This window comes from Alteraurantiacibacter buctensis (assembly GCF_009827655.1).
Taxonomy (GTDB): domain Bacteria; phylum Pseudomonadota; class Alphaproteobacteria; order Sphingomonadales; family Sphingomonadaceae; genus Alteraurantiacibacter; species Alteraurantiacibacter buctensis.
This window is the reverse complement of sequence record NZ_WTYV01000001.1, coordinates 898036-953402: the sequence shown is the minus strand read 5'-3', so window position 1 is coordinate 953402 and position 55367 is coordinate 898036. Positions and strand designations below refer to the sequence as shown.

The 55367-nt window shown below is 67.6% G+C and carries 52 protein-coding genes (2 of these 52 only partly in view); 25 read left to right on the top strand and 27 right to left on the bottom strand.

What is annotated here, in order from left to right; genetic code table 11:
- Positions 1–1079 carry the 3' portion of a GNAT family N-acetyltransferase gene (locus GRI99_RS04505; protein WP_160770757.1) on the top strand. It extends 58 nt beyond the left edge of the window, so the window shows 1079 of its 1137 coding nt (coding positions 59–1137); the start codon falls outside the window, past its left edge; the stop codon is at positions 1077–1079.
- A gap of 151 nt (positions 1080–1230) precedes the next feature.
- On the opposite strand, the gene GRI99_RS04500 is transcribed toward GRI99_RS04505, so the two are convergent.
- Positions 1231–1563: an SEL1-like repeat protein gene (locus tag GRI99_RS04500; protein WP_160770756.1), complete on the bottom strand. Its 333-nt coding sequence runs from the start codon at positions 1561–1563 to the stop codon at positions 1231–1233.
- Between the two features lie 294 nt (positions 1564–1857).
- Here GRI99_RS04500 and dksA point away from each other — a divergent pair, with 294 nt between their 5' ends.
- From dksA to GRI99_RS04480, 4 genes are all read left to right on the top strand, one after another.
- On the top strand, positions 1858–2316 hold the full coding sequence (dksA, locus tag GRI99_RS04495) for an RNA polymerase-binding protein DksA (RefSeq protein WP_160770755.1): 459 nt from the start codon (positions 1858–1860) through the stop codon (positions 2314–2316).
- A gap of 139 nt (positions 2317–2455) precedes the next feature.
- Entirely contained in the window at positions 2456–2827 is a 372-nt protein-coding gene (locus tag GRI99_RS04490; protein WP_160770754.1) for a PilZ domain-containing protein, read from the top strand.
- Positions 2828–2877: 50 nt separating this feature from the next.
- A complete protein-coding gene (locus tag GRI99_RS04485) occupies positions 2878–4365 on the top strand; it encodes an ABC transporter substrate-binding protein (RefSeq protein ID WP_160770753.1) in 1488 nt (495 codons plus the stop codon).
- A 104-nt stretch (positions 4366–4469) separates the two neighbouring features.
- Complete coding sequence (locus GRI99_RS04480) at positions 4470–4853, top strand: DUF4112 domain-containing protein (RefSeq protein WP_237438098.1); 384 nt, start codon at positions 4470–4472, stop codon at positions 4851–4853.
- 1 nt (position 4854) lies between these two features.
- Here GRI99_RS04480 and GRI99_RS04475 read toward each other — a convergent pair whose 3' ends face one another.
- A complete protein-coding gene (locus GRI99_RS04475; protein WP_160770751.1) occupies positions 4855–5463 on the bottom strand; it encodes an HNH endonuclease in 609 nt (202 codons plus the stop codon).
- A gap of 99 nt (positions 5464–5562) precedes the next feature.
- Here GRI99_RS04475 and gluQRS point away from each other — a divergent pair, with 99 nt between their 5' ends.
- From gluQRS to GRI99_RS18445, 3 genes are read left to right on the top strand one after another with little or no spacing between them, the layout of a single operon-like run.
- Complete coding sequence (gene gluQRS, locus GRI99_RS04470) at positions 5563–6402, top strand: tRNA glutamyl-Q(34) synthetase GluQRS (RefSeq protein WP_160770750.1); 840 nt, start codon at positions 5563–5565, stop codon at positions 6400–6402.
- Positions 6399–6632: a hypothetical protein gene (locus tag GRI99_RS04465; RefSeq protein ID WP_160770749.1), complete on the top strand. Its 234-nt coding sequence runs from the start codon at positions 6399–6401 to the stop codon at positions 6630–6632. The genes gluQRS and GRI99_RS04465 overlap by 4 nt, the downstream gene beginning before the upstream one ends.
- Before the next feature lie 49 nt (positions 6633–6681).
- Complete coding sequence (locus tag GRI99_RS18445; RefSeq protein WP_202392912.1) at positions 6682–7005, top strand: hypothetical protein; 324 nt, start codon at positions 6682–6684, stop codon at positions 7003–7005.
- Here GRI99_RS18445 and mutS read toward each other — a convergent pair.
- Positions 7002–9605: a DNA mismatch repair protein MutS gene (gene mutS / locus GRI99_RS04460; RefSeq protein WP_237438097.1), complete on the bottom strand. Its 2604-nt coding sequence runs from the start codon at positions 9603–9605 to the stop codon at positions 7002–7004. The two genes, GRI99_RS18445 and mutS, sit on opposite strands and share 4 nt — an antisense overlap.
- An 82-nt stretch (positions 9606–9687) precedes the next feature.
- On the opposite strand from mutS, the gene GRI99_RS04455 reads away from it, so the two are divergent.
- A complete protein-coding gene (locus tag GRI99_RS04455; protein ID WP_160770748.1) occupies positions 9688–11976 on the top strand; it encodes an NADP-dependent malic enzyme in 2289 nt (762 codons plus the stop codon).
- Positions 11977–12141: 165 nt separating this feature from the next.
- Here GRI99_RS04455 and GRI99_RS04450 read toward each other — a convergent pair whose 3' ends face one another.
- Together GRI99_RS04450 and GRI99_RS04445 are read right to left on the bottom strand one after the other, a co-directional pair.
- Positions 12142–12681 carry a pseudouridine synthase gene (locus GRI99_RS04450; RefSeq protein WP_160770747.1) on the bottom strand — a complete coding sequence of 180 codons (540 nt, stop codon included), beginning with the start codon at positions 12679–12681 and terminating at the stop codon, positions 12142–12144.
- The gene (locus GRI99_RS04445; protein ID WP_160770746.1) at positions 12682–13818 is read right to left on the bottom strand and encodes a cupin domain-containing protein; all 1137 of its coding nucleotides are present in this window, start codon (positions 13816–13818) and stop codon (positions 12682–12684) included.
- Positions 13819–13927: 109 nt separating this feature from the next.
- Between GRI99_RS04445 and GRI99_RS04440 the strand changes: the two genes are divergently transcribed.
- Positions 13928–15862, top strand: a complete 1935-nt coding sequence (locus GRI99_RS04440) for a TonB-dependent receptor domain-containing protein (RefSeq protein WP_237438096.1) — start codon at positions 13928–13930, stop codon at positions 15860–15862.
- Positions 15863–15877: 15 nt separating this feature from the next.
- Here the strand turns inward: GRI99_RS04440 and GRI99_RS04435 are convergent, their stop codons facing one another.
- Together GRI99_RS04435 and trmB are read right to left on the bottom strand one after the other, a co-directional pair.
- On the bottom strand, positions 15878–16645 hold the full coding sequence (locus tag GRI99_RS04435; protein WP_160770744.1) for a sulfite exporter TauE/SafE family protein: 768 nt from the start codon (positions 16643–16645) through the stop codon (positions 15878–15880).
- Between the two features lie 107 nt (positions 16646–16752).
- On the bottom strand, positions 16753–17454 hold the full coding sequence (gene trmB / locus GRI99_RS04430) for a tRNA (guanine(46)-N(7))-methyltransferase TrmB (protein ID WP_160770743.1): 702 nt from the start codon (positions 17452–17454) through the stop codon (positions 16753–16755).
- Positions 17455–17645: 191 nt separating this feature from the next.
- Here trmB and GRI99_RS04425 point away from each other — a divergent pair, with 191 nt between their 5' ends.
- Positions 17646–18083, top strand: coding sequence for a ferritin-like domain-containing protein (locus tag GRI99_RS04425; RefSeq protein ID WP_160770742.1), 438 nt, complete (start codon positions 17646–17648; stop codon positions 18081–18083).
- 71 nt (positions 18084–18154) lie between these two features.
- On the opposite strand, the gene ctrA is transcribed toward GRI99_RS04425, so the two are convergent.
- The 3 genes from ctrA to lptB all read right to left on the bottom strand — a co-directional run bounded on the left by ctrA (position 18155) and on the right by lptB (position 21391).
- Positions 18155–18850, bottom strand: a complete 696-nt coding sequence (ctrA, locus tag GRI99_RS04420) for a response regulator transcription factor CtrA (protein ID WP_160770741.1) — start codon at positions 18848–18850, stop codon at positions 18155–18157.
- 280 nt (positions 18851–19130) lie between these two features.
- Complete coding sequence (gene rpoN, locus GRI99_RS04415) at positions 19131–20585, bottom strand: RNA polymerase factor sigma-54 (RefSeq protein WP_160770740.1); 1455 nt, start codon at positions 20583–20585, stop codon at positions 19131–19133.
- A 26-nt stretch (positions 20586–20611) separates the two neighbouring features.
- Positions 20612–21391, bottom strand: coding sequence for an LPS export ABC transporter ATP-binding protein (gene lptB / locus GRI99_RS04410; RefSeq protein ID WP_160770739.1), 780 nt, complete (start codon positions 21389–21391; stop codon positions 20612–20614).
- Between the two features lie 191 nt (positions 21392–21582).
- Here lptB and GRI99_RS04405 point away from each other — a divergent pair, with 191 nt between their 5' ends.
- Entirely contained in the window at positions 21583–21972 is a 390-nt protein-coding gene (locus GRI99_RS04405; RefSeq protein WP_160770738.1) for a hypothetical protein, read from the top strand.
- Positions 21973–22079: 107 nt separating this feature from the next.
- On the opposite strand, the gene ppa is transcribed toward GRI99_RS04405, so the two are convergent.
- Positions 22080–22619, bottom strand: a complete 540-nt coding sequence (gene ppa / locus GRI99_RS04400; RefSeq protein WP_160770737.1) for an inorganic diphosphatase — start codon at positions 22617–22619, stop codon at positions 22080–22082.
- A 201-nt stretch (positions 22620–22820) separates the two neighbouring features.
- Here ppa and GRI99_RS04395 point away from each other — a divergent pair, with 201 nt between their 5' ends.
- On the top strand, positions 22821–23930 hold the full coding sequence (locus GRI99_RS04395; RefSeq protein WP_160770736.1) for an LLM class flavin-dependent oxidoreductase: 1110 nt from the start codon (positions 22821–22823) through the stop codon (positions 23928–23930).
- 132 nt (positions 23931–24062) lie between these two features.
- Here GRI99_RS04395 and GRI99_RS04390 read toward each other — a convergent pair whose 3' ends face one another.
- A complete protein-coding gene (locus GRI99_RS04390; protein WP_160770735.1) occupies positions 24063–25535 on the bottom strand; it encodes a lignostilbene-alpha,beta-dioxygenase in 1473 nt (490 codons plus the stop codon).
- Between the two features lie 118 nt (positions 25536–25653).
- On the opposite strand from GRI99_RS04390, the gene hisS reads away from it, so the two are divergent.
- From hisS to metK, 6 genes are all read left to right on the top strand, one after another.
- Positions 25654–26949 (top strand): histidine--tRNA ligase, encoded by a 1296-nt coding sequence (gene hisS, locus GRI99_RS04385; RefSeq protein WP_160770734.1) that lies wholly within the window; start codon positions 25654–25656, stop codon positions 26947–26949.
- Positions 26950–27064: 115 nt separating this feature from the next.
- A complete protein-coding gene (gene prfA / locus GRI99_RS04380) occupies positions 27065–28132 on the top strand; it encodes a peptide chain release factor 1 (protein WP_160770733.1) in 1068 nt (355 codons plus the stop codon).
- On the top strand, positions 28129–28962 hold the full coding sequence (gene prmC, locus GRI99_RS04375; protein WP_160770732.1) for a peptide chain release factor N(5)-glutamine methyltransferase: 834 nt from the start codon (positions 28129–28131) through the stop codon (positions 28960–28962). Before prfA ends, prmC begins: the two co-directional genes overlap by 4 nt.
- Before the next feature lie 227 nt (positions 28963–29189).
- Positions 29190–29978, top strand: coding sequence for a DUF4167 domain-containing protein (locus tag GRI99_RS04370; protein WP_160770731.1), 789 nt, complete (start codon positions 29190–29192; stop codon positions 29976–29978).
- Between the two features lie 15 nt (positions 29979–29993).
- Positions 29994–31619, top strand: a complete 1626-nt coding sequence (gene lnt, locus GRI99_RS04365; protein WP_160770730.1) for an apolipoprotein N-acyltransferase — start codon at positions 29994–29996, stop codon at positions 31617–31619.
- 50 nt (positions 31620–31669) lie between these two features.
- Positions 31670–32875: a methionine adenosyltransferase gene (gene metK / locus GRI99_RS04360; RefSeq protein WP_160770729.1), complete on the top strand. Its 1206-nt coding sequence runs from the start codon at positions 31670–31672 to the stop codon at positions 32873–32875.
- A gap of 185 nt (positions 32876–33060) precedes the next feature.
- On the opposite strand, the gene GRI99_RS04355 is transcribed toward metK, so the two are convergent.
- A complete protein-coding gene (locus GRI99_RS04355; RefSeq protein ID WP_160770728.1) occupies positions 33061–34341 on the bottom strand; it encodes a spinster family MFS transporter in 1281 nt (426 codons plus the stop codon).
- Positions 34342–34472: 131 nt separating this feature from the next.
- On the opposite strand from GRI99_RS04355, the gene GRI99_RS04350 reads away from it, so the two are divergent.
- Positions 34473–34985, top strand: coding sequence for a hypothetical protein (locus tag GRI99_RS04350; RefSeq protein ID WP_160770727.1), 513 nt, complete (start codon positions 34473–34475; stop codon positions 34983–34985).
- Positions 34986–34991: 6 nt separating this feature from the next.
- On the opposite strand, the gene GRI99_RS04345 is transcribed toward GRI99_RS04350, so the two are convergent.
- The 11 genes from GRI99_RS04345 to GRI99_RS04295 all read right to left on the bottom strand — a co-directional run bounded on the left by GRI99_RS04345 (position 34992) and on the right by GRI99_RS04295 (position 45118).
- Positions 34992–35465: a hypothetical protein gene (locus GRI99_RS04345; RefSeq protein WP_160770726.1), complete on the bottom strand. Its 474-nt coding sequence runs from the start codon at positions 35463–35465 to the stop codon at positions 34992–34994.
- A gap of 54 nt (positions 35466–35519) precedes the next feature.
- Positions 35520–35894, bottom strand: coding sequence for a hypothetical protein (locus tag GRI99_RS04340; RefSeq protein WP_160770725.1), 375 nt, complete (start codon positions 35892–35894; stop codon positions 35520–35522).
- A 63-nt stretch (positions 35895–35957) separates the two neighbouring features.
- Positions 35958–36530 (bottom strand): GbsR/MarR family transcriptional regulator, encoded by a 573-nt coding sequence (locus tag GRI99_RS04335; RefSeq protein WP_160770724.1) that lies wholly within the window; start codon positions 36528–36530, stop codon positions 35958–35960.
- Positions 36531–36571: 41 nt separating this feature from the next.
- Positions 36572–37255, bottom strand: a complete 684-nt coding sequence (locus GRI99_RS04330) for a glutathione S-transferase N-terminal domain-containing protein (protein ID WP_160770723.1) — start codon at positions 37253–37255, stop codon at positions 36572–36574.
- A gap of 7 nt (positions 37256–37262) precedes the next feature.
- The gene (locus GRI99_RS04325) at positions 37263–37922 is read right to left on the bottom strand and encodes a CoA transferase subunit B (RefSeq protein WP_160770722.1); all 660 of its coding nucleotides are present in this window, start codon (positions 37920–37922) and stop codon (positions 37263–37265) included.
- A 14-nt stretch (positions 37923–37936) separates the two neighbouring features.
- The gene (locus GRI99_RS04320) at positions 37937–39286 is read right to left on the bottom strand and encodes a hypothetical protein (RefSeq protein ID WP_160770721.1); all 1350 of its coding nucleotides are present in this window, start codon (positions 39284–39286) and stop codon (positions 37937–37939) included.
- Between the two features lies 1 nt (position 39287).
- Positions 39288–40010, bottom strand: a complete 723-nt coding sequence (locus tag GRI99_RS04315; RefSeq protein WP_160770720.1) for a CoA transferase subunit A — start codon at positions 40008–40010, stop codon at positions 39288–39290.
- A 403-nt stretch (positions 40011–40413) separates the two neighbouring features.
- On the bottom strand, positions 40414–41805 hold the full coding sequence (locus GRI99_RS04310; RefSeq protein WP_337192861.1) for a sensor histidine kinase: 1392 nt from the start codon (positions 41803–41805) through the stop codon (positions 40414–40416).
- Positions 41802–42539 carry a response regulator gene (locus GRI99_RS04305; RefSeq protein ID WP_160770719.1) on the bottom strand — a complete coding sequence of 246 codons (738 nt, stop codon included), beginning with the start codon at positions 42537–42539 and terminating at the stop codon, positions 41802–41804. The genes GRI99_RS04310 and GRI99_RS04305 overlap by 4 nt, the downstream gene beginning before the upstream one ends.
- Before the next feature lie 41 nt (positions 42540–42580).
- Positions 42581–43147 carry an EF-hand domain-containing protein gene (locus tag GRI99_RS04300; RefSeq protein ID WP_160770718.1) on the bottom strand — a complete coding sequence of 189 codons (567 nt, stop codon included), beginning with the start codon at positions 43145–43147 and terminating at the stop codon, positions 42581–42583.
- Between the two features lie 168 nt (positions 43148–43315).
- The gene (locus tag GRI99_RS04295; RefSeq protein ID WP_160770717.1) at positions 43316–45118 is read right to left on the bottom strand and encodes an aminopeptidase P family protein; all 1803 of its coding nucleotides are present in this window, start codon (positions 45116–45118) and stop codon (positions 43316–43318) included.
- Between the two features lie 119 nt (positions 45119–45237).
- Here GRI99_RS04295 and GRI99_RS04290 point away from each other — a divergent pair, with 119 nt between their 5' ends.
- Both GRI99_RS04290 and GRI99_RS04285 read left to right on the top strand, forming a co-directional pair.
- Positions 45238–47403: a S9 family peptidase gene (locus GRI99_RS04290; protein WP_160770716.1), complete on the top strand. Its 2166-nt coding sequence runs from the start codon at positions 45238–45240 to the stop codon at positions 47401–47403.
- 44 nt (positions 47404–47447) lie between these two features.
- Positions 47448–47846, top strand: coding sequence for an acyl-CoA thioesterase (locus GRI99_RS04285; RefSeq protein ID WP_160770715.1), 399 nt, complete (start codon positions 47448–47450; stop codon positions 47844–47846).
- Here the strand turns inward: GRI99_RS04285 and GRI99_RS04280 are convergent.
- Positions 47843–49336: an AAA family ATPase gene (locus GRI99_RS04280; RefSeq protein WP_160770714.1), complete on the bottom strand. Its 1494-nt coding sequence runs from the start codon at positions 49334–49336 to the stop codon at positions 47843–47845. The two genes, GRI99_RS04285 and GRI99_RS04280, sit on opposite strands and share 4 nt — an antisense overlap.
- 74 nt (positions 49337–49410) lie before the next feature.
- Positions 49411–50652: an SGNH/GDSL hydrolase family protein gene (locus tag GRI99_RS04275; protein WP_160770713.1), complete on the bottom strand. Its 1242-nt coding sequence runs from the start codon at positions 50650–50652 to the stop codon at positions 49411–49413.
- A gap of 138 nt (positions 50653–50790) precedes the next feature.
- Between GRI99_RS04275 and GRI99_RS04270 the strand changes: the two genes are divergently transcribed.
- The gene (locus tag GRI99_RS04270; protein ID WP_160770712.1) at positions 50791–52392 is read left to right on the top strand and encodes a DUF6351 family protein; all 1602 of its coding nucleotides are present in this window, start codon (positions 50791–50793) and stop codon (positions 52390–52392) included.
- 7 nt (positions 52393–52399) lie between these two features.
- Positions 52400–53095 (top strand): HPP family protein, encoded by a 696-nt coding sequence (locus tag GRI99_RS04265; protein ID WP_160770711.1) that lies wholly within the window; start codon positions 52400–52402, stop codon positions 53093–53095.
- On the opposite strand, the gene GRI99_RS04260 is transcribed toward GRI99_RS04265, so the two are convergent.
- Positions 53089–53592, bottom strand: coding sequence for a MarR family winged helix-turn-helix transcriptional regulator (locus tag GRI99_RS04260; RefSeq protein WP_160770710.1), 504 nt, complete (start codon positions 53590–53592; stop codon positions 53089–53091). The genes GRI99_RS04265 and GRI99_RS04260 overlap by 7 nt on opposite strands.
- Positions 53593–53729: 137 nt before the next feature.
- Here GRI99_RS04260 and GRI99_RS04255 point away from each other — a divergent pair, with 137 nt between their 5' ends.
- On the top strand, positions 53730–55367 hold the 5' portion of the coding sequence (locus GRI99_RS04255) for a TonB-dependent receptor (protein ID WP_160770709.1). 744 nt of this gene lie beyond the right edge of the window; 1638 of the gene's 2382 nt are visible here — the first part of the coding sequence; its start codon is at positions 53730–53732; the stop codon falls past the right edge of the window.

The following is a 55367-nucleotide window of genomic DNA, read 5'->3' as shown; positions in this document are numbered from 1 at the left end:
CGGCGGCCTGGGATGCGCTGGCAGGGGGCAACCCGTTCATGTCCCATGCCTTCCTCACCGCGCTGGAGGACTCCGGGTCGGTAGGCGAGGGGACCGGCTGGCAGCCCCTGCCGCTGGTGCTGGAGGATGCCGATGGCCGCCTGCTTGGCGCGCTGCCGGCCTATGGCAAGAGCCACTCCCAGGGCGAGTACGTGTTCGATCACGGCTGGGCCGATGCCTGGCACCGCGCGGGGGGCGACTATTACCCCAAGCTGCAGATCGCGGCCCCTTTCACGCCGGCCACCGGCCCCCGCGTGCTGGCCAGTGATCCGCACCACGCCGCCGCCTTGCTACGCGCGGCGGAAGCGCTGTGCCAGGGAAGCAATCTCTCCTCGGCCCATGCCACCTTCGTGGAAAGGTCCCAGCACCCCTGGTTCGAAGCGGCCGGCTGGCTGAAGCGCGAGGACATCCAGTTCCACTGGCCCAATCGCGGCTATGCCAATTTCGACGACTTCCTGGCTACGCTGGCCTCACGCAAGCGCAAGGACCTGCGCAAGGAGCGGGCCGTGGCACAGCAAGGTGTCACCATTCGCCATCTCTCGGGCACGGACCTCAAGCCGCACCATTGGGACGCCTTCTGGCAGTTCTATCAGGATACCGGAGCGCGCAAGTGGGGCACGCCCTACCTGACGCGCGCGGCCTTCGACCTGATCGGGGAGCGGCTGGGTGGGCAGGTGCTGCTGGTGCTGGGCTATCAAGGCGATACGCCCATCGCCGGGGCGCTCAACCTGGTCGGGCCGGATGCGCTCTATGGCCGCTATTGGGGCTGCCTGGTCGACAAGCCCTTCCTGCATTTCGAGCTGTGTTACTACCAGGCGATCGATGCCGCCATCGAACGGGGGCTGAGCCGGGTGGAAGCGGGGGCACAAGGGGGGCACAAGCTGGCCCGTGGCTATGAGCCGGTGGCCACCACCAGTTTCCATTACATTGCCGATCCCGCCTTCCGCGAGGCGGTGGCCGACTTCCTCGACAGTGAGCGGCGCGGCGTGGCGGCGGACCGGCTGGTCCTGTCGCGCCGGACACCTTACCGCAAGGGCTAACCTGGAACACCTGGAACAGTGTCCAGGACCAGAATGTCACCTTGCAGCCGGATGGGTCACCCCGGGCGGCGGGCAATGCGCAGGCTAATCAACCGATCAAAGAGCTGTCCCTGCTGCTGGCACAGGGCCAGCGCTGTAGGAAAGCCCCGAATCATGCGGCGCGGCGGGCCCCGGCGGACAGCCAGGCGCGGGCGCGCCGCTGCGCTTCGGCAATCTCGCGCGCGGTCATCTCGTCAGCCACGTCGGCGCGGCACCAGGCCGCTTCCTCGTGCCCGCGCGACGCGGCGAGGTTGAACCACTTGTGGGCCTCGATCATGTCGGCGGCCACGCCGTGGCTGCCGGTGGAAAAGATCACCCCCAGGTCGAAGCAGGCGGCCTTGTCACCCTCCGCAGCGCTGGCTAGCAGGTTGGCAACCATCAGGTCCGGGCCCGACATGTCGGCCGGGTTGAGCTTGGCGAACGTTTCGATCTTGGCGAGTTCCATGACCGTTTACCCCTCTATGTGGCCGCAAACCCCTGTTTCCCGGCCTTCGATGGGCCAAGGTTTTGACGAACATGGTCAAGAAATGGTTAACGCTGCGGCGATTGGCCTTTTCCGGCCAGATCCGCCCACCGAGGAAACAGGTCTACCTGCCGTCGATTTGGCGCTTGTGCGGCCTGTTAGCGGTCACTATAGGCCCGCAACAACTCCGGACTGGTCATGGCCGCCGACAGACCCAAAGGGCAGGCGCCAGTTGACGCAGGGCAGGTCGGACGGGAGAGTTTTCGGAGTATCCTCATGGCGTCTATCCCCCGGGATGACATTGATATCCTTACCAAAGCCAAGCGAGCGCTGCCTGACGACTATGCGCCGGCCGAGGATGAGGAGTACATGTCCGAAGCCCAGCTCAACTATTTCCGCGTCATGCTGCTTGAGTGGAAGAAGTCGATCCTGGAAGCATCGGTCGGCACCCTGCAGAACCTGCAGGACGGCCCGATCCGCGAGCCTGACCTGAACGATCGCGCCAGCTCGGAAACCGACTGGGGCATCGAACTGCGCACGCGCGACCGCCAGCGCAAGCTGATTGCCAAGATCGATTCCGCCCTGCGCCGCATCGACGAGGGCGATTACGGCTGGTGCGAGGTGACCGGCGACCCCATCGGCATCAACCGGCTGATTGCCCGGCCCATCGCCACCATGACCGTGGAGGCCCAGGCCGCCCATGAACGGCGCGAAAAGATCTCGCGCGACGACTGACCCGAAACGGTACAGGTCTGATACGGATCGGCGGCGTTTACCTTTCGTTATCCATTACCCGCGCAGGACGGGCGCCGTCATTCAGCGCGCCCGCGCGGGCCTTGCCGGCCACCGGGCCCAACCAGAGATGCGTCGCCAGATGAAGGACGTCGAGACTCGCCAGGTCAACCGGGACAGCCTGTTCCTGCTCGCGCAATTGCGGGTGAACGGGGGCGAGGAGCTGTTCCGCGTGAAGGTGCGCAACCTGTCGGCCGGCGGCATGATGGCCGAAGGGATGGCCCCGGTTACCCGCGGCATGCCGGTGCAGGTGGAATTGCGCAATATCGGCTGGGTAGCCGGCAACGTGGCCTGGAAGCAGGACGAGCGCTTCGGCATCGCCTTTGCAGACGAGATCGATCCCAGGCTGGCCCGCGCCCCGGTGGCCGCCGCTGCCCCTTCGCCGATCAGCGCCGCCCACCGCCCCCCGCCGGCAGCGCAGGCTCCCGCGCCCGAGAAGCTGCGCAAGCTGTAACACCCGTCAGCGGTTGAAGCGCGCGGCTGCGGGGCCTACACCCGTGGCCGATGATCGCCGCCGCCTGTCCCCCCCTGTTTCGCCGCCTCGCCGGCTCCTGTGTGGCGCTGGGAATGGTCCTGGCGCTGGCCGGGTGCAGCGGTGGTGATGACGGATCGTTCGACGTGGTTTTCATGGAGGACGAAGCCGTGCTGACCGACAGCGGGGTGCGCCTGTCGCCCGGCGCCCAGCACGTGCGCGCCGCCACCCGCGCCGGGCTGGTGGCGATCAACGCCCAGGGCGAAGTGGTGCCAGCCCTGGCCGATCGCTGGAACGTGATCGAGAACGGCAGCATCTTCGTTTTCCGCCTGCGCGATGGCACCTGGCCCAATGGCGAGGAACTGACCGCCCCCAGCGTCCGCGATGCCCTGCAACGCGCCATCCGGTCCTTGCGCGGCACCTCGCTGGGGCTGGACCTGGTGCCGGTCGACGAGGTGCGGGCCATGGCGGGCCGCGTGGTCGAAGTGCGCCTGGCCAGCCCCATGCCGGACCTGCTGCAGGTGCTGGGCCAGCCCGAACTGGGCCTGGTCCACGGCGAGGGCGAGACCGGGCCGATGGTGCTGGAGCGCGATGGCGAGAACATCCTGCTGACCATGCGCCCCCCGGCCGAGCGCGGCCTGCCCGATTCCGAGGACTGGCGCGACTATGTGCGCGAGGTCCGCGTCACCGGGCTGGAGCCCGCGCAGGCGATCGAGCGGTTCGACGATGGTGACGTGGAGGTGGTGCTGGGCGGGCGGCTTGGCAGCCTGCCGCTGGCTGACCTTGGGCCTCTGTCGCGCGGCACGGTGCGGCTCGATCCTGCCATCGGCCTGTTCGGCCTGCGCGCCCGGCGCGAGCGCGGGGCCCTGGCCACGCCCGAACTGCGCGAGGCACTGGCCATGGCGATCGACCGTCCGGCGCTGGCGAGCGCCTTCAACGTCGGCGGCTGGGTGCCCAGCACGCGGGTGGTGGCGCCAGACCTGCCGGCCGATCCCGGCATGGTGGCCGAGCGCTGGCAGGGGAGCAGCGTGGAAGACCTGCGCCGCGTGGCCGCCGGGCGGCTGGCGGGCCTCACCGGCCAGGACAAGCGGCTGACCCTGGCAATCGGCGATGCCCCCGGCGAGCAATTGCTGCTGCGCGAGCTGGCCCGCCAGTTCGCTACCGTGGGCATCACCCTGGTGCAGGCGCGCAGCAGCGAAGGGGCAGACATGGTGCTGGTGGACCGGGTGGCACGCTATGCTTCGCCCCGCTGGTTCCTCAACCAGTTCAACTGCATCCTCGACGATGGCCTGTGCTCGCTGGAGGCGGACCGGCTGGCCAGCCGCGCGCTGGACGAGCGGGACAGCGCCTTGCGCGCCCGGCTTATGGGCGAGGCCGAGGCGGCGCTGACGCGGGCCAATGTCTATATCCCCTTCGGCCCGCCGCTGCGTTGGTCGCTGGTGCGCGGCGAGGTGGACGGGTTTGCCCCCAACCTGTGGGCCTTCCACCCCTTGCCGGACATGGCTGTCATACCCAGATAAGACACGTGGCCGCCATGGCCGCGCTTGTGGAGTGAATGCCCGTGGTAAATTCGCCCCCTCCCGTGTCCGGCGGTCCTGCCGCGCAGCGACCTCGCGCGCTGGGCATGGATCTGCCCCTGGGCAGCGATGCCGCTTCCGTCCGTAAGCGGATCGAGGCGCTGGAGATGCTGCTGGAACGCTCGCTGACCATTCCGGTGATCAACCGCCCGGTCGGCCTGGACGCCATTGCCGGCCTGGTGCCGGTGGCGGGTGACCTGCTGACGGCGGCCATGGGGCTCTACGTCGTGTGGGAAGGCCGGAACCTGGGGATGCCGAAGTGGAAGCTGTGGCGGATGCTGGGCAACGTGGCCATCGACAGTGCGGTGGGCGCGGTGCCGGTGGCAGGCGACCTGTTCGATTTCCTTTACCGGTCGAACACCCGCAACCTCAAGATCATCAAGCGCCACCTCGACAAGCATCACCCGGCGCAGCAGGTGATCGAGGGCTAGCCTACTCTTCGAGCTCGATGTCCCAGTAGAGCCAGTCGCGCCAGGTTTCGTGCAGGTAGCCGGGCGGGAAGCTCTTGCCGTGCTGCTGCAACTGCCAGCTTGTCGGGCGGATCGGCCGGACGTGCAATTGCATCCCCGCTTCCTTCGGGGTGCGGCCGCCCTTCTTCATGTTGCAGGGCGCGCAGGCGGTGGCGATGTTCTCCCAGCTTGTCCGCCCGCCCATCCGCCGCGGCACCACGTGGTCGAAGGTCAGGTGCTGGCCGCTGCCGCAATACTGGCAGGCGAAGCGGTCGCGCAGGAACAGGTTGAAGCGGGTGAAGGCGGGGAACTCGCTCGGCTTCACATACTGGCGCAGCGCGATCACGCTGGGGATCTTCATGTCCAGCGACGGGGAATGCACCGCCCGTTCATAGCTGGCGACGATATCCACCCGCTCCAGGAACACCGCCTTGATCGCCGTCTGCCACGGCCACAGGCTGAGCGGGTAGTAGCTGAGCGGGGTATAATCGGCGTTCAGCACCAACGCCGGGCAGCTTTCCAGGTGCCGCGCGGGATCGTCCAGCGCGCTGCGGAACGTATGGGCGCGGTCGTTCAGATCTGCCTTGAACACGTGTGCGGTGTCCTCCCTGGCTTCGCCCAAGGTGGAGCATTTGCATGGGCTTCGCGTCAACCCTGTTACAAAGTGCAAATCCACAGCTATCTGTGGCCGATGGCCGTGACCCGCTTTGCCCCCAGCCCCAACGGATCGCTGCACCTGGGCCATGCCTGGTCGGCAATCGTGGCGCACGACCTCGCGCTGGGTCAGCATGGCGAGCGGGGAGGGCGGCTCCTGCTGCGGATCGAGGATATCGACGGCCAGCGCTCGCGCCCCGCGCTGGCGGAGGAGTTTCGCGCCGATCTCGGCTGGCTGGGCCTGACGTGGGAAGAGGTGCCGGCCCAGAGTACGCGGCTTGCCAGCTATGCCGCAGCGGCAGGGCGGTTGCGGCAGATGGGCCTGCTCTACCCTTGCGCCTGCACGCGGGCCGAGCTTGCGGGGAAGGCCGTCTATCCCGGCATCTGCAAGGCCCACCCGCCTGCGCCCGGCGAGCGGATGGCCTGGCGGCTGGATGTGGATCGCGCCACGGCACTGACCGGACCCCTCACCTGGGTGGACGAACTGGCGGGCGAGCAGCAGGCCCGGCCCGACCTACTCGGCGATGTTGTGCTGGTGCGGAAAGACCCTGAAACACCCGCCTCGTATCACCTGGCGGTGACGCTGGACGATGCCGCGGACGGCGTCACCCTGGTCACCCGCGGCACCGACCTGTTTGCCGCCACCCATGTCCACCGCCTGCTGCAGGCGCTGCTGGGCCTGCCGGTGCCGCGCTGGCACCACCATGCGCTGCTGCTGGACGAGAGCGGGCAGAAGCTGGCCAAGCGGCGCGGCTCGCCTTCGCTGGCTGACCGGCGGCTGGCGGGAGAGGATGGGCTGGCGCTGGCACAGGCCTTGCGCACCGGCCAAATGCCGGGTGGTATTCACATGTCGCAAGGCCTACATCAGGCCCCATGAACTGGATCCTCGCTCTCGTCCTCGCCGTGCTGGTCATCCTGGTGGTGGTCTCGCTCGTGCGCGGCATTGTCGCCTTCCTGCAGACCACCAAGCTGGATCTGGAGAACCAGGACAACGCCGAATACGTGGCGCAGATGCACGCCAAGCAGAACAAGGCCATGTTCGCCCGTGTGAAGTACCAGGCGCTGGCGATTGTCGTGGTCTTCGTTATCCTGATGATCAACCGCTAAGGAACGAAAGCGGCCCAGCCCTGTTCTCCCGTCAAAAGGAGAGCATGCCATGATTTCAGACCATTACGGCGAACTCGGCCCCGAAGGATCGGGCGTCGAACAGCATGACGAGCCGGCCCAGGCCCACAGCGTGGCCGACGAGGCGCTGCATGGCGCTGCGCACTCGCGTTCGCCGCTGGAAAGCACGCGCAAGGCATCGTCCAGCGATGGGGATTCCACGCAGGACCTGGTCGATCACATGCGCGACATGGAAGCATCAGGCCGGATCGACATGGGCGCCTTCGAAGGCGAACCCAACCACGATGACAACGCCAGCATGTACGGCAAGGGCCATGCCGACGACGAGGACGATCACGAAGAAGATGACAGCTAGGCTTCGGCCTCGCGCTTGAGCCGGTAGAGCAGGTCGAGCGCCTCGCGCGGGGTAAGGGCATCAACGTCCAGACCCCGCAATTCGTCGCGCAGCACGTCGCACTGTTCTTCCGCCGCCTGCGCGGCGGCCGCGAATAGCGGCAGGTCACCCAGGCCCGCCGCCAGGCCGCCGGTTTCGGCGCGGCCTTTCTCCAGCTTGTCGAGCACGGCCTTGGCGCGGGCCACCACCGGTGGCGGCACGCCCGCCAGCCGGGCAACCGCCAGGCCATAGGACCGGTCCGCCGCTCCTTCTGCCAGTTCGTGCAGCAGCACCAGTTCACCCTTCCATTCCCGGGCGCGGACGTGGTGCAGCGACAGGGCAGGGCAGGTTTCGGCCAGCCGCGCCATTTCATGATAGTGGGTGGCAAACAGGCAGCGGCTGCGGTTCACTTCGTGGATCGCCTCGGCCACGGCCCAGGCCAGTGCCAGCCCGTCATAGGTGCTGGTGCCGCGGCCCACCTCGTCCAGGATCACGAAGCTGCGCTCGCCCGCCTGGGCCAGGATGGCGGCCGTCTCGACCATCTCGACCATGAAGGTGGAGCGGCCCCGCGCCAGATTGTCAGCCGCACCCACGCGGCTGAACAGCCGGTCAACCAGGCCGATGCGCGCGGCTTGCGCCGGTACGAAGCCGCCGGCCTGCGCCAGCAGCACGATAAGGGCATTCTGCCGCAGGAAGGTGCTCTTGCCGCCCATGTTGGGGCCGCCGACCAGCCACAGCCGGTCCTGCGGAAACAGCGTGCAGTCGTTGGCCACGAACCGCTCGCCTGCCTTCGCCAGCGCTGCCTCAACCACCGGGTGCCGTCCGCCGGTGATGGCCAGCGCGGTATCGTCGGACATTTCTGGCCGGGACCAGCCCCCCTCGGCCGCCCGCTCGGCCTGGCTGGCGGCCACGTCCAGCCGGGCGAGAGCGGCGGCGGTGTGGGCGATCGCCTCTCGCCGGTCGATCACGGCACGGGTCAGATCCTCGAAATGCGCCTCTTCCGCCGCCAGCGCGTGACCGCCCGCCTCAGCAATCCGCGCCGCTTCCTCGTGCAGGTGGAGCGAGTTGAAACGCACTGCGCCGGCCATAGTCTGGCGGTGGCTAAAGCCGCTGTCCGGCGCCATAAGGGCATCGGCGCGCGCGGCGGGCACTTCGATGAAATAGCCCAGCACGCCGTTGTGGCGGATCTTCAGCGCGGCAATGCCGGTGTCCGCCTTGTAGCGCGCCTCCAGCGCAGCAATTGCCCGTCGTGCATTGCCGGACAGGGCTCGCAGCTCGTCCAGCGCAGCATCATAGCCCTCGGCGATGAAACCGCCCTGGCTACGCTCGGTGGGCGGGGCAGGGACGAGCGCACGATCCAGCAGGTCGGTTAGCGCCCCGTGGCCGGTCAGGTGCGGCAGCAGCGCTTCCAGCAGGGCGGGGCGGTCCCGACGGGCAGCCAGCAGGTCGTGCAGGCGGCGGGCTTCGGCCAGGCCATCGCGCACCTGGCCCAGGTCACGCGGGCTGCCACGCCCCGCAACGATCCGACCCAGTGCGCGCGACAGGTCAGGGATGGCACGCAGCAGGGCGCGCATGTCGGCCCGCAGCAGCGGATCGCGGTGCACTTCGGCCACCAGGTCCAGCCGCCGGGTGATCTCGACCAGGTCGGTCAAGGGGGCGGACAGGTCTTCCGCCAGCAGCCGCGCTCCGGCCCCGGTCACGCAGCGATCCACTTCGGCCAGCAGCGAACCGGCGCGCCCGCCGTTCTGGGCCTGGGTGATCTCCAGGCTGGCCCGGGTCGCCTCATCCATCGCGAGGATGCCGGCATTGCTCCGCGCCACCGGCGGCAGCAGCAGCGGCAGTTTGCCGCGCCCCGCGTGGTCAAGGTAAGCGATCAACCCGCCTGCTGCGGCCAGCATGGCGCGGCTGAACTGGCCCCAGGCATCCAGCGTGGCGACGCCATGCACCGCCTTCAGCCGCGCCTCGCCCGCATCGCTGCCAAAATCGCTGCGCGGGCGGGGAATTGCGTCCAGCGGCGCATCGGCCCAGTCTTCCGGGCAGACCAGTTCGCTTGGCCCCAGCCGGGCCAGCGCTGCGCCAAGCTGTGCGGGCTCGCATTCCTCCAGCTCCATGCGCCCGGTGGAAACGTCGCAGGCGGCAAGCCCGCAAGCCCCGCGCAGTTCCACCACGGCGGCCAGCACATTGGCCCGGCGCGGCTCCAGCAGGGCCTCTTCGGTCAAGGTCCCGGCGGTAACGAAGCGGATGATCTCGCGCCGCACCAGCACCTTGGAACTGGGCAGGCCCTCGCGCCTGGCCCTTTGCTTCGCCTCGTCCGGGGTTTCCACCTGCTCGGCAATCGCCACCCGGCAGCCGGCGCGGATCAGGCGGGCGAGGTAGCCTTCAGCCGAATGCACCGGCACCCCGCACATCGGCACCCCGTCGCCCCGGCTGGTCAGGGCAATGTCGAGGATCTGCGCGGCCTGTTTCGCATCGTCGAAGAACAGTTCGAAGAAATCGCCCATGCGATAGAACAGCAGGCAGTCGGCCGCCTCGCGCTTCAGCGCGTGGTACTGCTGCATCATCGGAGTGGCGGGACCGGACATGGGCGCGAGGTAACGGTGCTATCGGTGATTCGGGAAGGGACCCTTCGGCTCTTTCCCCTATCGCGCGCAGGCCTTAGCCATTATGGCACTGGCTGACCTGCAGGAGGGGATCACCTTGGCCGAGAAGACCACCGATTTCACCGCGCGCGAAGCGCTGTTCTATCACGAGACCATCCGTCCCGGTAAGATCGAGATCGTGGCCAGCAAGCCGATGGCGACCCAGCGCGACCTCTCGCTCGCCTATTCCCCCGGCGTGGCCGTGCCGGTGCAGGCGATTGCCGAGAACCCCGCCGATGCCTTCCGCTATACCGCCAAGGGCAATCTGGTGGCGGTGATCTCCAACGGCACCGCGATCCTGGGCCTGGGCAACCTTGGCGCGCTGGCTTCCAAGCCGGTGATGGAAGGCAAGGCCGTGCTGTTCAAGCGCTTTGCCGACGTCGATTCGATCGACCTGGAACTGGATACCGAGGATCCCGAAGCCTTCATCAATGCCGTGGCCCTGATGGAACCCAGCTTCGGCGGCATCAACCTGGAAGACATCAAGGCGCCCGAATGCTTCATCATCGAGCAGGCCCTGCGCGAACGGCTGAAGATCCCGGTGATGCACGATGACCAGCACGGCACCGCGATCATCTCCGCCGCCGGCCTGCTCAACGCCTGCCACATCACTGGCCGTCGGCTGGAGGATGTGAAGGTGGTGGTCAACGGCGCCGGGGCGGCGGCCATCGCCTGCACCGCGCTGATCAAGGCGATGGGCGTGCGGCACGAGAACGTGCTGATGTGCGACCGGTCCGGCGTGATCTTCCCGGGCCGCGACAACGTGGACCAGTGGAAGAGCGCCCATGCCGTCGATACCGACCGGCGCACGCTGGAAGAGGCGCTGGTTGGGGCGGACATCTTCCTGGGCCTGTCGGCCAAGGATGCGCTGAAGCCCGAATGGGTGCTGAAGATGGCCGACCAGCCGATCATCTTCGCCATGGCCAACCCCGATCCGGAAATCACTCCGGCAGCGGCCAAGGCGGTGCGGCCCGATGCCATCGTGGCCACGGGGCGCAGCGACTATCCCAACCAGGTCAACAACGTGCTGGGCTTCCCCTTCATCTTCCGCGGCGCGCTGGACGTGCGGGCGACCGCGATCAACGAGGAAATGAAGATCGCCGCCGCGCAGGCGATTGCCGACCTCGCCCGCCAGCCGGTGCCTGAGGAAGTGGCCGCCGCCTATGGCCGCAACCACCAGTTCGGGCGTGACTACATCATCCCGGCCCCGTTCGATCCGCGGCTGATGGAGACGGTCTCCGCGGCTGTCGCCAAGGCGGCGATGGACAGCGGCGTGGCGCAGCAGCCGATCGCCGATTTCGACGCCTACCGCCACCAGCTCAAGAGCCGGATGAACCCGACCACCTCGGTGCTCACCACGGTCTATGCCGAGGCCAAGAACAACCCCAAGCGGATGATCTTTGCCGAAGCGGAGGAGGAAGTGGTGCTGCGCGCCGCCATCCAGTATCGCGATTTCGGCTATGGCACCCCCGTGCTGGTGGGCCGGACCGATCGGGTGCTGGCCAAGCTGGCCGAACTGGGCGTGGATCCGGCCAGTTTCGAGGTGCAGAACTCGGTCGAAAGCGACCTTGTGCCGCAGATGGTCGAGCGGCTCTATGCCAAGATGCAGCGCCGCGGCCACACCGAGCGGGACGTGCGCCGCATGGTCAACCAGGATCGCAACGTCTTCTCCAGCCTGCTGCTGGAACTGGGCCATGGCGATGCCATGATCACCGGCCTGACGCGCCCCTTCGCCCAGTCGATGCGCGAGGTCAGCCGGGTGATCGGCCCCAAGCCGGGCAGCCTGGCCTTCGGCGTACACATGATGATCGGCAAGACGCAGACCACTTTCCTGGCCGATACCACGATCAACGAGCGGCCCAGCGCCGCTGAACTGGCCGAGATCGCCTGCGAAACGGCCGCCGTGGCGCGCCGCCTGGGGCATGAGCCGCGGGTGGCCTTCCTCAGCTATTCCACCTTCGGCAACCCGCCGGGCAAGTGGCTGGAGAACATCCGCGATGCGGTGGCCATCCTCGATGCCGAGAAGCCGGACTTCGAGTACGAGGGCGAGATGGCCCCCGATGCCGCACTCAATCCGCAGGTGATGAAGCTCTACCCGTTCAGCCGCCTGTCCGGCCCGGCCAACGTGCTGGTGATGCCGGGGCTGCAATCGGCCAACCTGTCGGCCAAGCTGCTGCGCGAACTGGGCGGCAATGCCACGATTGGTCCGATGCTGATCGGCATGGACAAGCCGGTGCAGATTGCCCCGATGACGGCCATCGCGCCCGATGTGCTGACGCTGGCCGTGCTGGCGGCGGCCGGTGTGGTGGGCTGAACCGGGGGGTTTAGTTGATGAAGTACATACCGGGCCGGCCTGAACAGGCCGCCAAAGGGCGGCGCGGTTAGGGCGGCTGGCGGCGCGCGGGAATCGACGGCGAGAAAGAGCGGCCAGGGTGCTGGCATGACCGCCGCGCTGTAGGACAGCGGTTATCGCTGCGCCTCAGCCGATCTGCCGCCACGCCCCCGGCGCCAGCCCGTCCAGCGTCCAGTCCCCCACCGCCCAGCGCACCAGCCGCAGGGTGGGGTGGCCGACCGAAGCGGTCATCCGCCGCACCTGGCGGTTCTTCCCTTCGCGGATCGTTAGCCGCAGCCAGCTGTCGGCCACTGTCTTGCGAAAGCGCACCGGCGGATCGCGTGGCCACAGCGCGGGCGGATCGATCCGCTCCACTTCGGCGGGCAGGGTCATCCCGTCCTTCAGCTGCGTGCCGCGCCGCAGAGTGGCTAGCGCCTCATCGCCCGGCTCGCCTTCCACCTGCACGAGGTAGGTCTTAGCCAGCTTGAAGCGCGGATCGGCAATGCGTGCCTGCAGACGCCCGTCGTCGGTCAGCAGCAGCAGCCCCTCACTGTCGAGGTCCAGCCGGCCTGCGGGATAGACACCCGGCACGTCCACATAGGCCGCCAGCGTTGGCCGCAAAGGTGCACCCGCCTCCGGGCTGAACTGGCACAGCACGCCATAGGGCTTGTTCAGCGCCAGCAGCATCTAGACGAAAGCCAGCGCGCCAGCGTTGACGAGGGCGGCGATGAGGGCAAGGCCCTCCACCGGCTGATCTGCCGCCGGCGAGCAGGCAGGCCCGTCGCACAGCTGCACCGCCAGCTCGGCCGTTGGCCCGGCGCAAGGATAGGTCTCGCCGTTCACCGCCAGCAGCACCTGGCCTGCTTCCTGCCGCACGAAGGCAAAGCGGCTGGCGGGGTTGCGTTCCAGCGCGGCACCTTCGGCCAGCAGGTCCCGCACATCCTCCAGGCTGATCGCTTCTTCCGGCCGCCAGTCGATCTCGGGATACTTCGGCTGGCTGGCGTGGCCGGCAAACCAGCGGGCAAACTCCGCCCGGTCAGAAAGCGCCGCCAGCACCAGCGAGTGCAATCGATCAAGAGCGGGGGCGGTAATCTCGGCCGGATGGCCCTGCCGCCCCATGCCCGGATCGGCATAGCGGCGATCCTCGGGCAGCGCGGCCGCGCAATGGTCGGCCCAGCCATCCACCAGCTCGGCCACGGACGGGGCGCGAAAGCCCACCGAATAGGTCATGCAATCGTCGCTCAGCGCCACCCCGTCATGCGCCACGCCTGGGGGCACATAGAGAATGTCGCCCGGCCCCAGGTCCCACTCGGCCACGGTGGGGAAATCCTCCAGCAGCCGCAGATCGGCATGGGGTTGCAGGGGCGTGGTATCGTCACACACGGGCCCCACCCGCCAGCGCCGATGGCCCAGGCCCTGCACCAGGAACACGTCGTACTGGTCGAAATGCGGCCCCACCCCGCCGCCGGTGACGGCATAGCTGACCATCACGTCATCGATCCGCCAGTCCGGCATGAAGCGGAAAGGGTCGATCAGCGCGGCAACATCGGGCACGTGGTGGTCCACCGCCTGCACCAGCAGGGTATAGACCTGCCCCGCCAGGCTGCTGAACCGCGCTTCGGGCAGGGGCCCGTTTTCCAGCGCCAGGCCCTGTTCGCCGTGCACGATCAGGCGCGCTTCGATGCCCTCCTCGCAGGCCAGGCCTGCCAGTTCGTCGGGCTCCAGAGGGTTGTGCCAATCAGCCCACGGATTGCGGATCAGCAACGGCTGGCGCTGCCAGTAATCGCGCAGGAACAGGTCAATATCAAAGCTTGCCAGGTGCATGGTCCGGCCATGCGCCCGGGCGGTGCGCCTGTCAAAGCCCGCGCAAGCGGACAATTGGCGACAATTTGGCCCGTTTGCGACCGCCCCAACCTGGGTTAGCCTGCCCGCGATGGATCTCCGCGCAATTGCAACGCTGACGGCGCTTGGCGCCGCCATGGCCGCTGGACTTGCGCGTCCCGCGCAGGCGCAAAGCGTGGACGACAACGCCGTCGCCTCGGCCGATGATGCCTTTGGACAGTCGGTCGGGAACGAGCGGATCGGCCTCTATTCCAGCTTCGAGGTACGCGGTTTTTCGCCAGTGGATGCGGGCAACACGCGGATTGAGGGGCTCTATTTCTCGCCCGTCGGCTCGCCGCCCAACCGCGTTGTCCAGGGCAGCCGGGTGCGTGTGGGGTTGACGGCGCAGGGCTATCCGTTCCCCGCGCCCACCGGCATCATCGATTACCAGCTGGCCGCCAGCGGCACCGATCCGCAGGCCATCCTGACGCTGGAGCACGCCCAGTTCGGCTCTTTCGTGGGCAGCGTGGACCTGCGCCAGCCGCTGTCCGAGGATCTGACCGTCTATGCCGGGGGCACCATCCGGCGGCAGAACCGGCACGAAGGGGGCGAATTCAAGAACCACATCCTCTCCGCCGGGTTCAACCTGCGTCCGTGGGACCGGGGCAAGGTGACCGCCTTCTACGCCTATACCCGCACCTATGACGACGAGGCCGCGCCGTTCCTGTTTCCCGCAGGGGATTTCCTGCCGCCGCAGATCAAGCGGCGGGCCGAGATCGGGCAGGACTGGACCATCCGCGAGGAAAGCCAGCAGCTGGCCGGGGCCCTCGTCTCCACCCCGCTGGCTGGCTTCCAACTGGATGTCGGGCTTTTCCATGCCAGCCGCGATGTGCCGCGCGGCTATACCGATCTGGCGCTGGCGCTGCGGCCCGATGGCACCACGCCCAACCGGGTGGTGGTGGCCGATTTCGATAACGCCGACCGGATGCTGTCGGGCGAAGCGCGCCTGTCGCGCACTTTCGGCACCGCACGGCTGGCTCACCGGCTGGTGTTCAGCCTGCGCGGGCGCGAAGGCAACCGGGTGTTCGGCGGGGCGCAGCGGATCGTGCTGGGCGAAAGCAGCGTGCTGGTGAATGACCAGTTCCCCGCCCCGGTCTTCGCGCAAGGGCCGGATGACCGCGATCACACCCGCCAGGCTACGCTCGGCGTGGGCTATTCGCTGACCAGCGCGGGCCGCTTTGCGATCGATGCCGGACTGTCCGTGGCCAGTTACCGCAAGACGGTGACCTTCGCCGGCCTTGCCCCCGCCGCCAGCCGCGACACGCCGGTTACCGGCAGCATCACCGGCAACGCCACCCTGGCCCCCGGGTTTACCGTCTATGGTGGCTATATCCGCGGGTTCGAGGAAGTGGCCCCGGCCCCTGCCACTGCGGTCAACCGGGGCGAGCTGCCCCCGGCGATCACCACCCGGCAGGCCGATCTGGGCCTGCGCTATGTCGTCAGCCCCGGCCTGTCGCTGGTGGCGGGGGTGTTCACCATCTCCAAGCCCTATTTCAACAGCGATGCGGCCAACGTGTACCGCCAGCTGGGCGCATCGACCAACCGGGGTGCGGAGTTCTCGCTGGCGGGCACCGTGGCCCCCGGCGTCTCGCTGGTGCTGGGCACGGTGCTGTACGATTCGCAGGTGTCGGGCGAACTGGTGGAAGCGGGCGTCATCGGCCCGCGCCCGGTGGGCAACGTGCGACGGCAGAGCACGATCAACCTCGACTGGCGGCTGGATGGCGGCCGCAGCCCGCTGTCGCTCGACCTGGCGCTGGACAGCGCCTCGGCCCGCGTGGCCAATGCCCGCAACACGCTGCTGGTGCCGCAGCGGCTGACGCTGGATGCCGGCTTACGCTATCGCTTCACGCTGGCAGGCGTGCGGGCGCTGGTGCGGGCGCAGATGGCCAACCTGTTCAACGACTATAGCTGGTCGGTCTCGCCCAACGGGGCGCTGCGCTACACCCATTCCCGCCGCTTCCTTGGCGAATTGCGGATGGAAATCTGAGCCGGTCCTTCCCGCTCAACCTGCCAGGGCGCTATAGACCCCGAAAGCGCTCGTCAGGGTAAGTACCACGCCCACGAAGACCAGCATGACCTTGGTGGAGAAGTGCTTGGCGGCATAGGCCCCCAGCGGCGCGGCGGCCACGCCGCCGATCAGGAAGCCCAGCGTGGCCCCCGCCAGGTCGGCAAAGCCCAGGTGATAGACGAAGGCGGCCGAGATCGTGATGGTCAGGAAGAATTCCACCGCGCTGACCGTGCCCACCACCTTGCGCGGCTCGGCCCCCTGCACCAGCAGGTTGCTGGTCACCACCGGTCCCCAGCCGCCGCCGCCGGCCGCGTCAAGGAACCCGCCGACCAGGCCCAGCGGGGCGACGAATTTTGGCGAGCGGGTGGGCGGGGGGAAGGTGAGGCCGCGCCACAGCAGGTAGATGCCGATGCCGCACAGGTAGGCCAGCACTGCCGGCCGGACGATCGAGGCGTCTACGCTGGTCAGCACATAGGCCCCCAGCACGCCTCCTGCGATCCCGGGCAGCAGGAGTCGGAAGAACAGCTTCTTGTCGATATTGCCGTGCAGCAGGTGGCTGATGCCGCTGGTGGCCGTGGTGAAGCATTCCACCACGTGCACCCGCTGGCTGGCCAACGCCGGGGCCACGCCCAGCACGCCCACCATCAGCGAGTTCGAGATCACGCCAAAGGCCATGCCCAGCGCCCCGTCCACCAGCTGCGCGGCAAAGCCCACGGCGATGTAGGGCAGCAGTTCCTGCAGGTTGAAACTCGCAAAATCCATCGCGCCGAATCTCCCTGCGGCCAAACTCAAGTCAAATGCTAGAGAATAACGCGGAGTGCGCCAGATAGATTTTGTGCGCCAGCCCTAAGCCTGGCCGCCAGTGTCTGTCAGGTCCGGCGATAGCGGAAGTACCAGACCTCGTGCCCATAGACCGTGCGGGCCTTGTGTTCATAGCGGGTCTCGGGCCAGCCAGAGGGGCGCACCTGCCAGCTTTTCGGCCCCGTTACCTGCCATTCGAACACATCGGTAAAGCGGCGCATCACGCTCAGGGCATGGCGCAGGTACACCGCGTGGTCGGTGCCGAAGCGGAACTCGCCGCCCGGCTTCAGCTTGCGGGCGAACAGTTCCACCGGCCCGTCGTTCATCATCCGCCGCTTGGCATGGCGGGCCTTGGGCCAGGGATCGGGGTGCAGCAGGTAGAGCATCGTCAGCGCCCCGTCGGGCACCCGGGACAGCACCTGCAGCGCATCACCGTGGTGGATGCGGACATTGCCCAATGCCCCGTCGCGAACGTGGGTCAGTGCCTGGGCCACGCCGTTGACGAAGGGTTCGGCACCGATGAAGCCGTGGTCGGGCAGCAGGTCGGCGCGATAGGCCATGTGCTCGCCCCCGCCGAAACCGATCTCGAAATGCAGCGGGCGATCGTCGCCGAACAGCACCTGGGCCGTTACCGGCCCTTCCGCCGGCACGGCGATGCTGGGCAGGAAGTTGTCCACCAGGCCTTGCTGGCCGACGCGCAGCGGCTTGCCCTGGGCGCGGCCGTAGAGACGGTTGAGGGTGGTCGGATCACCGGGCTTGTTGGCAGACATGGTGCGCCCGCTAGGCAAGCGGGGCCTTCGCGTCAATTCCGCGTCCTGTCGCGCGGGCCGCGCGCCCTGCCGTGCGCCTCCACGGCTCGTCGCATTGCGGGGAACAGCGCAGGCCGCCTGCCATTGGCACAGGGTGAAGCGGGGTGCCCGATGCCGGCAACCCGCCACGCCAGCAGAGGAGCAGCAGACCGATGAAGTTCGACACCACCACGCTCGAAACCCTGATCGATACCACTTACGATTCGGTGGAAGGCTATCGCAAGGCGGCGGAGAAGGCCGATACGCCGGGCCTGAAGGAAATCCTGCTGCAACGCGCCGCGCGCCGGCAGGAGACGCTCGACAGGCTGAACCAGGAACTGGTCCGCCACGGCGGTTCGCTGGTGACCGAAGGCACCGCCACCGGCGCGCTGCACCGCATGTGGCTGTCGATCACCGACATGTTCGAAAGCGGCGACAAGGCGGCCATCAACCGGGTGGAGGAAGGCGAGGACTACCTGGCCGAAAAGCTGGAGGCCGCCCTGGCGATGGACAACCTCGATCCGCAGTGCCGCACGGTGATCAACGCGGCCCTGGCCGAAGTGCGCGAAGGCGAGCGCCTGGCTGATGCGCTGGAGCGCCAGTTCGGCTGACCCGATGCGGAACGGCCCGCCTCCACGAAGGGGGCGGGCCGTCCTGTTCCCTTGAAGGGGTGGGAAAACTGTTACGCGGCTTCCGCTTCGGAGGCATCGTCGCGCAGCACATAGCCGCGGCCCCACACGGTTTCGATGTAGTTCTCGCCGCCGCAGGCGCTCGACAGCTTCTTGCGCAGCTTGCAGATGAACACGTCGATGATCTTCAGTTCCGGCTCGTCCATCCCGCCATACAGGTGGTTGAGGAACATTTCCTTGGTCAGTGTGGTGCCCTTGCGGAGCGAAAGCAGCTCCAGCATCGCATATTCCTTGCCGGTCAGGTGGACGCGGGCACCATCGACTTCCACGGTCTTGGCATCCAGGTTCACCGCCAGCTTGCCGGTGCGGATGACCGACTGGCTGTGGCCCTTGGACCGACGCACCACGGCATGGATGCGGGCCACTAGTTCGTCACGATGGAAGGGCTTGGTGACATAATCATCGGCGCCGAAGCCGAACGAACGGATCTTGCTGTCCATTTCCGAGATGCCGGACAGGATCAGCACCGGGGTCTGCACCTTGGCCACGCGCAGCTTCTTCAGCACGTCATAGCCGTGCATGTCAGGCAGGTTCAGGTCCAGCAGGATGATGTCGTAATCATACAGCTTGCCCAGATCGAGGCCTTCCTCGCCCAGGTCCGTCGAATAGACGTTGAAGCCTTCGGTGGTCAGCATCAGTTCGATCGCCTTGGCGGTCGTCGGTTCGTCTTCGATCAGCAGCACGCGCATTGTGCGGTCCCCTTGATGTCCCGTAAGCGGTCACCCTCCCCTTTGCGGGAGGTTGCTCGGAATTAACCACGCAACTTCTCACCAAAAAAGGTTAATAACAGGTTTAGGCCGTCTTAACTTTCTGGGTGAGTCTTTCGAGTCACAGTGTTTTTCCTTCGCTCGCCCATCCGGACGAACGGGGCTCGGTGCTGTGCGCTCCCCTGCGTTTCGCGGCACCTGCGGGCGGCCGTTTGGCCTTGCCCTCGCTGCGCTCGCGATCTGGCTGCGCTTCCGGGCAGGCTTACACCCCCGCCAGCTTCTTCTGCCTCCTGCGCTGCACGCTGGACCCCAGCCCGATCGCCTCGCGGTATTTCGCCACGGTGCGGCGGGCCAGGTCGAAGCCTTCTGCCTTCAGCATGTCCACCAGCGTATCGTCGGACAGGATGGCATCGGCCTTCTCGGCATCGATCAGCGCCTTGATCCGCGCCTTCACCGCTTCGGACGAGGCGCCGCCTTCGCCGTCGGCCCCGGCACCCACGCCGCTGGTGAAGAAGTACTTCAGCTCGAACGTGCCGCGATCACAGTGGAGGTACTTGTTGGAGGTCACGCGGCTGACCGTGCTTTCGTGCATCTCGATCGCCTCGGCCACCTTGTTCAGCGTCATCGGCCTGAGCTCGGACACGCCCTTCCTGAAGAAGCCGTCCTGCTGCTTCACGATCTCGGCGGCCACTTTCAGGATGGTTTTCTGCCGCTGGTCCAGCGCCTTGATCAGCCAGTTGGCATCGGCCAGCTTCTCGCTCAGCCATGCCTTGCTGGCCTTGTCGGTGCAGCCGCCGCGCAGTTCCACATAGTAGTCGCGGTTGATGACGAGTCGGGGCAGGGTGGCCTGGTTGATCTGGATGTCCCAGCCGCCACCGCGGGCCGCCGTCACCAGCAGGTCGGGGGTTACCGCCGTCCGCTCGCTGCGCGCGAATTGCAGGCCCGGTTTGGGGTCATAGCCGCGCAGCTCGGCCAGCATGTCGGCAAAGTCCTCGTCGTCCACGTCGCAGATGCGCTTGAGCTGCGCGAAACTGCCCTTGGCCAGCAGGTCCAGGTTGGCGATCAGCACCTGCATGCAGGGGTCATAGCGGTCCGCCTCCTTCGCCTGCAGCGCCAGGCATTCGCCCAGGGTGCGCGCGCCCACGCCGGTGGGGTCGAGGCTCTGCACCAGGGCGAGGGCGGCTTCGGCCTCGGCCATGGCGATGCCGAGATCGGCGCATACATCGCGCAGGTGGACGGGGAGGTACCCCGCCTCGTCCAGCAGCCCCACGATGTGGCGGGCGATGAAGGCGGTGCGTGCGTCCGGCGCGGCGGGGCCGATCTGGGCTTCGAGGTGGCTGGCAAGGTCGGCCTCGCCGTCGCCGTGCTCGTCGATGCCGGGGCCTTCTTCGCCGCCCGCCATGCCGCCTGCCGCTGCCCAGTCACCCGTGTCGCGATCGCGGTCGAGCGCGTCGGGATCGATATCCAGCGGGGCATCGGCCTCGCCGGCACCGGCCAGCATCAGCTCGTCGGCCGTGGCGGGTTCTGGGGCCTCCGGCGGCGCTTCCACCACCTGCATCTCGCCCGCGTCGAGCAGCGGATTGCTCTCCAGCGCCTCGCCGATGAAGGTCTCGATCTCCAGGTTCGACAGCGCCAGCAGCTTGATCGCCTGCTGCAACTGCGGCGTCATCACCAGCGACTGGCTCTGCCGCAGGTCGAGCCTGGGTCCCAGTGCCATCGCCTAGATCCCCTCCGCGCCCTGCATCAGAGCGTGAAGCTTTCGCCCAGGTAGAGGCGGCGCACTGTCTCGTCGGCCACCAGTTCCTGCGGGGAGCCGGCGAACAGCACCTGCCCGCCATAGATGATGCAGGCGCGGTCCACGATGTCGAGCGTCTCGCGCACGTTGTGGTCGGTGATCAGCACGCCGATGCCGCGCCGCTTCAGGTCCTTCACCAGGTCGCGGATGTCGCTGATGGACAGCGGGTCGATGCCCGCGAAGGGCTCGTCCAGCAGCATGATGCTGGGTTTGGCCGCCAGGGCGCGGGCGATCTCGCAGCGGCGGCGTTCACCGCCGGACAGGGCCATGGCCGGGCTGTCACGCAGGCGGGTGATGTGGAATTCCTCCAGCAGCCGCTCCAGCTCCTCGGCGCGGACCTTGGCATCGGGCTCGACCATTTCGAGCACGCAGTTGATGTTCTGCTCCACCGTCATGCCGCGGAAGATGCTGGTTTCCTGCGGCAGGTAGCCCAGGCCCAGGATGGCGCGGCGATACATCGGGAGCTTGGTGACATCCACGCCGTCCATCAGGATGCGGCCCGAATCGGGGCGCACCAGGCCCATGATCGAATAGAAGCAGGTGGTCTTGCCCGCGCCGTTGGGGCCCAGCAGGCCCAGCACCTCCCCCTTGGCCACGGTCAACGAGATATCGGTCAGCACCGCCCGCTTGTCATAGCTCTTGGCGATGGAGATCACCTCCAGGCCGCCTTGCGGGGGCAGGGCGGGGCTGGCGTTCACGGGTGCCGGATTGGCGTCAACACTGCTCATTCACGTGGCTCTAGCATCTCTGGCGCGGCATTGAAGGGAAATTGGCAGGCTTCCTGCATGGCCCATTGCGGCACGGTCTTGCGCCGGGCGGCTGAACACATAGTTACCACTCTTGCAGGGATGTCGCGGAAGTGTAATAACCTGTATCAGAGCCGCAAAGGCCGATAAGGTTGAAGGGGGAGTTGGGCGCCATGGAGAAGGCCCTCGATCGCACCGTTACACAGCGCATTCCGCAGCAGGCTGCCGCGCTGGACTGGCGCAAGCGCATGAGCAACCACGTTGCCTGGTCGCTGCTGGTCTATACCACCATCCAGATCGTCGCGAACGCCTTCGTGCTGAAGGGCGGCGGGGCCAGCGCCTCGTTGCTGCCCTATTTCGCGCTGGTGCTGCTGGTGCTGGCGGTGATCCCCGCCTGGCGGCTGCTGGAATCGCGCTGGAGCGAGCTGGGTGATGCCCAGGCTGCCGATCCCGCGCTGGCCGGGGCTTTCGCCCGCGACCGGTCGCTGATCTGGTCCGCCGCGCTGGGCCTGCCGCTGGCGATGACCGGATTCTTCCTGCTGGTGGAGCGTACGCTGGCCTGAAGCATCACCGGCCATACGGTTTCGGCCAAACGGTTTTGGCCACATGATTTTGGGGGGACGAACGGTCCCGCAACGGGGGGTTGCGGGGCCGTTCGCTTATCTGCCCCTCAGTCCTTCTTGGCGGCGTGGTAGCGCTCGATCGCCTCGACCGTCACCCGGCGCGCCTCGGCGGCATCGCCCCAGGCGCCCACGCGGACCCACTTTTCGGCTTCCAGGTCCTTGTAATGGGTGAAGAAGTGCTCGATCTGCTGCAGCACGATGCTGGGCAGGTCCTGCCGCTCGCCCACGTCCGAATAGTACGGGAAGGTCGAATCGACCGGCACGCAGATCAGCTTCTCGTCACCGCCATGCTCGTCTTCCAGGTTGAGCACGCCGATGGGGCGGGCGCGGACCACGCAGCCGGGGATGAACGGGCTGCGCGCGATCACCAGCGCATCCAGCGGGTCGCCATCGGGCGACAGGGTGTGCGGCACGAAGCCATAGTTCGCCGGATAGCGCATCGGCGTGTGCAGGATGCGGTCCACGAACAGGGCGCCGCTTTCCTTGTCGAACTCGTACTTCACCGGTTCCCCGCCGGTCGGCACCTCGATGATCACATTGAGGCTGTCGGGCGGATTGTCGCCCGCAGGAATAAACTCGATACGCATGGATGTCGGTCCCTGTTTGCAGGTGTTTGCGGCATCCCCTCCCAAAACCGGGCGTGCGTTAGCCCAGCCATGCGGGCAATGCCACAGGTCAATTGCCAGCGGGTAAATTTGCCGCCATTGTAACGCCCGTGATCATTGCGGTGACGGGAGTCGGGCCAACGGCTCCGCCTGCAATGGTTCGGGAGAGAGGAGAGCTGGCCCATGCACACCGGTCTTGCGAGCGGCTTCGCCCACCAGCGCGGCACTGCCTACAACGATGCCCGCTTCGTGCGCGAGGAAGTGGAAAACCTGATCTATGCCGAGGAGTTGGGCTTCGATTCGGTGTGGATCACGGAACACCATTTTTCCGACTACTCGATGTCGAACGACCCGCTGCAACTGCTGACCTACATTGCCGGTCGCACAAGGCGGGTAAAGCTGGGCACCCAGTGCATCATCGTGCCGTGGCACAACCCGGCGCGGCTGGCCGAGAAGATCATCAACCTCGATATCCTGTCGAACGGGCGGGCCATCCTGGGCTTCGGCGGCGGGCTGGCGCAGCACGAATTTGCCGGCCTGGGGATCGACATGAACCAGAGCCGCGCGCTCTATAACGATATCCTCGACGTGGTCCTGCCCGCGCTGGAAACCGGCGTGATCGAGGGCGAGGGCGCTTTCGGCACGATCCCGCGCCAGACCCTGCGCCCCGGCCCGGTCAAGAGCTTTGAAGGCCGCAAGTTCTGCGGCAGCCTGTCGGGCTCCTCGATGTACACCGCCGCCCGCCACGGCTGCGGCAACATGATCCTGATGCTGCCCCAGCGCGGGGCCGACGCGAAGCCCGACAAATATGCCGAGGTCTGGGCCGAGGTGAACGGCCCCGGCACCACGCCGCCCCCGCCGCTGCTGGGCGGCAACTACTACGTCCACGAAAGCGCCGATTTCGCGCAGGAGCAGGGCGAGAAGTACCTGGGCAACACCATGCGCGCGGCGATCCGCAACTATCACCTGGATACGCCCGGCAAGTTCCCGCACATCAAGGGCTACGAGCAGTACGAAAACATGGTCCTCAGCCCCGACCAGATCGAGCCCTATGTCGAGAACTTTGCCAAGGGCGCGGTAACCGGCACCCCGCAGATGATCCTTGAGCGGATGTGGGAGCTGAAGGAGCAGTTCAAACCGCAGGGCTTCTTCCCGCACGTCTACTACGGCGGGATGCCGCAGGACGAGGCGCGCGCCAACATGGAACTGTTCGCCGCCAAGGTCCTGCCCGAGCTGAAGAGCTGGGAGGCCGAGGAAAGCATCGACGAACGCTTCCTGGAGGCCGCCGAATAGGGATCGCTTGCGCCGGGGCGAGGGAGAGAGCGCCCCTGGCTGCAGCAGAAAGGCCCGGCTGGCGTCCCCGCCGGCCGGGCCTTTCCTTTGTCCCCCATACACCCTTGGATGCGACCCGAGGGGCTTATCCGGTCATGCTGCCAGCGGCAGCTTGCTGGCATCCGCCCAGTTGCCGTGCAGGCCGCTGCGCAGGCGGATCGGCAGCTTGGCCCGCGCGATCGGCCCATCTGCCAGGCGCAGGGCATCCAGCACCACCAGGTCGGAATAGTTGGTGATCAGGTTGTCGACGAGGGCGATGATATAGCCATCGCCTTCCGCGCTGTCCTTGTGGCGGGGCACGAAGCACGGTTCCTGCACGATCGATTCGGGGCCGGCCCACCAGCAGTCTTCCTTGCCGGTGGCGTGGTCCCAGTGGCCGATCTTGTTCATCTTGAAGCCCGATGCGCGCCCGCGCAGGAAGTCCATCGGCATTTCCGGGTCCATCACCAGGCCCCAGCCGTGGCGATAGGCCTGGCCGACATAGCGCTCGTCCAGCCGGGGGAACTCGTCGATCCAGGTGGTCAGCCTGGTGACCGAGGAGAACTCCTCGCTGTTCGATCCCATGTCCACCGTCCAGCGGTGCAGATAGGGCAGCGCCGCCACCGGATCGAAGCTGTCATCGTGGATGTCGGGGAAGAAGGGGAAGCTGTTGCCTTCCGCCTGGGGCACGTCGAAGTGGATCTTCGTGCCATCCTGGAAGGCGTTCATCACGTGGCTGGCGAAGATCGTCTTGGGCGCCTTGAACCAGCGCATGTCCTTGCCGGTCACGCCGGACCCGCGCGGCAGCACGCCCAGCCACACCGGCAAGGTCTTGTCGAAGCCGAAGTGCGGCTTGCCCGCGCGCAGCCGTTCCCAGTTGCCGGTGCACGGCACGATGTGCAGCACGAAGTAGTCCTGCGTCACCCCGAAGTCGTGCATCATGCAGTAGTACGGCACCTCGAAGAACGTCTCGAACAGCACGTTGCCGGCGGGATCGATCTCGAAATAGCTGCAATCGGTGGTGAACAGGCCTGTTGCCGCATAGCCGAAGTTGCACATGTTGCCGGTGACCGGGTCGATCTTGGCGTGGGCGTTGAAGGTCTGGTTTTTGATCTTCCCGCCGAAATCGGTGTAGCCCTCGGTTTCCAGCGTCAGCGGGTCCATGATCAGGCAGGGGCTGTCTTCCTTCATCGCATAGAGCTTGCCGGCGTGGACCATCACGTTGGTGTTGGCCGTGCCGCGGATCATGCCCTGCACGCTTTCGTCATCGGTCAGCGGGTTGCGATAGGCGCCGAACAGGCTCTTGCCCGCGGCGCGCTCCACCTTCCACTTGTCGGTCTGGGCATAGCGCTGGCGGAAATCCACCTTGCCATCGTGGAAGCGGAACATGCTGACCATGCCATCGCCGTTGAAGAACTGGTCGTTCTCGAACTTGGGCGGGAACTGCGCATCGGGGTGGACGCGGTGGAAGGTGCCGTTGAGCTGGCTGGGGATCTCGCCCTCCACCTCCAGGTCAAGGATATCGCCTTCCAGCCGCAGCGGGCGCAGCACGCCGGTCTGGCCGGGGGTGTTGGGGAAATGGGCCATGAGTCGTCTCTCCACTTGTTTGACTGTGGCAAATGACCGCTGGCAGGCGGGCGCGCGTTGACGGGGGTCAAACAGCAGGGAATTGGCGAGGGGCGCAAAAGCCACTAGAGGGCGCGACATGGCCAAACCCCAGACCCCGCAAGCCATCCGTGGCACCCAGGACATTTTCGGCGCCGAGGCCGAGGCCTTCGCCCACGTGGTCGAGACCTTCGAGCGGGTGCGCAAGCTCTACCGCTTCCGCCGCGTGGAAATGCCGGTGTTCGAGAAGACCGAGGTGTTCGCCCGCAGTCTGGGCGAGACGACTGATGTCGTGTCGAAGGAAATGTATTCGTTCGATGATCGCGGCGGCGAAAGCCTGACGCTGCGGCCCGAATTCACCGCCGGCATCGCCCGGGCCTACCTCACCGATGGCTGGCAGCAGTATGCCCCGCTGAAGGTGGCCACCCACGGCCCGCTGTTCCGCTACGAGCGCCCGCAGAAGGGCCGCTATCGCCAGTTCCACCAGCTCGACGCCGAAGTGATCGGCGCGGCCGAACCGCAGGCCGATGTGGAGCTGCTGGCCATGGCCGACCAGTTGCTGAAGGAACTGGGCATTGCCGATGGCGTGGTGCTCAACCTCAACACCCTGGGCGATGGCGACAGCCGCGAGGCGTGGCGGACAGCGTTGATCGAGCATTTTGCCGGGGTGCGGGATCAGCTTTCCGAAGATTCGCAGGAGCGGCTGGAGAAGAACCCCCTGCGCATCCTCGACAGCAAGGACCCGCGCGACAAGGCCTTCGTGGGCGATGCGCCGCAGATCGACCAGTTCCTGAGCAGCGAGGCGCAGGATTTCTTCGCCGCCGTGACCAGCGGTCTGGACGCCGCGGGGGTGGCCTGGACCCGCAACCCCGCCCTTGTGCGCGGCCTCGACTATTACCGCCACACCGCGTTCGAATTCGTCACCGACCGGCTGGGCGCACAAGGCACCGTGCTGGGCGGCGGGCGCTATGACGGGCTGATGGAATCGCTGGGTGGGTCTGCCACTCCGGCGGTGGGCTGGGCTGCGGGCATCGAGCGGCTGGCGATGCTGGTGGGGGGAGAGGACGTTGAGTTCGATCCGACGCCGGTATTCGCTATAGTTCCCGATCATCCTGAAATGCGTGAGGAAGCTGACCGCATTGCATCGTGCTTGCGATCCACTGCGAATGGAAAGTTCTATGTTTGGACTTACTATCGCGGGCAGGGCAAAAAGCTTGCGGAGAAGGCGAAGAGGGAAAACGTTGATGCAATTCTGTATGTCAGGAAGGCCGAAAGCAGCGGAGACGTGTTGCATTTGACCAACCTGAAGGCTGGCCCTGAGGACGCAATGAGCGACCTTTGGTCGATCCTTGGGCGTCTGCCTGCCCCATATGACAGCTTGTCAGGCGAGGGCTAGCAAACCCATTCGTCACCCCGGACTTAATCCGGGGTCCAGCATTCTTTTTCCACCGCCGCCGGTAGAAAGCCTGATCCCGGATTAAGTCCGAGATGACGTTGAGTAGAGAACCACAGTGACCCTCCCCGCCGACCGCCTCCAGCAAATCGCACACCGCTTTGCGGAGCTGGAAGCGCGCATGGCGTCCGGCCAGCTGGAGGGCGAGGCCTTCGTCCAGGCCAGCCGCGACTATGCCGAGCTGGAGCCGGTGGCCAAGGCCGCCGCCGAGGTGCAGGCCATGCGCGAGGAGCAGGTGAGCCTGACCGAGATGCTTGGCGACCCCGAGATGAAGGCCATGGCCGAGGAGGAGCTGGCCGACCTCAGGCAGCGCCTGCCGGCAGCAGAACGCGCCCTGAGCCTCGCCATGCTGCCGCGAGACGAGGCCGATGCCCGCCCCGCCATGCTGGAAATCCGCGCCGGGACCGGGGGCGACGAGGCGGCGCTGTTCGCGGGCGACCTGTACCGGATGTACGAACGCTTTGCCGCTACACAGGGGTGGAAGGTCGAACCCGTCTCGATGAACGCCAGCGAAGTGGGCGGGTTCAAGGAAATCGTCGCCAACGTCACCGGCCAGAACGTGTTCCGCAAGCTGAAGTTCGAAAGCGGGGTCCACCGCGTGCAGCGCGTGCCCGTCACCGAAAGCGGCGGGCGCATCCACACCAGTGCCGCCACCGTGGCCGTGCTGCCCGAACCCAGCGAAGTCGACATGACGATCGACGATAATGACCTGAGGATCGATATCTACCGCTCCAGCGGGGCGGGCGGCCAGCACGTCAACACCACCGATTCGGCGGTGCGCATCACCCACGTGCCCACCGGCATCGTGGTGGCGATGCAGGACGAGCGCAGCCAGCACAAGAACCGCGCCAAGGCCATGCAGGTGCTGCGCGCCCGGCTTTACGAAGCCCGCCGCGCCGAAGCCCACGGGGCCGAGGCCGAGGCGAGAAAGGCGATGGTCGGCAGCGGCGACCGTTCCGAACGCATCCGCACCTACAACTTCCCACAGGGTCGGGTGACCGATCACCGCATCGGCCTGACCCTGCACAAGCTGCCGGAAATTCTCGAAGGCACGGGCCTCGGCGAACTGATCGACGCCCTCACCACCGAGGACGAGGCCAAGCGGCTGGCGGCGCTGGGCGAGTGACCATTGCGGCAGCCTTGCGCGCCGCCGCCGCCCGCCTCGCCGCCACCAGCGATACCGCGCGGCTGGATGCCGAGGTGCTGATGGCTCATGCGCTGGGCGTGTCGCGGTCCGACCTGCTGCTGCGGCACATGGACGCGCAGGAACCCGCCATGTTTGCCGCCTTGGTGGAGCGGCGCGCGGGGCACGAACCGGTCGCCTATATCGTGGGCAACCAGGAGTTTTATGGCCGCCCGTTCCGCGTCACCCCCGCCACGCTGATCCCGCGCGCCGACAGCGAGAGCGTGGTGGAGACCGCACTTGCCGCATACCCCTCACCGCAGCACGTGCTCGATTGCGGCACCGGCACCGGCGCGCTGCTGCTGACCGTGCTGGCCGAGTGCCCTGCTGCAACCGGCATGGGCATCGATTGCTCCCCCGGCGCGCTGGCCGTGGCGCGCGGCAATGCCGCAGCTCTGGGCCTCGCCGGTCGCGCGCGGTTGGTGGAGGCCGACTGGAACCAGCCCGGCTGGGCGGCAGGCCTGGGGCACTTCGACCTCATCCTGGCCAACCCGCCCTATGTGGAGGCCGACGCCCCGCTCGATCCCGCCGTGCGTGACCACGAACCCGCAGGCGCGCTGTTCGCCGGGCCGGAGGGGCTGGACGACTACCGCGTCCTGATCCCGCAACTGCCCGCGCTGCTTGCTCCGGACGGGATCGCGGTGCTGGAAATCGGCCATACACAGGGGCCCGCCGTCAGCGCCATTGCCGCCGTTGCCGGGTTCTCCAGCGAGGTTCGCCCCGATCTGGCCGGCCGTCCGCGCGCCGTGGTCCTGCGCCATTCCACCGATTAGGACTTGGCAAACCCCGTGCGAGTGGCTACCTCCGTCTCAGGCCAGCGGTGCGCAGGGGAATGCTTGCACCCGGGGCCTAACTCCACATTTGCTCTGTAAGTGGCGGCCAACCGCCCTTTTCCCGGCGCAAACACGGACAAGACCACAGCACCATGCGCGCTGTGACCTAGAGGGGTCATGTGACCGGCACACCAAGCATCCGGTCCCAATAAGGAAGCGAATTTCCTTTGAACAACCAACGCAATAACAACAATCGTCGGCGCGGCCGCGGCAACAATCGTGGCGGCGGCGGAGGCGGCAATCCGGTCAACCGGATCGACAGTCGGGCACGCGGCAATGCCCCGCAGATGCTGGAAAAGTATCGCAAGCTGGCGCACGAGGCCTCGCTGAACGACGACCGGGTGCAGACCGAATACTACCTGCAGTTCGCCGATCACTATTTCCGCGTGATCGCCGATGCCAAGGCCCAGAAGGATGAGCAGCAGGGCCAGGGCCGCCAGCGCAGCGACCGCGAGGCCGACGATGGCGATGACTATTTCGAGGACGACCGCTTCGGCGATCGCCGCCCGCAGCAGCAGCGCCAGGAGCGCGCACCCCAGGGTGACGACGAAGAACCCGAAATGCCGCGCGGCACCGAGGGCGATCCGGTGGAGGACGAGGCCAACCCCTTCCTGGCCCCGCGCCAGCAGCGCCGCGACCGCGAGGGGCGCGAGGGGCGCGAGGGGCGCGACAACCGTGATCGCGACAACCGCAGCCGCAACGAACGCCGCCCGCGCCGCGAGGACAACCGCGCCGAACGCGATGGCAACCGTGCCGACGCGGGCGAGGAAGCTGCGCCCACCTTCGATCCGGGCATGCTGCCCCCGTCGATCTCGCGCTCCGCAGCCGAGGAGGAGCCGGCCGTGCCGGTGGATACCGCCGAGGCTGCTCCCGCTCCCAAGCCGCGCCGCACCCGCACTCCGCGCAAGAAGAGCGAAGGCGATGGTGGCGGCGAGGCGCTGGAAGCTGTCGGCTGATCCTGGACCCGCCCGATGACCGGGCCTGCCGCTGAGCCGTTGAATGGTGGGCCGTTGAAGGTTGGCCGATTGCGCGCCGCGCTGCTGCGCCGTCCCGCCTGGGCCGCGCTGGCGCTGGGCGTGGTTTCGGCCACCGGCTTCGTACCGCTGGGCCTGTGGCCGCTGGCCCTGCTGGCGATAGGCCTGTTCGCCTGGCTGCTGCCGCATACCTCCTCGCCCAAACAGGCCGCCTGGCTGGGCTGGCTGTTCGGCTGGGCCCACTTCACCCTGGGCAACAACTGGATCGCCACGGCCTTTACCTACCAGGCGAACATGCCCGCCGTGCTGGGCTGGGCGGCGGTACCGCTGCTGGCGGTGTACCTGGCCGTCTATCCGATGCTGGCAGCGTTTGGCGCGCGCCGGCTGGCGGGCACACGCGGCGGGCACGCCAGCGTGCTGGCCTTTGCCGGCTGCTGGATCGTGGCCGAATGGCTGCGCAGCTGGGTTTTCACGGGCTATTCGTGGAACCCGTTCGGCATGGTGCTGCTGGGGCCGTTCGACCGGCCGGGGCTGGCGGCGCTGGTGCCGGTGATGGGCACCTATGCCCTGTCCGGGCTGGCAGTGCTGCTGGGGGCCGGGCTGGTCCTGCTGCTGGCGCAGCGGCGCTGGCTGCCTGCGGGCCTGGCCGCCGCGCTGGTAACGGCTGGTATGTACTGGCCCGCGCCGGCGCAGGAGGATGGCACCCTGCCGGTTACCGTGGTGCAGCCGGGCATTCCGCAGCCGCGCATCAACGATCCGCTGTTCTACGAAGCCAACTTCCAGCGGCTGACCGACCTGTCGCGCCGCGCCGTGGGGTTTGACGCCACGCCCGCCCGGCGGCTGGTGATGTGGCCCGAAGCGGGCATGGCCGATTACCTGGAGGAAGGGTATCCGCAGCGCCATTACGATCGCACAACCGCGCTCGGCTCGCCGGTCTATGCCCGCTACCTGATTGCCCGCGCCATCGGCCGCGATGCCATGCTGCTGACCGGCGGCCAGCGGCTGGAATTCGGCGCGGACCGCCGCCTCAGCGGCGCTCGCAATTCGGTGCTGGCGGTGGACGGCAGCGGGCAATTGGTCGGCTATTACGACAAGGCGCACCTGGTGCCTTATGGCGAATACCTGCCCATGCGTGACCTGCTGGAGCCGCTGGGCCTTTCGCGGCTGGTGCCCGGATCGGTCGATTTCCTGCCCGGCCCGGGCCCGCAGACGATGGACCTGGGGGCTTTCGGCAAGGCCGGGTTGCAGATCTGCTATGAAATCATCTTCTCGGGCCAGGTGGTGGATGGCGATAACCGGCCGGATTACATCAGCAACGGGTCCAGCGACGGATGGTTCGGCGCGGCCGGCCCCCCGCAGCATTTTGCCCAGGCGCGGATGCGCGCGATCGAGGAGGGCTTGCCGGTGATCCGTGCCACCCCCAGCGGCATCTCCGGCGTAATCGATGCGCACGGCGTGGTCCGCCACTTCCTGGCCACCGGAGAGGCTGGCCGGATCGATACCCTGGTGCCGCCCGCGCTGCCGCCCACGCTGTTCGCCCGCCTGGGCAACATGCTGGCGCTATCGTGGGCCGCACTTTTTCTGCTGCTGGCTCTTGTTGCATTGCGGCAAGCCCGCCCTTAGACCCGACTACGTAGTTATAGGCCATAACCTTCGAAGGACCGGTACCGACCATGCGCGAATCCTATCTCTTCACGTCCGAAAGCGTTTCCGAAGGCCATCCGGACAAGGTTTCCGACCAGATTTCCGACGCGATCGTTGACCTTTTCCTGTCGAAGGACTCCGAAGCGCGCATCGCCTGCGAGACGCTGACCACCACCCAGCTGGTGGTGCTGGCGGGCGAGATCCGCTGCAAGGGCGTGTACGAGAACGACGAGTGGGCTCCGGGCGCGAAGGAAGAGATCGAGGCCACGGTGCGCAACACCGTGAAGGAAATCGGCTACGAGCAGGACGGCTTCCACTGGGAGAAGCTGGAGTTCATCAACCGCCTGCATGGCCAGTCGGCACACATTGCGCAGGGCGTGGACGCGGGCGCGAACAAGGATGAAGGCGCGGGCGACCAGGGCATCATGTTCGGCTATGCCACCGACGAGACGCCCGACCTGATGCCGGCCACCCTCTATTACAGCCACAAGATCCTGGAGCGCATGGCGGCCGACCGCCACAGCGGCGCGGCCCCGTTCCTTGAGCCTGATGCCAAGAGCCAGGTGACCCTGAAGTACGAAGGCAGCCTGCCGGTGGCCGCCACCGCCGTGGTCGTCTCAACCCAGCATGCGCCGGGTTATGACGAGGGTGAGAAGGAAGCCGAGCTGCACGCCTATGTGAAGCGCGTGGTGGCCGACGTGATCCCGCCGGTTCTGCTGCGCGAGACCGAATACCACATCAATCCCACCGGCAGCTTCGAGATCGGCGGGCCGGATGGTGACGCCGGGCTTACGGGCCGCAAGATCATCGTCGACACATATGGCGGCGCGGCCCCCCACGGCGGCGGCGCGTTCAGCGGCAAGGACCCGACCAAGGTGGACCGCTCGGCCGCCTACATCACCCGCTACCTGGCCAAGAACGTGGTGGCTGCAGGGCTCGCCACGCGCTGCACCATCCAGATCGCCTATGCCATCGGCGTGTCGAAGCCGCTGTCGCTCTATGTAGATACGCACGACACCGGCACCGTGGGTGACGACAAGATCGAGGCGGCGATCCTGGGCCTGGCCAAGCTGGGCGGCCTGACCCCGCGCGCGATTCGCACCCACCTGGGCCTCAACAAGCCGATCTATCGCAAGACCGCAGCCTATGGCCACTTCGGCCGCACGCCTGAAGGCGACCTTTTCCCGTGGGAGCGGACCGACCTGGTCGACGATCTGAAGGCCGCGCTGAGTTGATTCGCGTCAGGCGCCGGCGGGGCCATCCGGCCCGTTCTGCCGGAGGCAGTGCTTCGCAACGGCTGTCCTCGCTCCCGGCCTGACGGCCTGCGCTGCGGGCAGCTGTTCGGCCTTGCGGACCGATTTCACGGGCCGGACTGATTGAGCACTGCAAGTTTTGAAAGGGGGCCAGACGGCCCCCTTTTTCATGCCGCCTGCGCTGCATCCTCGGCGGTGGTGCGGGCGAGGTCCGCACGGTAGCGGCGGCCTGCCAGCCAGTAGTGCAGCGCCGCCCACACGTAGAGCGCGCCGGTTACCGCCATCGCCGTCACCAGCCCCTGCGTGGCCCCCTGGCCTTGCGCAAAGTGGTCGCTCAGCAGCCCCACCACCACCGGCCCCCCCGCGCCGGAAATGGCGTAGATCGAATTGAGCAGGGCCGAGGCTGTCGCCCGCATCCGCGGGTGCATCAGGTTCTGCAGCGCGGCATAGGTCACGCCCAGGTAGCCAAAGTTGAGGAAAGCCGTCACGCTCACCAAGCCCAGCAACAGCGGCAGCGTGTCACGCGTGATCGCCAGCACATAGAGCGGGCCGCCCAGCACCAGGCAGGCGGCGGGGATGTACATGTAGGCCGCGGGGTTCTTCGCCCCGAAGCGGTCGGCCAGCCAGCCCTGCAGCAGCACCGAGACGATCGCGGGCGCGCTGGCGATGAGGCCGGCGTAGAACCCGGCCTCGCCCAGCCCCACGCCGAACTGGCGGATCATCAGCGAGGTGAAGAAGTAGTTGAGGCCAAAGCCCAGCGCTGCCGCCAGCGCCGATCCGAACACCAGGTGGCGCGAACTGGGCAGGGCAAACAGCCGCCCCAGCACGGCGCGCACGGGCGGCACAGTATCTGCCCTTGCGGCAACATCATGCTGGCCGCGCGCCGGTTCGGCAATGAAGATCCAGGCCAGGACCGCCAGGATCACGCCGGGCACTGCCGCCACCAGGAAGGTGTGGCGCCAGCCGAATTCCTGCGCGATGATCGCCCCGCCCATGAAGCCCACGGCCGCGCCGATCGGCGGGGCCAGCATCAGCACGCTGAGGGCGAAGCCGCGCTTGTGCGCCGGGTAATAGTCGGTCACCACCGATTGCAGCGCGGGCAGGCCCACGCCTTCCCCCACGCCCACGGCGATGCGGGCCAGCAGCAGGTTGGTCCACCCGGTGGCCCAGCCGCACAGCGCCGTGGCGGCCGACCATGCCAGCGTGCCGAACGATATCAGCGACATCCGCCGCACCCGCTCCGCCAGCCGGGCGATGAACAGGCTGATCACGATGTAGAGCGCGGTAAAGGCCACACCCATCAGCGAAACCTGGCTGTCGGACAGGCCGAATTCGGCCTTCACCGGCTCCACCAGCACGTTCACCACGATGCGGTCGATAAAGCCGATGGTGCTGATCCCGGTCAGGATCAGCAGGGCCACCCAGGGCGTGCTGCGGCGCATGGTCATGTGTCTGTGTTCTCTCACCCGCCGCGGCCGGGGCCGAAGCGGCGGCGATTGTGCCCGCAATCGCTTTGCGGGGCAAAGGGAAAGCCGCGCGGATTGCGTCGCGAATTGTCGCAGGCCACAAGGCCCTGGCGATGATGACGTTCCTGGCCTTTCACGGTGACGAGTTGCTTCGGCTGGCCGCGCTGGAACGGCTGGCGCAGGCGGGGGAAGGGACCGCGCTGGAGCGGCTGGCAGGCCCGGGGGCCGACCTGCCTGCGGCCCACGCCGCCACCGGCTTTCCGCTGCCGCTGATGCTGCTGGTCGCTGCGATCCACGCCGGGTTGGAGGCGGACGAAGGGCAGGCGTTCCTGGTTCGGCTGGTGGAAGCTGCCGAGGTGCACGGGGACATGGCTGAGGTGGCGGATGCTTTCCTCCAGCGCCAGTTGCTGCAGGCGCTGGGGGAACATGGGGTGAAGCGGCTGCGCGGTGCGTTTCCCGTGCTGGCCGGAATGCCGGTGGACGATCACTGGCCGGTGCGGGCGACTGACCGGCTGCAGCGGCGCGCGGGTGAGGGGGTGCGGCTGCTGGCGGCTTTGGGGGCGAATCCGGCGGCGGAAATGCACCGCATGGCGGGCGATCTTGTCGAGCAGGTCCGCGCCGCCTGAACCCGGTCAGCGCAACATGCGCTGGTCGTCGATGCGGTTAGCTGGCACCGGGCGCTGTGCGGCTGCCTGCAGGCGTTCCTGCAATGCACCCCAGACCCACCCTGTCACCCCTCCTCCCGCAACAGCGGCCAGAACGAAGGCGAGCAGGTCGGTGTCCAAGCGTCCGGCGTCATCCAGCGAAGGCACCACGAACAGGGCCGCCCCAACCGCTGCACCTGCCAGGCCAAGGCTTGCGCGACTGGCGCAATGCATCCGGTCGAGAAGCCACATCACCGGCAGCCCCAGCACCAGCGCCGTCAGCGCGATCAGGAAGGAGGCGGAGGGTAAGACGATGACAAGGAAAGGCAGGACATAGGCCAGCGCTTCCCATTCCAGCGTTTCGCCTGCTCCCGCCAGAAAAAAGGCGGCCAGCAATGTGCCCGTCGCAGCGAGCGCGCCGCAAGCGATCCCACTGCCCATGCCATGTGTGATCTGCACCATAATCCGTTTCCCCTAAAGTGGCGGCGGGCGGCGTGGTGCCGCCCGCCGGTTCACTCACCCGTTCAACACCGCCGCCTCGCGCAGCCAGCGGCCCACCTTGCGGCCGAACTTGGCGATCAGGTGCATGTTGAAGAAGTGCCACAGGCCCAGCACCAGCACGGCCAGGCCCACCTTGGTGGCGATGAAGCGGATCGCTTCGGGCCCGGTGGCAGGCTCGGTGCCCAGTTGCAGCGCCAGCAGGATGAAGCCGATGTTGACCAGGTAGAAGCCGGTGACGAGCAGGTGGTTGGTGCTGCGGGCCAGCTTCTCGTCGTGCCCGAAGCAGTCGACCAGGAAGATCTCGCCGTTGCTGCTGAGCGTGCGGGCGACCCACACGGTCATGCCGATGCTGGCGGTGAGGTAGGCGGCATAGCTGAGTTCGATAAGCATCTTGTCCTCCTGTTAATTCTGCAAAAAGAGAAATGATGTGGCAAAAAAAGGGGGGCACCCTCGTCACCCCTTGGACTTGTCCTTACCTCCCACGTATTTGAGCAGGTTGACCACCTTGGCCCCCAGCCGGATCAGGCGCATGATCTGCTGTGGCGGCACCTGGATCATCTGGCCGTACCAGGTGTCCACGGTGGTGATGAAATCGTTCATGTTGCTGAGGCGCAGGCGCACTTCCTTGCTGATGTGCGGGTCGTCCGCCTGCTCCATCGCGGCGTGGATTGCGGCGACCATCGGGTCGATCTCGCGTTCCTTGCGGCCTTGCGCCACCTTGCTGGCCATCTGCCACATGTCGGTTTCGGCCACGAAGTGATCGCGCCGGTCACCCAGCACGGGGACACGGGACACCAGCTTCCAGTTGAGCAGTTCCTTGATGCTGTTGGATACGTTGCTGCGCGCCAGGCCCAGCTTGTCGGCAATGTCCTCCGCCGTCAGCGGGCGATCGGACAGCAGCAGCAGCGCCTGGATCTGCGCCACGCTGCGGTTGACGCCCCATTGCCCTCCCAGGTCACCCCAGCGCAGCACGAAGGCTTCCACGGCGGGAGGCAACTTGCTCGACTCGACATTTGTTTCTGTCATAACAGAAATATCTGTCAGTTTGGGTGCGATGTCAAGCGGCCTCAGGGCGCGCGGTAATCCGCCACGATTTCGCCCGCTCCGCCAAGTTCGGCTTCGTGGCTCTCTTCGCGCCAGGTCTCGGCCAGGGCTTCGGCCTCCCACTGCTGCATGGCGGGATGGGCGATGACGGTGTCGACCCAGGCTCGCCCGCGGCCAACATCGATGCCATAGGTCCGCACGCGCCAGGCCACCGGGGCGAAAAAGGCATCCACGGCGCTGAAATCCGCCCCCGCCAGCCACGGCCCGCCGAACCGGTCCAACCCTTCCTCGAACAGTTCGTGGATGCGGGCAACGTCGCGCGCCAGCGCGGCATCGAACGGCGGCTTCTGCACCCGCACGCCCACATTCATCGTGCACTGGTTCCTGAGGGCGGAGAAGCCGCCGTGCATCTCGGAAACAGCGCACATGGCAAAGGCCCGCGCGGCCTCGCCGGTCGGCCAGACCTGCGGGAAGCGATCCGCCAGATAGAGCGTGATCCCCAGGGAATCCCACACCGTCCGTGTCCCGTCCAGCAGCACCGGCACCTGCCCGGTGGGCGAGAAGGCACGAAACTCGTCATAGTTGGCAGGCTTGGTGAAGGGCTCGATCCGGTCGGCAAAGGGAATGCCCAGCGCCTTCATCAGCAGCCAGGGGCGCAGCGACCAGCTCGAATAGTTCCGGTTGGCGGTGATCAGGGTGTAGGCCACGCCCGCCTCAGTTCACGTAATGGGCGCTGGTCTTTTCCGCCACTTCCTGCGCCGTCACGCCGGGGGCCAGCTCGATCAGCCGGAAAGGTGACTGGTGGTCCGGCCGCTGGAACACGGCCAGATCGGTGATGATCATGTCGATCACGTTGCGGCCGGTCAGCGGCAGGGTGCACTGGGGGATGAACTTGGGGCTGCCGTCCTTGGCCACGTGCTCCATCACTACGATGATCTTCTTCACGCCGGCGACCAGGTCCATGGCACCGCCCATGCCTTTCACCATCTTGCCCGGGATCATCCAGTTGGCGATGTCGCCCCCTTCGGACACTTCCATCGCGCCGAGCACGGTCAGGTCGATATGCCCGCCGCGGATCATGGCGAAGCTGGCGGCGCTGTCGAAATAGGCGCTGTGCGGCAGTTCGCTGATGGTCTGCTTGCCAGCGTTGATCAGGTCGGCATCCACCTCGTCGGGATAGGGGAAGGGGCCGATGCCCAGCATGCCGTTCTCCGACTGGAGCGTCACCTCCATGTGTTCCGGCACGTGGTTGGCCACCAGCGTGGGAATGCCGATCCCCAGGTTCACGTAGAACCCGTCCTGCAATTCCTGCGCGGCGCGGGCGGCCATCTGGTCGCGGGTCCAGCCCTTGGTCAGGCCATCGTGGGTGGTCATGGAATGGGTATCCTTCAGTCGAGAGGGGGCGGGGCCAGGAACCAGCCGTTGTTGACATGCTCTTCCAGCGGCGCGGCCATGATCGGATCGAGCACGTAATCGTACAGTTCGTCGAAATCGCCGCGCTGGTCGCCCATCATGGCAAGCAGGCAGTTGCTGGTGCCCAGGCCATAGCGGCGGGCCTGCTTGCTCTCGCCGGCGAAGCGGGTGACGATCAGCGGATCGGTGCCGCTGGGGTCCAGCCCGCTTGCCACCAGGCGCTGGCGGATCTGGCTGGCGGCATTGGGGGCATGGCCGGAAATCCAGTAGACGGTGACACCCCGCTCTCGCAGCAGACCCAGGTAGCGGGCCAGTTCCGGGCTGGCGCTGTCAGTGCTGACCAGGGGCAGCAGGCCGTTGCCGGGATCGAGATCGATCAGCACGGCCGGCGGCAGGTTGCCGCACCGCTGCAGTTCGGGGTCCAGGCTGGATGGATCGGCCAGCAGCATGGACTGGCGACTGCCGGCGGCAGGCATGGCCTCCAGCCGCTCCAGTGCGAAATCATAGAAGGCGCGCAGGGCGTCGCCACTTTGGCCCGGCAGCGCATCGGCGGCGGCGGCATCGGGCGAGGGCAGGGCGCTGACCACGGCCAGTCCGGCGGCAGCGGCAGCGCGCTGCAAGTCCCGCGTGGCCGGTGGAGCTGCGGGTGCAGGCGCAGGTGTGGCGGCGAGTGCCGGAGCGGCGGGAGCGGGGGCGGGAGCCGGAACCGGGGCCCCGACGACGGGTGCAGGGGCGGGGCTGGCAACCTGCGCTGCAGGCTGGGCCGCGCGGCGCGGCGGTGCGGGCTGCGCCGGGGTCAGATCGAAGGCCGAGGGCAGGCGCGTTTCGAGAGGGGCGGGCGCGGGTTCACGCGTGGCGACGGGGCCCATCAGCCCGGCAGCAGGGGAGATGGGCGAAGCCGGAGCGGCCAGCACGGGGGCGGGGGCCGGGGTAGGGGTTGGGGCCGGTGCCGGTGCCAGAGTGGGGGCTGGCACCGGGGCTGCGGCGATGACCGGGGCCGGGGCAGGTGCCGGCGGCAATTCGGCCCGTGCCTGCGCCACCGGCGGACTGGCGAGCGGCTGGCTGGCCAGCGGGGCGCTCTGCACCACGACCGGGGCGGGTGCGGGCGCGGGCGCCGAGGCGGCGGCACCCGCCGCCGCCTCGGACTCCAGCCGCTGGCGTTCCACGGCCGCGCGATAGGCTATCTCGGCCCGCCGCTCGGGGCTGATATAGGGGCCGTCCAGCCGCGCCAGGATGTTGAACGGGCTGTTGCAGGCCGATAGCGCGCAGGCCCCCAGCAGCACGCCCGCCAACCGCAGATACCGCCCGGAGCCGCGCTTGCCCATATCAGGCGGTTTCCCGCTCCCGCGTGGTGGTGAATTCGATCTTCTTGTCGTAGGGCGCGCCCACGATCATCCGCTGCACATAGACGCCGGGCAGGTGGATGGCATCGGGATCGAGGCTGCCCGCCGGCACCACTTCCTCCACCTCCACCACGCACACGCGGCCGCAAGTGGCTGCGGGCAGGTTGAAGTTGCGCGCGGTCTTGCGGAACACCAGGTTACCGGTCTCGTCCGCTTTCCACGCCTTCACGATCGCCAGGTCGGCAAAGATGCCGCGCTCCAGGATGAATTCCTCGTCCTGCCCGTCGCGGTTGGGGAAGATCTTCACTTCCTTGCCCTCGGCCACGGCGGTGCCCACGCCTGTCTTGGTGTAGAAACCGGGGATACCTGCCCCGCCGGCCCGCATCCGCTCGGCCAGCGTCCCTTGCGGGCAGAATTCCACCTCCAGCTCGCCGGAAAGGTACTGCCGCTCGAATTCCTTATTCTCGCCCACGTAGGACGAGATCATCTTCTTCACCTGGCGGGTGCGCAGCAGCATGCCGATGCCCTCGCCGTCGATCCCGGCATTGTTGCTGGCGAAGGTCAGGTCCTTCACCCCGCTGTCGCGGATTGCGGCCAGCAGCCGCTCTGGCACGCCGCACAAGCCGAACCCGCCGCTGGCGATCAGCATGCCGTCGCGCAGCAGGCCATCCAGCGCTGTGGTTGCATCGGGATAAAGCTTCTTCATTTCGCCTCCACCTTGTCCGCCGTTCTTAGTCCAGCGCGTGCCTGCTTGTCACCATGCGCCCGGAGATGTGCGCACGGTGCCGTGGCCGACGTGCGGCAGCACCGGGACCGGAAAGCCGCGCACTGGCCGGATGCATGACGCGCTGCAACGAAAATCCCGCAATGCCGCATCGCACAATTTCGAATTGTGCATTGCACAAGATCAATATCGCCTCAAAAAATTTGATAAATCATGCAGTTAAAATATGTTGCAGCAAATGCAACTGCCGTTGCGTTTTTCGCACTTGCGAGAAGAAGGGCCTCACCGCATAAAGATCAGGCCTTTCAGGCATCCTCTCCCAAAACTTTTCAAGGCCCGGTTTCGACCGGGCCCTTTTTTTGGGGTTTGGCGAGGGATGGGCCGGTCAGTCGGCCAGCGGCAGGCGCAGTTCGGCGGTCAGGCCGGTAACCTTGCCCTGCGTGTCCTGCGCGTTCACCAGCACCAGGCTGCCACCGTGCTGTTCGGCAATGGCGCGCGCCAGGGTCAGGCCCAGGCCTGCTCCGCCGGTCTCGCGGTTACGCGAGGCTTCGCCACGGGTGAACGGCTCCATCATCGTGGCGATTTCACCTGCCGGGATGCCCGGTCCGTTGTCGCTGATGCGGATCACCGCCTGGCAACCCTGCTTCTCCATGCTGACGCGCGCTTCGCTGCCATAGCGCAGGGCGTTGCCGATGAGGTTGCGCAGGGCCCGTCGCAGCCAGGTGGCGCGCAGGCGCAGGGCCACGCGCACGGTATCGCCCAGCACCACGTTCTCGCCCATGTCCTCGTACTCCTCGACCACCGAGGAGACCAGCGCTCCCAGGTCGGTGCGTTCCAGCGGATCGCTGGGCCGGCCCACGCGGGCGAGAGAGAGGATGTCGTCCAGCGAGCGGGTGATGTCCTCGATGGTGTGCGCCATGCGCTGGCGCTCGGCCTCGTCCTCCACCGATTCGATGCGCACCCGCAGGGCCGCCAACGGGGTCTTCAGGTCATGCCCGATCGCGCCCAGCATCACGTCCTTCTCGTCGATCAGCGCGGCGATGCGCGCTTCCATCAGGTTGTGCGCCTCGATCAGGCGGCGGGTATCCTCAGGGCCGCTGGGTTCGAGCTGGCCACTTGCCTGGCGGGTTTCGGCAAAGCGCTCCACCCGGTTGGTCAGCGCCTTCAGGGGCCGGGTAATGCGCATCAGTAACAGGGCCAGGCCACCCACCAGCACAACATAGAGCAGCAGGGTCTGCGCGATCAGCCCTGCCAGCGCATCCCGGTCGGGTCCGCCCAGCGCCCAGCGCGCCACGCGCCACTGGTCATCACCCTCCACCCGCATGGCCGCCACCAGCAACTGGCCGTGGCGCCACTCGCGCTGCTCCCCGCGGTCCAGCTGGTTGATGACATAGGGATCGCGGGCGATCGGGCGCGTCACCACTACAAGCTCCAGCGGATCAAGCCCCTGCTGGTTGAGGATCGCGCGCATGGTATCCTCGCGCACGGCATCGCGTGATTCGCCGGGCAGGATGGGGTTGCGGCTGGTCGTCTCCACCTGCAGCCGCTGCCAGCGGCCGAGGATGGCCCGCCGGCCCCCGGCGTTGGGGCGCAGGTTCTCGAAATGCGGCTGGGTGACAAGCTGGAAGGCCAGGCCGTTGGCGGCAATGGCTTCGCGCCGCTGCTCGCTGGCGCGGTATTGCAGCACCGCGGAAATGGTCTGCGCCACCAGCAGTGCGGCAGCCACGGCCAGCAGCATCTGCCCCAGCAGGCTCTTGGGGAGCAGGCGGGAAATCACGCGGTTTCCTGGGCCACCCGCCGCACGTCGGCCGCCAGGCGATAGCCGCCGCCCCACACCGTCTGGATCAGCTTGGGATCGCGGCTGTCGGTTTCCATCTTGCGGCGCAGGCGGCTGACCTGGTTGTCCACCGCCCGGTCGAACAGGTGCGCTTCGCGGCCCTGCACCATGTCGAGCAGCCGGTCACGATCCAGCACCTGGCGCGGATGGTCGAGGAAGGCCGTCAGCAGGCGGAACTCGGCACTGGAAATGGGCACCACGGTGCCTTCGGGATCGACCAGCCGCCGCTTCAGCGGATCGAGCTGCCAGCCTTCAAACTCGTACAGCGCATCTTCCTGCGGCACGTGCAACTGCCGGGCGGTGCGCCGCAGGACCGAGCGGATGCGGGCGACCAGTTCGCGCGGCTCGAACGGTTTGACGACATAGTCGTCGGCCCCGATTTCCAGCCCCACGATGCGGTCGGTTGCCTCGCCCCGCGCGGTCAGGAAGATCACCGGCAACTGGCGTGCCTCGATCAGGTGGCGGCACAGCGACAGCCCGTCCTCGCCTGGCATCATGATATCGAGCAGGACAAGGTCGGGCTTGTGCTCGGCCGCCAGGATGGCGCGGGCCTTCGCCGCGTCGGTCGCCTGCTCGACCACGAAGCCCTGGCGGGCCAGGTAATCGGCCAGCGGCTCGCGCAGCGAAGCCTCGTCATCCACCAGCAAGAGCCGGATTTCCGCCTGGTCAGCCATATCCACGGTGATCTGCCCCCAATCGCGCGCTTTGGCCAGACCTAGCGTGTGGCCGCAGGTGCGGGCCGACCGCGGGCGCGGCGCTCACCCGGCTCGATCGTGCCGCTGCGGTCGGTGTCGGCGGCATCGAAGCGGGCCAGGGCCGCGCTGGTGAATTCGGCCTGGGTCATCACGCCGTCGCCGTCGGCATCGGCGCGTGCCATGATCTGGCGGGCCTCGCCGCGCATGCCGCGCATCCCGGCGCGGTCACGTCCATGGCGCCGCTCGCCGGCGGTTTCGCGGCGTTCGGCGCGCTGGCCGGCGCGTTCGCCGACATGGGCATCGAACTCGGCACGGCTGATCGCGCCGTTGCCATCGGTATCAAGCCGGGCGAAGCGCTGGTCCTGGCGATCTGCCGAACGGGCTGCGCGGTCGGCCTCGGTCAGGCGGGCATCGCCATCGGCATCGAGGCGCGAGAATAGGGCGGCCGCCCGCTCCTCCGCCATGGCGCGGGTCATCGGCTCCCGCACGGGGCGCTGGGCGGTTTCGGTGGTGGGCTGGGCCACGACAAGGGTGGCAGCAAGGGTGCCGGCGGCAAGCGCCACGGTGGCAAAGGTCCGACGCATCATGAAATGTCCTTCCGTCCGCCCCCAGAGGTCAGGAATAGCGGAGCGTCGCGGAATGAGGGGAGGGTCGCGACGCCCCGCTACCCTTGCACTCACCATAGGAGCCACTTGTCGCACGGATGTGCCGTGCCCCTGCCATTATGTCGCAATTTGTCGCGCGCAAGGGGCGGGTCAGAGCGGCCTGCAGGCCTCCTCCAGCCAGGTGCGCGCGGCAGCTTCGTGCAGTTGCGGGGCAACCACCTGTACCACCTGTGCGTGATAGGCATCCAGCCAGGCGCGCTCCGCCGGGGTCAGCAGGTCGGGGGCGATCAGGGCCTTGTCGATGGGGGCCAGGGTCAGCGTGCGGAAGCCCAGCCATTCGCCTTCCATGCCGGGGATCTCGCGCCGTTCCACCAGCACCAGGTTCTCCACCCGGATGCCGTATTCGCCGGTCTTGTAATAGCCGGGCTCGTTGGAGAGGATCATGCCGGGCAGCAACTCCTGTTCGGTCCCTGCCTGCCCGCCGCGCGGCTTGGCAATCCTCTGCGGTCCTTCATGGACGCTGAGAAAACTGCCCACCCCGTGGCCGGTGCCGTGGGCATAGTCGAGCCCCGCCTGCCACAGGAACTGCCGCGCCAGCGTATCAAGCTGGCTGCCGGTGGTGCCGGCGGGGAAGGTTTGCACGGCCAGCGCGATATGGCCCTTGAGAACGCGGGTGAAGCGGTCCTTCACCTCGGCTGGGGCCTCGTCCGGGCCGATCCACACGGTGCGGGTGATGTCTGTCGTGCCGTCAGGGTACTGGCCGCCGCTGTCCACCAGATAGACGCTGTTAGGGGCCAGCAGGCGGTTGGTCTCCTCGCTCACCCGGTAATGGACGATCGCGCCATTGGGTCCGCTGCCGCTGATCGTATCGAACGACAGGTCGCGCAGGTCGCCCCCCGCCTGGCGGAAGCTTTCGAGCTGCGCGGCGGCGCTGATCTCGTCGACCATGCACTTGGGGCCGTTGACGCCGAGCCAGTGGAGGAACCGGCTGACGGCGGCTCCGTCGCGCGCCTGGGCGGCATCGTGCCCGGCAATCTCGGCCGCGTTTTTCGTCGCCTTGGGCAGCACGGCGGGATCGGGTAGGGGCACCACCTGGGCACCTGCTGCTTCCAGCGCGGCGAAGATCGCCGCCACGGAGCGTGCCGGATCGGTTGCCACCCGCTTGCCGGACAGCTCGGCCAGCGCAGCGGCAAAGTTATCGCTCGGGCGCACCCGCACGGCATTGCCCAGCGCCGTGGCCACCTCTGCCGGCACCTTGTCCGGCGCAATGAACCAGTCCGCCGTGCCATCGGCCAGCACGGTCAGGTAGGACAGGGCCACCGGCGTACGCTCCACGTCAGACCCGCGCACGTTGAGCACCCAGGCCACCGAATCGAGCGCGCTTATCACCACTGCGTCCAGCCCTTCAGCCTTCAGCCATTCGCCGATCGCGGCGCGCTTGTCCGCACTGGAACGCCCGGCCAGCGATTCATCTTGCAGGAAGGCGGGAGCGGGGGAGGGGGCGGGCCGGTCCTGCCACACAGCATCGAGCGGGTTGTCCTCCACCGCCACCAGTTCCGCGCCTGCCTTGGCCAGGCGCGTCGCCACGGCCTTGGCCCAGGGCTGGGTGTGCAGCCACGGATCATAGGCGACCTTTGCCCCCGCCCCGGCATTTTCGGCCAGCCAGTCGGCCAGCGAATCCTGCGGCACGGACCGGTACTCGTACAGCCGCCCGTCCACCTGGTCGCGCACCTGCAGGGTGTAGCGCCCGTCCACGAAGATCGCCGCCTTTTCGGCCAGCACCGCCACCGTGCCCGCCGAGCCGCCGAAGCCGGTGAGCCAGGCCAGCCGCTGGGCATAGGCGCCGACATATTCGGACAGGTGCTCGTCACTGATCGGCACCACGAATCCCGCCAGTCCGCGCCGCGCCAGCTCCTCGCGCAGGGCCTTTAGTCTCGCTTCATGGGTGTGCATCAGCATGGCAGAGTCCGATCGGTCAGTGCGGGCAAAATATGGTTGTCAATGTAACCGGATGGTCTAGCACGACAAGCCACGCCGCTTCGTTGCACCCGATTACAGAGGTTTGCCGCCCGATGAAATGGACCTTCCCGCTTGCCGCCGCCATTTTCGCGTGTACCTGCGCGGGGGCCGTGCAGGCGCAAACCACCGAGAGTTCTTCCGTGACCGCAGAAGCCCCCACCAGTCCCCCGCTGGCCGAGCAGCGCCCGCATTCCTACAGCCGCTTCGGCATCACCATCGAGGACCCGTATCACTGGCTGAAGGACCAGAGCTATCCGGTGATCGACGATGCCGATGTGCTGGCCTACCTCAACCAGGAGAACGCCTGGTTCGAAGCGCAGATGGCCCCCCATGCCGGCCTGGTGGAAACCCTGTTCACAGAAATGCGCGCCCGCCTGAAGGAAGACGATGCCTCGGTCCCGCAGAAGGACGGCGATTGGATCTACTGGTCCGAATACGAGCCGGGCAGCGAGTACCGCAAGTACTACCGCCGCCCTGCAAGCGGTGGCGAGGCGCAACTCTACCTCGATGCCAACGCGCTGGCCGAAGGGCACGACTACTTCTCGATCGGCGACATCTCGATCAGCCGGAACGGACGGTATGTCGCCTATTCGACCGACACCAGCGGGGACGAGCGTTACACGGCCGTCATCAAGGACCTGCAGACGGGCGAAATGCTGACCGACCGGATCGAGGGGACCAACACCGGCCTGGTCTGGGCGGCGGGCGACACCATGCTGGTCTATGGCGTGGCCAACGAGAACTGGCGGGTGGACAACGTGCGCGTCCATCGCATCGGCACCGATGCCGCCAGCGACGTGGAAATCTATCGCGAGGCCCAGCTTGGCTTCACCGTTTCGGCTGACCTGTCCGCCAACGAGGAGTGGCTGATCCTGGCCACCGGCGACAACGAGACGAGCGAGGCCTGGCTGCTGCCCGCCAGCGACCCCTTTGCCACCCCGAAGCTGGTGCGCGCGCGGCAGACCGGGGTGGAATACGGCGTCGATGTGCGGGGCGAGACGCTCTTTGTGCTGCACAACGCCGATCACGTGAACTTTTCGGTCAGCACCGCGCTGCTGGCCACGCCCGACCAGTGGACCACGCTGATCGCCGGATCGGACGAGTTCTACCTGACGGGCCTCGACCTGTTCCGCGATTTCTACGTCACCGAAGGCCGCCTTGCCGGCCTCGACCAGGTGCAGGTGCGCTATTACGACGATCCGGCGCGGGTGGAGGCAATCAGCTTCCCCGAAGCGAGCTACACGGCGGGCCTGGGCAGCAACCCGGAATGGGCGGTGGACCGGCTGCGGCTGGGATATGAAAGCATGATCACGCCCAGCACGGTCTATGACTATCACGTGGCCGACCGGCGGCTGGAAACGCTCAAGGTGCAGGAAATCCCCAGCGGCTACGATCCCTCGCTCTACGCGGTGGAACGGCTGGAAATCCCGGCGCGCGATGGCACGCTGGTGCCGGTCAGCGTGATGTACCGGCGCGACCGACCGATGGGCCAGCCGGGCGCGGGCGGGCCGCTGCACCTCTATGCCTATGGCGCCTATGGCTATGCCGTGCCGCCGGGCTTCAACACCGAGCGTTTCAGCATGGTCGATCGCGGCATAGCCTATGCCATCGCCCATATCCGCGGCGGGGACGACCTGGGGCGGCGCTGGTATCTCCAGGGCAAGATGGAAGACCGGACCAACACCTTCAACGATTTCGTCGACGTGGCGCGTGGCCTGATTGCCCGGGGCTATACGGCAGAAGGGCGGATCAGTGCTTCCGGCCGTTCCGCCGGGGGCGAGCTGATGGGCGCCGTGGTCAACCAGGCGCCCGAACTGTTCGGCGCGGTGGTGGCGGGCGTGCCCTTCGTGGATGTCCTCAACACCATGCTCGACGAAAGCCTGCCGCTGACGCCGGGGGAGTGGCCTGAATGGGGCAACCCGGTGGAGAGCAAGGCCGCCTTCACCCACATCCTCAGCTACAGCCCCTATGACCAGGTCTCGCCGCAGGACTATCCGCCGATGCTGGTAACAGCGGGCCTGAACGATCCGCGCGTCACCTATTGGGAGCCTGCCAAGTGGGTCGCCCGCCTGCGCGTGACCAAGACCGACGACAACGTGCTGCTGCTGAAGACCAACATGGGCGCCGGCCACGCAGGCCGCTCGGGCCGTTACGAGGGCCTGCGCGAGGATGCCGAGGAGACGGCCTTCATCCTGTGGCAGCTTGGCGTGGCTGAGTAACAGTTCCCCTCCCGCCTGCGGGAGGGGAAGGGGGTGGGCGTGTCATGGCAAGAACCTATTCAACAACCTTCACCGCCGGGCCGGAGCACATCGACGAACTGGGCCACGTCAACAACGGCGTGTGGGTCAACTGGATGGAAGCCGTGGCCACCGCACACTGGAACCGCGACGGCGACCCGGCGCATGTGGCGGCCTATGCCTGGGTCGTGACCCGGCACGAGATCGACTATCGCGGCAACATTTCGCTGGGCGAGACGGTGACCGCCGAGACGGAGATCCGCGAGGGGCCAAGCGGCGCGCGGTTCGACCGGCACATCACCTTCCGTGATGCCCTGGGGAAAGCACTGGTGACGGCGCGCACGACCTGGGCGATGATAGATCGGCAGACCGGCCGCCTGCTGCGCGTGCCGCCAGAGGTGGCCGCGCCGTTTATGGAAGGCTAGCCCGCCACTTCCTCCAGCCCCGGCACGCTGATCGTCCGCTCGCCACCAAAGTCCTCGCGCACCACGACCAGGCCCTGCCGCTCCAGGTGCTCCAGCATCCGCCGCACGCGGCCCGGCGAGCTGGAGCCATAGACGCGCGCAAGTTCGTCCTCGTCCGGCGCACTGTAGCCTTCCACGGCGGCCACGCAGATGGCGAGGTAGGGGGCAAGAACATCGTCCTCCACCCGCTCGGCCAGCGCCTCCACCCGCGCGCGGGAAGCCTCGTCCAGCCGGTCAAGCCGGGCGCAGGCGAAAGCGAACAGGCGGCGGAACAGCGCGGTGTCGACATGGGCCGATGGCACCCCGCGCTGGCGGCAGCGGATTGCGAAATCGCGGAACAGGTTGTTCAGCGGCTTGAAGGTCGCGCCTTCCTCGGCGGCCATTTCGGCCAGGATGCCGGGCAGGTCGGCCCCCGGAGCGGGGGTCGGCGCGGGCGGAGCCTCGGCCAAGGCGTCCTCGTGCGCTGCGGGCAGGGGCAGGGCGGGTTCCGGCAATGGCGCGGGCGGCGGGCGGTGGGCGATGGCCTCGCTCAGCGCCGCCATGCTGGGCGGAGCCACGGGTGATTGCGCGCGCGGCGGGGGCGGGGTGGCCGCTTCCGCCGCCAGTTCCGCGTGGAGCAGCGCAGCCAGGTCCTCACCCGCTCCCGGCAGGGGCAGCAGCCCGCCGCCGCCAGCCTTTCCGCCGCTGCGCACCGCGCCGATGCGCACACTCACCGGGCGGCGGCTGATCGCCGGGCCCAGGCCGATGAAGTGGCCGCGCTGCAGGTCGCGGATGCGTTCGGCCTGCTTGCGCTCCATGCCCAGCAGGTCCGCCGCGCGGGCCATGTCGATATCCAGGAAAGTGCGCCCCATCAGGAAGTTCGATGCTTCCGCCGCCACGTTCTTGGCCAGCTTGGCGAGGCGCTGGGTGGCAACAATGCCGGCCAGGCCGCGCTTTCGCCCGCGGCACATCAGGTTGGTCATGGCCGAGAGCGACAGGCGGCGGGTGTCCTCGGAAATCTCGCCCCCGGCGGCAGGGGCAAACATCTGGGCCTCGTCCACCACCACCAGCGCTGGATACCAGTGTTCACGCGGGGCATCGAACAGGGCGTTCAGGAACTGCGCGGCGCAGCGGATCTGCGCTTCCACCTCCAGCTCGTCCAGCGCCAGCACCACGCTGGCCCGATGCTGCCGCACGCGCGCGGCCAGCGCCTCTATCTCGCGCGCGGTATGGTTGGCGGCATCGATGACAACGTGGCTGAAATGGTCGGCCAGCGAGGTGAAATCGCCCTCAGGGTCGATCACCACCTGCTGCACCAGGCCGGCGCTTTCCTCCAGCAGGCGGCGCAGCAGGTGCGATTTGCCGCTGCCCGAATTGCCCTGCACCAGCAGGCGCGTGGCGAGCAGCTCCTCCACGTCAACCTGAACCGGCTGGCCCTGCGAATCCCGGCCGATTTCGATATGCACCGTCACGCCTGCGGGCTTAGCCAGACCGGCGGCATGGCAAAAGCGGGCGCGGGCGGGTTATCCAGCCCTTTGCGGCGAATTCATGCAGGTGGCGCGAACAGCGACAGGTCGATGCTTTCCCCCACCGCGCGCAGGCCTGCGTCGGACCCGTGCAGGAAATCGCCCATGTGATAGCCATCGCGCATCTTTCGCGGATCGGCCGGATCGGCAAAAGCGGTGTCCAGCCGCACCGTGGCGTCGAACTCGCCGGAATTCAGGATCCAGTCGTTGATTGCCGCGCGCGCGGCCTCGCCTTCCTCGCTCCAGTAACCTGCGCCCATGTAGGGGCCGATCGGGCTGCCGATGACGCGGATGCCCTTTTCATGGGCGCGGACGATCAACTGGCGATAGCCGGCGATCATCTCGCCCACCTCGAACTGCGGCTGGTCCAGCGCCGGAAAGCCCGCGCGCGGCGCCGATGCGCCGAAGCGGTTGCCGATATCGTTCACCCCCACGAACACGATCATGTGGGTGACGTTGGGCAGGGCCAGCACGTCCTCGTCCAGCCGCGCCAGCGCGCTTTCTCCCATACCGGGGCTGAGCACGCGGTTGCCCGAGATGCCGGCATTGGCCACGGCATATTCCAGGCCTGCGTCCTGCAGCCGCTCGGCCAGCACGTCCGGCCAGCGGCGGTTGGTGCCCGGCGTGGAGCCGACCCCGTCGGTAATCGAATCGCCGAAGGTGACCACCGTGCCCAGCGCGTCATCGCTCAGCACCTCCACCGTCTGGATGAAGGCGCGGAAACCGGCCGTGGCAGCGGGCTCCCACGCCTCGCCCACGTGGTCGCCGGGGGTGGAGACGGCCAGCACATCCTGCCCGGTGAGGTGGCAGGTGCACGGGCCGGTGGGGCGCGGCAGGTGGAATTCCACCCTGATACGGGCAAGGTTCGGCAGGTCCAGCGCCACGGTATCGCTGGCAAAGGGGCTGCCGCGCGGGATCACTGCGCCGGTTTCACCGCCGAACGTCAGCATCCGGCTGGTACCGGGCACTTCCGCGCCCGCATCGTCGATCTGGAACACCCGCGCCCGGCCGATGGCCAGCGGGCCGCTGCCATAGCGGTTGGTGAAGCGGACCCTGAGGGCGCTGCCGCCTTCGGACAGGCGGAGAACCTGGCTGATGGTCACGTTTTCATAGCTGGCGGCGGCAAAGGGGCCTTCGGTCATCAGCGGGGCGTGGGGGCTGGCGGTCCAGCTTGCCACCCACAGGCCTTCGGCGTCCTGCGCACTGGCCGGGGCTGCAACACTTGCCGTGGCCAGAGCCAGCGCGGCGATGAGGTGACGCATGGTTAGTTCTCTCCCGATCCTGCGGCGCATCCGCATGTGTTCGCGGCGAAACCTACAGTCTTGGCCTGACTAATCAATCCGCCGTTGTCGGCAGCGGGTGCGCTTGCTAGCGGGTGGGGAAAGAACGGGAGACGAGGAATGGCACACGCGATGGCAACCCAGTGGCTGACGGGCGCCGCCCTGGCCGCAGCACTGGCGGGCATGACCCCGGCAACCGCGCAGAATTCTTCGCCGAATGCCTCTCAGGCGGGCCCTGCCGCCCGTTGCGCGGCGCTGGCCGGGCAGGTCACCGGCGATATGGAGATCACTGCCGCCACCTGGCATCCGCAGGGCCGCACCATCCAGGGCCCGCCGCAGTTTCCGGCCACGCAGATGGCCCCGCACTGCCTGGTGGAAGGCATCATCAACCGGCGCATGGGCCCGGGCGCCAACGGCACGCAGGCGCAATACGGCATCGGCTTCGAGCTAGCCCTGCCGGTGGAATGGAACGGGCGCTACCTGCTGATGGGCGGCGGCGGCCTCAACGGATCGATCCGCCCGCCCAACGGACCGGTGGCGGCGGGCACCAACGACGCGCTGAGCCGCGGCTTTGCCGTGGCCAGCCATGACAGCGGGCACAAGGGCGCGGGCTTCGATGCCAGCTTCCACGCCGACCAGCGGGCCGCGCTGGACTTTGCCGAAACCAGCGTGCGCACGGTCACGCTGGCCACGCGGCAGATCGTCCAGGGCTTCTATGGCCGCGCGCCGCACCACTCCTACATGACCGGCTGTTCCACCGGCGGGCGCGAGGGGATGCTGGCCAGCCAGCGCTATCCCGAACTGTTCGACGGCATCGTGATCGGCGCCCCGGCCATGCGCCCGGGCTATTCGAACATGGGCATCGAGTGGGCGCAGGTGCTGCTCAACCGCACCCAGCCGGCCACCGTGGCCGGTCCGGCAGGCGTAACCCCGGCAGAACGCAGCCTGATCGACCGCCAGCTGACCCGCCAGTGCGACGGGGCCGATGGCCGCACCGATGGCATCATAGCAAACGTGGAGGCGTGCCGCAGTTTCGATGTCACCGTCCTTTCCTGCCGTGCAGGCCAGACCGAGGGGTGCATCTCGGCTCCGCGGGTGGAAGCGCTGCGCACTGCATTCGGCGGCCTGACCAACGCCAGCGGGCGGCGGGTCTATGCCCCGATCCCGTGGGATACCGGCGTCACCTATACCGGCCCCGGCCTGCCCGGATACCTGCCCGCCGGCGCGCCCGGGCCCTTCGGCCCCGCCACCGCCGCGCGCGAGATCGACGTGGACGAGCGGCTTTACCAGGTGGACTGGGATGCGGTGGGCCGCCTGACCGACACGGCCTACTGGACCAACCTCTCCACCTATCTGGGGCGCGGGGCCAAGCTGATGTACTTCCACGGCGTGTCCGATCCGTGGTTCTCGGCCTTCGACACCTGGGACTATTTCCAGCGGGCACGCGCGACCAACGGGGTCGAGGCGTGGGACAATGCCGCGCGCTTCTACATGGTGCCGGGCATGCTGCACTGTTCGGGCGGCAATGCCTTCACCAGCTTCGACCTGCTGGGGCCGATGGTGGACTGGGTGGAGCGCGGCACGGCGCCGTCCTCGGTCCCGGCGCGGCGGGCAGACGGTCAGGGCGGGGAAATGCCGCTGTGCCCGCACCCCGGCTATGCCCACTATGACGGCGGCGATCCGGCGCTGGCCACCAGCTATTCGTGCCGCCAGCCGGCCTAGGGCAGCAATGAAGCGGATCCTGGCACACACGGCCGCGCTGCTGCCGCAGGCGGCGCTGGGCCACCTTGGCTGGCTGCGCGGGGCGATCGGGGCAACGCTGGCGATTGCCGCCACGGCGATAGCCACAGCCACGGTGCTGGGCGGCTACACCCCCGCGCTGCCGATGATCGTGGCCCCGATGGGGGCCAGCGCGGTGCTGATCTTCAACCTGCCGGCGAGCCCGCTGGGCCAGCCGTGGCCGGTGATCGGGGGCAACCTGGTGTCGGCATCCGCCGGCCTGGTCGCCGGCCTGGCCGTGGGCGCACCGTGGCTGGCAGGCGGCCTGGCCGTGGGCCTGGCGATCGGCGGCATGGCGCTGGCCCGCTGCCTGCACCCGCCCGGCGGCGGCACCGCTCTGCTGTTTGCCCTGGGGGCCACCGGGGCCGAGCACTGGGGGGTGGAGCACCTGTGGGCGGTGCTGGCCAACGTGGTGGTGCTGGTGGCCTGTGGCCTGGCCTACAACAACGCCACCGGCCACGCCTGGCCGCACCGCATGGTTGCACCCCAGCCGCGCCCCATTCCCGGCGCGCCGCCCCCGTTTACGCATGACGATGTGACCGGCGTGCTCGACGAATGGGACGAGGTGCTCGACATTGATCCCGATGACCTGCTGGCCTTCATCCAGGCGGTGGACCGGCAGCGGGCGCGGTCAAACGGTCACTGATGGATCTTGGCCAGAAGGCCGCGCAGCTGGCCAACTTCCTCCGGTGTCAGGTTCTTCGTCAATTCAGCATCGGACCGGCGCACCTTCTGGCGCAGGGCGGCCCAGGTCTCGCGTCCCGCTTCGGTCAGGTAGATGCCGTAGATCCGCCGGTTGCCCGGCACGCTGCGCCGTTCCACGCAGCCACGATCCTGCCAGAAATCGATGGTGATCGTGGTGGCAGAGCGTGACAGGCCCAGCGCCGCGCCAAGCTGGGTCTGCTGGGCACCGGGGTTGCAGCCGATCAATTCCAGCATGGAAAAGCGCTGCGGCGTGACCGGGGGATCGTCGATCGTGCGGGTGAGCAGGGTGTAGCCCAGGATCCACACCACCTTGATGGGAAATCCGACCACGTCCTTCAGCAGGCCATAGTCCAGATCGCTGTTGGCCAGGCGCGGGGCACGACGCTGCGCCTCGTCCCCCAACCCCGACTGATCCCGCTTCGCGCCACCAACCCGCATGGGCAGGGGTGTGGCAAAGCCGCCGCACGATTGCAAGCAATTGCACCTACCCATTACTGTTATTGACCATAACAGTCATGGGTAATACCTGCCTGTCGCAGCGCTCCTGCGAGAGCGTCAATTGGGAGTCTGCAACCATGACAAAGAGAACGACGGCCGTGCGGGCCGGATTGCTGGGCCATTCGGCGCTTGCCGGAATGGCTGCCCTGTGCGCCACATTTGCCACCCCTGCCCTGGCGCAGGACGAGCCTGCCGCCACCAGCGGCGAGGATGACGTGATCTACGTTTCGGCCCGTCGCCGCGAAGAATCGCTGCAGGAAACGCCGGTGGCCGTCTCGGCCTTCACGGCGGAGACGCTGGAAACCCGCCAGATCACCCAGACGCAGGACCTGGAGCGGATCACCCCCAGCCTGCAGTTCAAGCCGGCCGGCCAGCTTTCGGGCAACAGCGCCTCGTCGGTCGTGTTCATCCGCGGCATCGGCCAGCTTGACCCGACCGCGGCCGTGGACCCGGGCGTGGGCGTCTACATCGATGACGTGTATGTCGGACGGGCCGTTGGCGGCACCATCGAGTTCGGCGATATCGACCAGGTGGAAGTGCTGCGCGGGCCCCAGGGCACGCTGTTCGGCCGCAACACCATCGGCGGCGCGATCCAGGTGCGCACCCGCACGCCCGAACTGGGCGAGTGGTCGGCCCGTGGCCGCCTGCGCGTGGGCTCGGACAGCCTCCACGAAGGCTTTGCCGCGCTGAATGTGCCCCTGGCCGAGACCATGGCGGCGCGCGTTTCCGGCGGGTTCCGCAAGCGTGATGGCTATGTCATCCGCGTGGTCGACGGGCTCGATCTGGGCAACGACGATGTCTATACCTTCAACGGTGCCCTGCTGTGGGAGGCCGCGCCCGGCCTCGATATCAACCTGCGGGCCGACTACACCAGGCGCGACGAGAACGGCGCGCCGTTCGTGTTCGCCGGCATCAACGAGACCGCGCCGATCCCGGCCATCGTCTCGGTGGCGGCGGGTTGCCCGGGTGCGACCATGCCGTTCCCCGGCACGCCGGCTCCCGGTGCGCCCTTCGTGCCCAACATCGACGACAGCCGTTGCGCCAACGATTTCCAGGCGCGTGGCGAATATGTCAACGGCGGTACCGCGCCCGTGCTCAGCACCTCCGAAGTATGGGGCGTTTCGGGTTCGGCCGTGCTGGAACTGAACGACGCGCTGACGCTGAAGAGCATCACCGCCTACCGTTCCACCCAGTCGCGCGGCGTGCGCGATGGCGACAACACCCCGTTCCTGATCATCACCACCGACGTGGCGGGCGATTCCGACCAGTTCAGCCAGGAACTGCAGGTGCAGTTCGAAACCGGTCCGTTCGACGGCATCGTGGGCGCCTACTACTTCGACGAGGACACGCTGGAACGCGCCAGCGTGCCGCTGTCGTTCCCGCCCTCGCCGCCGGTAATCGCCTCGATCCTGGCCGGCAACGGCGGTTCGCGCGACCTGCAGTTCTCCACGCTGGAAACCCGCTCGTGGGCACTGTTCGGGGAAACCTCGGTCGAGCTGACCGATGCCCTCAGCGTCAGCGGCGGCCTGCGTTACACGCGGGACCGCAAGAGCTACACCGGGATCGTGATGAACCTGTTCCCCGGCACCCAGCCGGATCCGGCGACGCTGCCGGACAAGGCCATCCCGGATGGCGGGCCGCTGTTCATCTACCCCACGCTGAACCGCGATACCTATAGCGCGCTGACCGGATCGGCCAGCGTCAGCTATGCCATG

Excerpts from the sequence above, each read along its gene's own strand:
- GRI99_RS04500 (WP_160770756.1), bottom strand. The coding sequence starts at position 1,563 with ATGGAACTCGCCAAGATCGAAACGTTCGCCAAGCTCAACCCGGCCGAC.
- dksA (WP_160770755.1), top strand. The coding sequence starts at position 1,858 with ATGGCGTCTATCCCCCGGGATGACATTGATATCCTTACCAAAGCCAAG.
- GRI99_RS04490 (WP_160770754.1), top strand. The coding sequence starts at position 2,456 with ATGAAGGACGTCGAGACTCGCCAGGTCAACCGGGACAGCCTGTTCCTG.
- GRI99_RS04485 (WP_160770753.1), top strand. The coding sequence starts at position 2,878 with ATGATCGCCGCCGCCTGTCCCCCCCTGTTTCGCCGCCTCGCCGGCTCC.
- GRI99_RS04480 (WP_237438098.1), top strand. The coding sequence starts at position 4,470 with ATGGATCTGCCCCTGGGCAGCGATGCCGCTTCCGTCCGTAAGCGGATC.
- gluQRS (WP_160770750.1), top strand. The coding sequence starts at position 5,563 with ATGGCCGTGACCCGCTTTGCCCCCAGCCCCAACGGATCGCTGCACCTG.
- GRI99_RS04465 (WP_160770749.1), top strand. The coding sequence starts at position 6,399 with ATGAACTGGATCCTCGCTCTCGTCCTCGCCGTGCTGGTCATCCTGGTG.
- GRI99_RS18445 (WP_202392912.1), top strand. The coding sequence starts at position 6,682 with ATGATTTCAGACCATTACGGCGAACTCGGCCCCGAAGGATCGGGCGTC.
- mutS (WP_237438097.1), bottom strand. The coding sequence starts at position 9,605 with ATGTCCGGTCCCGCCACTCCGATGATGCAGCAGTACCACGCGCTGAAG.
- GRI99_RS04455 (WP_160770748.1), top strand. The coding sequence starts at position 9,688 with ATGGCACTGGCTGACCTGCAGGAGGGGATCACCTTGGCCGAGAAGACC.
- GRI99_RS04450 (WP_160770747.1), bottom strand. The coding sequence starts at position 12,681 with ATGCTGCTGGCGCTGAACAAGCCCTATGGCGTGCTGTGCCAGTTCAGC.
- GRI99_RS04445 (WP_160770746.1), bottom strand. The coding sequence starts at position 13,818 with ATGCACCTGGCAAGCTTTGATATTGACCTGTTCCTGCGCGATTACTGG.
- GRI99_RS04440 (WP_237438096.1), top strand. The coding sequence starts at position 13,928 with ATGGATCTCCGCGCAATTGCAACGCTGACGGCGCTTGGCGCCGCCATG.
- GRI99_RS04435 (WP_160770744.1), bottom strand. The coding sequence starts at position 16,645 with ATGGATTTTGCGAGTTTCAACCTGCAGGAACTGCTGCCCTACATCGCC.
- trmB (WP_160770743.1), bottom strand. The coding sequence starts at position 17,454 with ATGTCTGCCAACAAGCCCGGTGATCCGACCACCCTCAACCGTCTCTAC.
- GRI99_RS04425 (WP_160770742.1), top strand. The coding sequence starts at position 17,646 with ATGAAGTTCGACACCACCACGCTCGAAACCCTGATCGATACCACTTAC.
- ctrA (WP_160770741.1), bottom strand. The coding sequence starts at position 18,850 with ATGCGCGTGCTGCTGATCGAAGACGAACCGACGACCGCCAAGGCGATC.
- rpoN (WP_160770740.1), bottom strand. The coding sequence starts at position 20,585 with ATGGCACTGGGACCCAGGCTCGACCTGCGGCAGAGCCAGTCGCTGGTG.
- lptB (WP_160770739.1), bottom strand. The coding sequence starts at position 21,391 with ATGAGCAGTGTTGACGCCAATCCGGCACCCGTGAACGCCAGCCCCGCC.
- GRI99_RS04405 (WP_160770738.1), top strand. The coding sequence starts at position 21,583 with ATGGAGAAGGCCCTCGATCGCACCGTTACACAGCGCATTCCGCAGCAG.
- ppa (WP_160770737.1), bottom strand. The coding sequence starts at position 22,619 with ATGCGTATCGAGTTTATTCCTGCGGGCGACAATCCGCCCGACAGCCTC.
- GRI99_RS04395 (WP_160770736.1), top strand. The coding sequence starts at position 22,821 with ATGCACACCGGTCTTGCGAGCGGCTTCGCCCACCAGCGCGGCACTGCC.
- GRI99_RS04390 (WP_160770735.1), bottom strand. The coding sequence starts at position 25,535 with ATGGCCCATTTCCCCAACACCCCCGGCCAGACCGGCGTGCTGCGCCCG.
- hisS (WP_160770734.1), top strand. The coding sequence starts at position 25,654 with ATGGCCAAACCCCAGACCCCGCAAGCCATCCGTGGCACCCAGGACATT.
- lnt (WP_160770730.1), top strand. The coding sequence starts at position 29,994 with ATGACCGGGCCTGCCGCTGAGCCGTTGAATGGTGGGCCGTTGAAGGTT.
- metK (WP_160770729.1), top strand. The coding sequence starts at position 31,670 with ATGCGCGAATCCTATCTCTTCACGTCCGAAAGCGTTTCCGAAGGCCAT.
- GRI99_RS04355 (WP_160770728.1), bottom strand. The coding sequence starts at position 34,341 with ATGACCATGCGCCGCAGCACGCCCTGGGTGGCCCTGCTGATCCTGACC.
- GRI99_RS04350 (WP_160770727.1), top strand. The coding sequence starts at position 34,473 with ATGATGACGTTCCTGGCCTTTCACGGTGACGAGTTGCTTCGGCTGGCC.
- GRI99_RS04345 (WP_160770726.1), bottom strand. The coding sequence starts at position 35,465 with ATGGTGCAGATCACACATGGCATGGGCAGTGGGATCGCTTGCGGCGCG.
- GRI99_RS04340 (WP_160770725.1), bottom strand. The coding sequence starts at position 35,894 with ATGCTTATCGAACTCAGCTATGCCGCCTACCTCACCGCCAGCATCGGC.
- GRI99_RS04335 (WP_160770724.1), bottom strand. The coding sequence starts at position 36,530 with ATGACAGAAACAAATGTCGAGTCGAGCAAGTTGCCTCCCGCCGTGGAA.
- GRI99_RS04325 (WP_160770722.1), bottom strand. The coding sequence starts at position 37,922 with ATGACCACCCACGATGGCCTGACCAAGGGCTGGACCCGCGACCAGATG.
- GRI99_RS04320 (WP_160770721.1), bottom strand. The coding sequence starts at position 39,286 with ATGGGCAAGCGCGGCTCCGGGCGGTATCTGCGGTTGGCGGGCGTGCTG.
- GRI99_RS04315 (WP_160770720.1), bottom strand. The coding sequence starts at position 40,010 with ATGAAGAAGCTTTATCCCGATGCAACCACAGCGCTGGATGGCCTGCTG.
- GRI99_RS04305 (WP_160770719.1), bottom strand. The coding sequence starts at position 42,539 with ATGGCTGACCAGGCGGAAATCCGGCTCTTGCTGGTGGATGACGAGGCT.
- GRI99_RS04300 (WP_160770718.1), bottom strand. The coding sequence starts at position 43,147 with ATGATGCGTCGGACCTTTGCCACCGTGGCGCTTGCCGCCGGCACCCTT.
- GRI99_RS04295 (WP_160770717.1), bottom strand. The coding sequence starts at position 45,118 with ATGCACACCCATGAAGCGAGACTAAAGGCCCTGCGCGAGGAGCTGGCG.
- GRI99_RS04290 (WP_160770716.1), top strand. The coding sequence starts at position 45,238 with ATGAAATGGACCTTCCCGCTTGCCGCCGCCATTTTCGCGTGTACCTGC.
- GRI99_RS04285 (WP_160770715.1), top strand. The coding sequence starts at position 47,448 with ATGGCAAGAACCTATTCAACAACCTTCACCGCCGGGCCGGAGCACATC.
- GRI99_RS04275 (WP_160770713.1), bottom strand. The coding sequence starts at position 50,652 with ATGCGTCACCTCATCGCCGCGCTGGCTCTGGCCACGGCAAGTGTTGCA.
- GRI99_RS04270 (WP_160770712.1), top strand. The coding sequence starts at position 50,791 with ATGGCACACGCGATGGCAACCCAGTGGCTGACGGGCGCCGCCCTGGCC.
- GRI99_RS04265 (WP_160770711.1), top strand. The coding sequence starts at position 52,400 with ATGAAGCGGATCCTGGCACACACGGCCGCGCTGCTGCCGCAGGCGGCG.
- GRI99_RS04260 (WP_160770710.1), bottom strand. The coding sequence starts at position 53,592 with ATGCGGGTTGGTGGCGCGAAGCGGGATCAGTCGGGGTTGGGGGACGAG.